Annotated in this window: 64 protein-coding genes (2 of these 64 only partly in view); 40 read left to right on the forward strand and 24 right to left on the reverse strand. The window is 70.8% G+C overall.

Features of this window, described 5'->3' with window-relative positions:
• Together A37W_RS0106385 and A37W_RS0106390 are read left to right on the forward strand one after the other, a co-directional pair.
• A protein-coding gene (locus A37W_RS0106385) for a prepilin peptidase (protein WP_018302194.1) crosses the window boundary here: on the forward strand, positions 1–469 show its 3' portion. Its footprint begins 23 nt before the window's first position; 469 of the gene's 492 nt are visible here — the last part of the coding sequence; its start codon lies beyond the left edge, outside the window; its stop codon occupies positions 467–469.
• Positions 470–581: 112 nt separating this feature from the next.
• On the forward strand, positions 582–1,892 hold the full coding sequence (locus tag A37W_RS0106390; RefSeq protein WP_018302195.1) for a DUF8689 domain-containing protein: 1,311 nt from the start codon (positions 582–584) through the stop codon (positions 1,890–1,892).
• A 268-nt stretch (positions 1,893–2,160) separates the two neighbouring features.
• Here the strand turns inward: A37W_RS0106390 and A37W_RS0106395 are convergent, their stop codons facing one another.
• Positions 2,161–2,856 (reverse strand): DUF599 domain-containing protein, encoded by a 696-nt coding sequence (locus A37W_RS0106395; RefSeq protein WP_018302196.1) that lies wholly within the window; start codon positions 2,854–2,856, stop codon positions 2,161–2,163.
• Positions 2,857–2,951: 95 nt separating this feature from the next.
• Here A37W_RS0106395 and A37W_RS0106400 point away from each other — a divergent pair, with 95 nt between their 5' ends.
• The 5 genes from A37W_RS0106400 (at position 2,952) to A37W_RS0106420 (ending at position 8,381) form a co-directional block, all read left to right on the forward strand.
• Entirely contained in the window at positions 2,952–4,385 is a 1,434-nt protein-coding gene (locus tag A37W_RS0106400; protein ID WP_018302197.1) for an FAD-linked oxidase C-terminal domain-containing protein, read from the forward strand.
• Positions 4,386–5,486, forward strand: a complete 1,101-nt coding sequence (locus A37W_RS0106405) for an FAD-binding protein (protein WP_018302198.1) — start codon at positions 4,386–4,388, stop codon at positions 5,484–5,486.
• Positions 5,487–5,489: 3 nt separating this feature from the next.
• On the forward strand, positions 5,490–6,875 hold the full coding sequence (gene glcF / locus A37W_RS0106410; RefSeq protein WP_018302199.1) for a glycolate oxidase subunit GlcF: 1,386 nt from the start codon (positions 5,490–5,492) through the stop codon (positions 6,873–6,875).
• 71 nt (positions 6,876–6,946) lie between these two features.
• A complete protein-coding gene (locus A37W_RS0106415) occupies positions 6,947–7,759 on the forward strand; it encodes a trypsin-like serine peptidase (protein ID WP_018302200.1) in 813 nt (270 codons plus the stop codon).
• 151 nt (positions 7,760–7,910) lie between these two features.
• On the forward strand, positions 7,911–8,381 hold the full coding sequence (locus A37W_RS0106420) for an Hsp20 family protein (protein ID WP_018302201.1): 471 nt from the start codon (positions 7,911–7,913) through the stop codon (positions 8,379–8,381).
• Positions 8,382–8,473: 92 nt separating this feature from the next.
• Here the strand turns inward: A37W_RS0106420 and A37W_RS0106425 are convergent, their stop codons facing one another.
• The 6 genes from A37W_RS0106425 to A37W_RS0106450 all read right to left on the reverse strand — a co-directional run bounded on the left by A37W_RS0106425 (position 8,474) and on the right by A37W_RS0106450 (position 11,591).
• Positions 8,474–8,851 carry a VOC family protein gene (locus A37W_RS0106425; RefSeq protein WP_018302202.1) on the reverse strand — a complete coding sequence of 126 codons (378 nt, stop codon included), beginning with the start codon at positions 8,849–8,851 and terminating at the stop codon, positions 8,474–8,476.
• An 89-nt stretch (positions 8,852–8,940) separates the two neighbouring features.
• The gene (locus A37W_RS0106430) at positions 8,941–9,501 is read right to left on the reverse strand and encodes a F0F1 ATP synthase subunit B (protein WP_018302203.1); all 561 of its coding nucleotides are present in this window, start codon (positions 9,499–9,501) and stop codon (positions 8,941–8,943) included.
• An 8-nt stretch (positions 9,502–9,509) separates the two neighbouring features.
• Positions 9,510–10,130 (reverse strand): F0F1 ATP synthase subunit B', encoded by a 621-nt coding sequence (locus A37W_RS0106435; RefSeq protein WP_018302204.1) that lies wholly within the window; start codon positions 10,128–10,130, stop codon positions 9,510–9,512.
• An 80-nt stretch (positions 10,131–10,210) separates the two neighbouring features.
• Positions 10,211–10,447, reverse strand: a complete 237-nt coding sequence (locus tag A37W_RS0106440; protein WP_018302205.1) for a F0F1 ATP synthase subunit C — start codon at positions 10,445–10,447, stop codon at positions 10,211–10,213.
• Between the two features lie 46 nt (positions 10,448–10,493).
• Positions 10,494–11,255: a F0F1 ATP synthase subunit A gene (locus A37W_RS0106445; protein ID WP_018302206.1), complete on the reverse strand. Its 762-nt coding sequence runs from the start codon at positions 11,253–11,255 to the stop codon at positions 10,494–10,496.
• 3 nt (positions 11,256–11,258) lie between these two features.
• Positions 11,259–11,591: an AtpZ/AtpI family protein gene (locus tag A37W_RS0106450; protein WP_018302207.1), complete on the reverse strand. Its 333-nt coding sequence runs from the start codon at positions 11,589–11,591 to the stop codon at positions 11,259–11,261.
• 233 nt (positions 11,592–11,824) lie between these two features.
• Here A37W_RS0106450 and A37W_RS0106455 point away from each other — a divergent pair, with 233 nt between their 5' ends.
• The gene (locus A37W_RS0106455; RefSeq protein ID WP_018302208.1) at positions 11,825–12,157 is read left to right on the forward strand and encodes an ArsR/SmtB family transcription factor; all 333 of its coding nucleotides are present in this window, start codon (positions 11,825–11,827) and stop codon (positions 12,155–12,157) included.
• Here the strand turns inward: A37W_RS0106455 and A37W_RS0106460 are convergent.
• Together A37W_RS0106460 and A37W_RS0106465 are read right to left on the reverse strand one after the other, a co-directional pair.
• Positions 12,142–13,041 (reverse strand): DMT family transporter, encoded by a 900-nt coding sequence (locus A37W_RS0106460; protein ID WP_018302209.1) that lies wholly within the window; start codon positions 13,039–13,041, stop codon positions 12,142–12,144. The genes A37W_RS0106455 and A37W_RS0106460 overlap by 16 nt on opposite strands.
• Positions 13,042–13,064: 23 nt before the next feature.
• Positions 13,065–13,946 carry a LysR family transcriptional regulator gene (locus A37W_RS0106465; RefSeq protein ID WP_018302210.1) on the reverse strand — a complete coding sequence of 294 codons (882 nt, stop codon included), beginning with the start codon at positions 13,944–13,946 and terminating at the stop codon, positions 13,065–13,067.
• 168 nt (positions 13,947–14,114) lie between these two features.
• On the opposite strand from A37W_RS0106465, the gene A37W_RS24515 reads away from it, so the two are divergent.
• The 14 genes from A37W_RS24515 (at position 14,115) to A37W_RS0106535 (ending at position 22,096) form a co-directional block, all read left to right on the forward strand.
• On the forward strand, positions 14,115–14,243 hold the full coding sequence (locus A37W_RS24515) for a hypothetical protein (protein ID WP_018302211.1): 129 nt from the start codon (positions 14,115–14,117) through the stop codon (positions 14,241–14,243).
• 44 nt (positions 14,244–14,287) lie between these two features.
• Complete coding sequence (locus tag A37W_RS0106475; RefSeq protein WP_018302212.1) at positions 14,288–14,773, forward strand: hypothetical protein; 486 nt, start codon at positions 14,288–14,290, stop codon at positions 14,771–14,773.
• Positions 14,774–14,895: 122 nt separating this feature from the next.
• Positions 14,896–15,132, forward strand: coding sequence for a hypothetical protein (locus A37W_RS0106480; RefSeq protein WP_157236468.1), 237 nt, complete (start codon positions 14,896–14,898; stop codon positions 15,130–15,132).
• A 173-nt stretch (positions 15,133–15,305) separates the two neighbouring features.
• Positions 15,306–16,808 carry a signal recognition particle protein gene (gene ffh / locus A37W_RS0106485; protein ID WP_018302214.1) on the forward strand — a complete coding sequence of 501 codons (1,503 nt, stop codon included), beginning with the start codon at positions 15,306–15,308 and terminating at the stop codon, positions 16,806–16,808.
• A gap of 31 nt (positions 16,809–16,839) precedes the next feature.
• Positions 16,840–17,412, forward strand: a complete 573-nt coding sequence (locus A37W_RS21090; protein WP_018302215.1) for a GNAT family N-acetyltransferase — start codon at positions 16,840–16,842, stop codon at positions 17,410–17,412.
• Positions 17,409–17,915, forward strand: coding sequence for a GNAT family N-acetyltransferase (locus A37W_RS0106495; RefSeq protein ID WP_018302216.1), 507 nt, complete (start codon positions 17,409–17,411; stop codon positions 17,913–17,915). The genes A37W_RS21090 and A37W_RS0106495 overlap by 4 nt, the downstream gene beginning before the upstream one ends.
• Positions 17,912–18,433, forward strand: a complete 522-nt coding sequence (locus tag A37W_RS0106500) for a GNAT family N-acetyltransferase (RefSeq protein WP_018302217.1) — start codon at positions 17,912–17,914, stop codon at positions 18,431–18,433. Before A37W_RS0106495 ends, A37W_RS0106500 begins: the two co-directional genes overlap by 4 nt.
• Complete coding sequence (locus A37W_RS0106505) at positions 18,430–18,936, forward strand: GNAT family N-acetyltransferase (protein ID WP_018302218.1); 507 nt, start codon at positions 18,430–18,432, stop codon at positions 18,934–18,936. The genes A37W_RS0106500 and A37W_RS0106505 overlap by 4 nt, the downstream gene beginning before the upstream one ends.
• On the forward strand, positions 18,933–19,511 hold the full coding sequence (locus tag A37W_RS0106510) for a GNAT family N-acetyltransferase (RefSeq protein ID WP_018302219.1): 579 nt from the start codon (positions 18,933–18,935) through the stop codon (positions 19,509–19,511). Before A37W_RS0106505 ends, A37W_RS0106510 begins: the two co-directional genes overlap by 4 nt.
• A gap of 9 nt (positions 19,512–19,520) precedes the next feature.
• Positions 19,521–19,817: a chorismate mutase gene (locus A37W_RS0106515; protein ID WP_018302220.1), complete on the forward strand. Its 297-nt coding sequence runs from the start codon at positions 19,521–19,523 to the stop codon at positions 19,815–19,817.
• Positions 19,818–19,855: 38 nt separating this feature from the next.
• Complete coding sequence (gene rpsP, locus A37W_RS0106520; protein ID WP_018302221.1) at positions 19,856–20,245, forward strand: 30S ribosomal protein S16; 390 nt, start codon at positions 19,856–19,858, stop codon at positions 20,243–20,245.
• 55 nt (positions 20,246–20,300) lie between these two features.
• Positions 20,301–20,813, forward strand: a complete 513-nt coding sequence (gene rimM / locus A37W_RS0106525; RefSeq protein ID WP_018302222.1) for a ribosome maturation factor RimM — start codon at positions 20,301–20,303, stop codon at positions 20,811–20,813.
• Positions 20,814–20,864: 51 nt separating this feature from the next.
• A complete protein-coding gene (gene era / locus A37W_RS0106530; protein WP_018302223.1) occupies positions 20,865–21,770 on the forward strand; it encodes a GTPase Era in 906 nt (301 codons plus the stop codon).
• Entirely contained in the window at positions 21,767–22,096 is a 330-nt protein-coding gene (locus A37W_RS0106535; protein ID WP_018302224.1) for a DUF1491 family protein, read from the forward strand. Before era ends, A37W_RS0106535 begins: the two co-directional genes overlap by 4 nt.
• On the opposite strand, the gene A37W_RS0106540 is transcribed toward A37W_RS0106535, so the two are convergent.
• On the reverse strand, positions 22,093–22,647 hold the full coding sequence (locus tag A37W_RS0106540; protein ID WP_018302225.1) for a COG4315 family predicted lipoprotein: 555 nt from the start codon (positions 22,645–22,647) through the stop codon (positions 22,093–22,095). The genes A37W_RS0106535 and A37W_RS0106540 overlap by 4 nt on opposite strands.
• A 127-nt stretch (positions 22,648–22,774) precedes the next feature.
• Here A37W_RS0106540 and recO point away from each other — a divergent pair, with 127 nt between their 5' ends.
• Both recO and A37W_RS0106550 read left to right on the forward strand, forming a co-directional pair.
• Positions 22,775–23,497, forward strand: coding sequence for a DNA repair protein RecO (recO, locus tag A37W_RS0106545; RefSeq protein WP_018302226.1), 723 nt, complete (start codon positions 22,775–22,777; stop codon positions 23,495–23,497).
• A 92-nt stretch (positions 23,498–23,589) separates the two neighbouring features.
• Positions 23,590–24,213 (forward strand): hypothetical protein, encoded by a 624-nt coding sequence (locus A37W_RS0106550; RefSeq protein ID WP_018302227.1) that lies wholly within the window; start codon positions 23,590–23,592, stop codon positions 24,211–24,213.
• Positions 24,214–24,303: 90 nt separating this feature from the next.
• Here A37W_RS0106550 and A37W_RS0106555 read toward each other — a convergent pair whose 3' ends face one another.
• Entirely contained in the window at positions 24,304–25,950 is a 1,647-nt protein-coding gene (locus A37W_RS0106555; RefSeq protein ID WP_018302228.1) for an acyl-CoA dehydrogenase family protein, read from the reverse strand.
• Between the two features lie 90 nt (positions 25,951–26,040).
• Between A37W_RS0106555 and A37W_RS0106560 the strand changes: the two genes are divergently transcribed.
• Positions 26,041–26,847 (forward strand): sulfite exporter TauE/SafE family protein, encoded by an 807-nt coding sequence (locus A37W_RS0106560; protein ID WP_018302229.1) that lies wholly within the window; start codon positions 26,041–26,043, stop codon positions 26,845–26,847.
• Positions 26,848–27,264: 417 nt separating this feature from the next.
• Here the strand turns inward: A37W_RS0106560 and groL are convergent, their stop codons facing one another.
• Both groL and A37W_RS0106575 read right to left on the reverse strand, forming a co-directional pair.
• On the reverse strand, positions 27,265–28,905 hold the full coding sequence (groL, locus tag A37W_RS0106570) for a chaperonin GroEL (protein ID WP_018302230.1): 1,641 nt from the start codon (positions 28,903–28,905) through the stop codon (positions 27,265–27,267).
• Between the two features lie 57 nt (positions 28,906–28,962).
• On the reverse strand, positions 28,963–29,274 hold the full coding sequence (locus A37W_RS0106575) for a co-chaperone GroES (RefSeq protein ID WP_018302231.1): 312 nt from the start codon (positions 29,272–29,274) through the stop codon (positions 28,963–28,965).
• Between the two features lie 565 nt (positions 29,275–29,839).
• Between A37W_RS0106575 and A37W_RS23560 the strand changes: the two genes are divergently transcribed.
• Together A37W_RS23560 and A37W_RS0106585 are read left to right on the forward strand one after the other, a co-directional pair.
• A complete protein-coding gene (locus tag A37W_RS23560; RefSeq protein WP_018302232.1) occupies positions 29,840–30,079 on the forward strand; it encodes a hypothetical protein in 240 nt (79 codons plus the stop codon).
• A gap of 316 nt (positions 30,080–30,395) precedes the next feature.
• Positions 30,396–31,382, forward strand: coding sequence for a TraB/GumN family protein (locus A37W_RS0106585; RefSeq protein WP_018302233.1), 987 nt, complete (start codon positions 30,396–30,398; stop codon positions 31,380–31,382).
• Positions 31,383–31,419: 37 nt separating this feature from the next.
• On the opposite strand, the gene A37W_RS0106590 is transcribed toward A37W_RS0106585, so the two are convergent.
• Complete coding sequence (locus A37W_RS0106590; RefSeq protein WP_018302234.1) at positions 31,420–31,602, reverse strand: hypothetical protein; 183 nt, start codon at positions 31,600–31,602, stop codon at positions 31,420–31,422.
• Positions 31,603–31,934: 332 nt separating this feature from the next.
• On the opposite strand from A37W_RS0106590, the gene A37W_RS0106595 reads away from it, so the two are divergent.
• The 6 genes from A37W_RS0106595 to A37W_RS0106625 all read left to right on the forward strand — a co-directional run bounded on the left by A37W_RS0106595 (position 31,935) and on the right by A37W_RS0106625 (position 37,090).
• Positions 31,935–32,852, forward strand: coding sequence for a manganese-dependent inorganic pyrophosphatase (locus A37W_RS0106595; protein ID WP_018302235.1), 918 nt, complete (start codon positions 31,935–31,937; stop codon positions 32,850–32,852).
• A 12-nt stretch (positions 32,853–32,864) separates the two neighbouring features.
• Positions 32,865–33,746, forward strand: coding sequence for a TIGR01459 family HAD-type hydrolase (locus A37W_RS0106600; protein WP_018302236.1), 882 nt, complete (start codon positions 32,865–32,867; stop codon positions 33,744–33,746).
• Positions 33,747–33,914: 168 nt separating this feature from the next.
• Positions 33,915–34,304, forward strand: coding sequence for a MaoC family dehydratase (locus A37W_RS0106605; protein ID WP_047772381.1), 390 nt, complete (start codon positions 33,915–33,917; stop codon positions 34,302–34,304).
• Between the two features lie 38 nt (positions 34,305–34,342).
• Positions 34,343–35,281, forward strand: a complete 939-nt coding sequence (locus A37W_RS0106610) for a bifunctional riboflavin kinase/FAD synthetase (RefSeq protein WP_018302238.1) — start codon at positions 34,343–34,345, stop codon at positions 35,279–35,281.
• Positions 35,274–35,732 (forward strand): YcgN family cysteine cluster protein, encoded by a 459-nt coding sequence (locus A37W_RS0106615; RefSeq protein ID WP_018302239.1) that lies wholly within the window; start codon positions 35,274–35,276, stop codon positions 35,730–35,732. The genes A37W_RS0106610 and A37W_RS0106615 overlap by 8 nt, the downstream gene beginning before the upstream one ends.
• Positions 35,733–36,043: 311 nt before the next feature.
• Entirely contained in the window at positions 36,044–37,090 is a 1,047-nt protein-coding gene (locus A37W_RS0106625; RefSeq protein ID WP_018302240.1) for a threonine aldolase family protein, read from the forward strand.
• A 46-nt stretch (positions 37,091–37,136) separates the two neighbouring features.
• Here A37W_RS0106625 and A37W_RS0106630 read toward each other — a convergent pair whose 3' ends face one another.
• Both A37W_RS0106630 and A37W_RS0106635 read right to left on the reverse strand, forming a co-directional pair.
• Positions 37,137–37,883: an alpha/beta fold hydrolase gene (locus A37W_RS0106630; RefSeq protein ID WP_018302241.1), complete on the reverse strand. Its 747-nt coding sequence runs from the start codon at positions 37,881–37,883 to the stop codon at positions 37,137–37,139.
• A complete protein-coding gene (locus A37W_RS0106635) occupies positions 37,880–38,479 on the reverse strand; it encodes a 2-hydroxychromene-2-carboxylate isomerase (protein ID WP_018302242.1) in 600 nt (199 codons plus the stop codon). Before A37W_RS0106635 ends, A37W_RS0106630 begins: the two co-directional genes overlap by 4 nt.
• A 119-nt stretch (positions 38,480–38,598) precedes the next feature.
• Here A37W_RS0106635 and A37W_RS0106640 point away from each other — a divergent pair, with 119 nt between their 5' ends.
• The 4 genes from A37W_RS0106640 to A37W_RS21105 all read left to right on the forward strand — a co-directional run bounded on the left by A37W_RS0106640 (position 38,599) and on the right by A37W_RS21105 (position 41,990).
• Entirely contained in the window at positions 38,599–39,618 is a 1,020-nt protein-coding gene (locus A37W_RS0106640; protein ID WP_018302243.1) for a ribose-phosphate pyrophosphokinase, read from the forward strand.
• Positions 39,619–39,776: 158 nt separating this feature from the next.
• On the forward strand, positions 39,777–40,331 hold the full coding sequence (locus A37W_RS21100; protein WP_018302244.1) for a hypothetical protein: 555 nt from the start codon (positions 39,777–39,779) through the stop codon (positions 40,329–40,331).
• Positions 40,331–40,759 carry a phage holin family protein gene (locus tag A37W_RS0106650; RefSeq protein ID WP_018302245.1) on the forward strand — a complete coding sequence of 143 codons (429 nt, stop codon included), beginning with the start codon at positions 40,331–40,333 and terminating at the stop codon, positions 40,757–40,759. Before A37W_RS21100 ends, A37W_RS0106650 begins: the two co-directional genes overlap by 1 nt.
• Complete coding sequence (locus A37W_RS21105; protein WP_018302246.1) at positions 40,752–41,990, forward strand: DUF3618 domain-containing protein; 1,239 nt, start codon at positions 40,752–40,754, stop codon at positions 41,988–41,990. The genes A37W_RS0106650 and A37W_RS21105 overlap by 8 nt, the downstream gene beginning before the upstream one ends.
• 61 nt (positions 41,991–42,051) lie before the next feature.
• On the opposite strand, the gene A37W_RS0106660 is transcribed toward A37W_RS21105, so the two are convergent.
• The 7 genes from A37W_RS0106660 to A37W_RS0106690 form a co-directional block, all read right to left on the reverse strand.
• Positions 42,052–42,402 (reverse strand): H-type lectin domain-containing protein, encoded by a 351-nt coding sequence (locus tag A37W_RS0106660; protein WP_018302247.1) that lies wholly within the window; start codon positions 42,400–42,402, stop codon positions 42,052–42,054.
• 122 nt (positions 42,403–42,524) lie between these two features.
• Complete coding sequence (locus A37W_RS0106665; RefSeq protein WP_018302248.1) at positions 42,525–42,962, reverse strand: F0F1 ATP synthase subunit epsilon; 438 nt, start codon at positions 42,960–42,962, stop codon at positions 42,525–42,527.
• 10 nt (positions 42,963–42,972) lie between these two features.
• The gene (gene atpD, locus A37W_RS0106670) at positions 42,973–44,394 is read right to left on the reverse strand and encodes a F0F1 ATP synthase subunit beta (protein ID WP_018302249.1); all 1,422 of its coding nucleotides are present in this window, start codon (positions 44,392–44,394) and stop codon (positions 42,973–42,975) included.
• Positions 44,395–44,413: 19 nt separating this feature from the next.
• Positions 44,414–45,289: a F0F1 ATP synthase subunit gamma gene (locus tag A37W_RS0106675; RefSeq protein WP_018302250.1), complete on the reverse strand. Its 876-nt coding sequence runs from the start codon at positions 45,287–45,289 to the stop codon at positions 44,414–44,416.
• A 26-nt stretch (positions 45,290–45,315) separates the two neighbouring features.
• Positions 45,316–46,854 carry a F0F1 ATP synthase subunit alpha gene (atpA, locus tag A37W_RS0106680; RefSeq protein WP_018302251.1) on the reverse strand — a complete coding sequence of 513 codons (1,539 nt, stop codon included), beginning with the start codon at positions 46,852–46,854 and terminating at the stop codon, positions 45,316–45,318.
• Between the two features lies 1 nt (position 46,855).
• Entirely contained in the window at positions 46,856–47,422 is a 567-nt protein-coding gene (locus tag A37W_RS0106685) for a F0F1 ATP synthase subunit delta (RefSeq protein WP_018302252.1), read from the reverse strand.
• A gap of 335 nt (positions 47,423–47,757) precedes the next feature.
• Positions 47,758–48,519, reverse strand: coding sequence for a methyltransferase domain-containing protein (locus tag A37W_RS0106690; protein WP_018302253.1), 762 nt, complete (start codon positions 48,517–48,519; stop codon positions 47,758–47,760).
• A gap of 68 nt (positions 48,520–48,587) precedes the next feature.
• On the opposite strand from A37W_RS0106690, the gene gloB reads away from it, so the two are divergent.
• The 3 genes from gloB to A37W_RS0106705 all read left to right on the forward strand — a co-directional run bounded on the left by gloB (position 48,588) and on the right by A37W_RS0106705 (position 52,924).
• Positions 48,588–49,355 carry a hydroxyacylglutathione hydrolase gene (gene gloB, locus A37W_RS0106695; protein ID WP_018302254.1) on the forward strand — a complete coding sequence of 256 codons (768 nt, stop codon included), beginning with the start codon at positions 48,588–48,590 and terminating at the stop codon, positions 49,353–49,355.
• Positions 49,356–49,514: 159 nt separating this feature from the next.
• Positions 49,515–51,851 carry an ATP-dependent Clp protease ATP-binding subunit ClpA gene (gene clpA / locus A37W_RS0106700; protein WP_018302255.1) on the forward strand — a complete coding sequence of 779 codons (2,337 nt, stop codon included), beginning with the start codon at positions 49,515–49,517 and terminating at the stop codon, positions 51,849–51,851.
• Positions 51,852–51,973: 122 nt separating this feature from the next.
• Positions 51,974–52,924 (forward strand): M23 family metallopeptidase, encoded by a 951-nt coding sequence (locus tag A37W_RS0106705; protein WP_018302256.1) that lies wholly within the window; start codon positions 51,974–51,976, stop codon positions 52,922–52,924.
• On the opposite strand, the gene A37W_RS0106710 is transcribed toward A37W_RS0106705, so the two are convergent.
• A protein-coding gene (locus tag A37W_RS0106710; RefSeq protein ID WP_018302257.1) for a peptidoglycan -binding protein crosses the window boundary here: on the reverse strand, positions 52,921–53,683 show its 3' end. 1,529 nt of this gene lie beyond the right edge of the window; only the last 763 of its 2,292 coding nucleotides appear in the window; its start codon lies off the right edge, out of view; the stop codon is at positions 52,921–52,923. The genes A37W_RS0106705 and A37W_RS0106710 overlap by 4 nt on opposite strands.

A 53,683-nucleotide genomic window follows, 5' to 3' on the forward strand; every position in this document is an offset into this window, starting at 1 on the left:
CGCCTGTTTCCTGGTGCCGGCGCTGCCGATCGGCCTGTGGGTGGCCTGGTCCGACCTGTCGCGGATGAAGATACCCAACAAGGCGGTCCTGGCCCTGGCCCTCGGCTTCGCGGTGGTCGGCCCGTTCGTCCTGCCGCTGGCCGACTACGGCTGGCGCTGGGTCCACCTCGCCGTGATGCTGGTCGTCGGGATCGTCGCCAATGCGGTGCGGCTGATGGGCGCGGGGGACGCCAAGTTCATCGCCGCTGCGGCGCCCTACGTGGCGCTCGGCGATCTCGGCACCGTGGCGCTGATCCTCGCCGCTGCGTCCGTCCTCGCCTTCGCCGGGCACCGGCTGGCGCGGGTCAGCCCGCTGCGCGCCCGGGCGCCGGACTGGCACAGCTGGGAGGCCGGGAACCGCTTCCCCTTCGGCCTGCCGCTGGCGATGGCGCTGATCGCCTATCTCGCGCTCGCCGCCCTCGCGGCCTGACAGGCGCCGCCGCCCTTTCCCACTTTCGCCACGTTTGCCCGGCACCTTTTCCGCGATTGCGCGCCGGGGCGATCTCCGTCCCGCGCCGGCCGAACAGACGGGGCATCCGAGAATGAACATGCAGGTCACCGGCGTCGTCGCGCCGCCCGCGCCGAAATCGCTCGAGGGGATGCAGCTGCCCCCGGTGATGATGCGCGACATCCTCATCAAGACGATGTTCCGCCAGAACGTGAGCGAGGCGTCGGAGATCGCAAATGCGATCTGCCTGCCGCTCGTCGTCACGCAGGAGCTGATCGACATCGCCCGGCGCCAGCGCCTGCTGGAGGCGACGGGCACCATGTCGGCGAACGCCGGCAACGAAATGGGCTACCAGCTGACCGAGGCGGGCAAGGCCCGCGCGCTGGATGCGCTGGCCCAGTCCGAGTACTACGGCGCGATGCCCGTCCCGCTGCCGGTCTACGCCGAGCAGGTCAAGCGGCAGTCGATCCGGAACGTCGCGATCACCCGCGACCAGCTGACCGCGGCGATGGGGCACCTGATCCTGCCGCCGACGCTTCTCGACCAGCTCGGCCCCGCCGTGGGCGCCGGACGCTCGATCCTGATGTACGGCCCGCCGGGCAACGGCAAGTCGTCGATCTCGAACGGGATCCGCGACGCCCTCGGCGACAAGATCTACGTGCCCCGCGCCATCGAGTATGCCGGCCAGGTCATCACCGTCTACGACCCGATCGTGCACTCCGCCGCCGAGGCCGAGGTGCAGGACGAGACCTCGCTGCGCCGCACGACGGGCCGCTACGACACCCGCTACGTCCGCTGCGACCGGCCCACGGTCATCACCGGGGGCGAGCTGTCGCTCGACATGCTGGACCTCGTCTACAACCCGGTCGCGCGGACCTACCAGGCGCCGCTGCAGCTGAAATCCACCGGGGGCGTCTTCATCATCGACGACCTCGGCCGCCAGGAAGAGCCGCCGCAGAAGATCGTCAACCGCTGGATCGTGCCGCTGGAAGAGAACAAGGACATCCTCGCCCTGCAGTCGGGCGAGAAGTTCGAGGTGCCGTTCGACACGCTGGTGATCTTCTCGACCAACTTCCACCCCAACGAGATCTTCGACAAGGCCGCGCTCCGCCGGATCTTCTACAAGATCAAGATCGACGGGCCCGACCAAGAGAACTTCCTCAAGATCTTCGCGCTGGTGGCCCGCAAGAAGCGGATGCCGCTGGACGAGAAGGCGCTGATCCACCTGCTAAAGGTGAAGTACCCGACGATCGACAACGAGTTCGCGAACTACCAGCCGGTGTTCCTGATCGACCAGATGATCTCGATCTGCGAGTTCGAGGGGATCCCCTACCAGATGACGCCCGAGCTGGTCGACCGGGCCTGGACGAACATGTTCGTCCGGGAGGAGACGATCGTTCACTAGTCCGGCGCATCCCGTACGGCAAGAGCGCCGCGGCGCCGCCACGGACCACGCGCCCCGGCCCCGAGCCGGGACCTCGCGCAGCGGAGTGCACCCCGGAGGAATCAGCGGCGCAAGCCGCCCGGGCAGCGTCTGGCCGCCCCCCGGCCAGACGCTTCCTCGCCACCTGCGAGACGATGAAGGTCAGGCGGGGGTGGCAAGATAAATCGCCCCCACCGCCGCGTCGGAGCGCCTGTCCGCGGCCAGCCGCTGCCCTCCGTCCCGCAGAAACCTACCCCTCCCGCCCTTCCATCAGGAACCGGTGCGGCTCTGACCGGAACTCCCGGCTCCACAGCACCCAGACCACCGTCACGACCGCCACCGCCAGCGCTGCCGCCCCGAACAGCCACGCCATCGCCCCCAGAGCGAAGTACATCGACCGCAGCCCGCGATTGAAGTTCCACGCCGCGCGGACGTTGATCTCGCCCGCGATCCGCGCCAGCCGCGGCCCGGTGGGATCGGCCCGGTCCTCCGGCACCGCCGCCATCAGGACGGCACAGTAGCCGAACAGCCGGTGCGCCCAGACGAAGCGCAGGAAGGCGTGCGCCAGCAGCAGGGCGACCGGCAGCAGCCGCACCTGCCACAGCAGCTCCGGCGCGTGCCCCAGCAGGCCCTCGGCCCCGGTCAGCGGCGACGGGTTGCCGATCAGCGCCAGCACGCCGCCCACCGACAGCAGCGTGGTCGAGGCGAAGAACGATGTCCCCTGCCGCAGAGTGCCGAGGATCTGGCTGTCGAAGATCCGCACGTCCCGCGTCAGGAACACCTTCATCCACGCCCGCCGGTGATCCGCCATCATCACCGTGACCGAGGGGCGCCGGCCGCCCGGATGCTCGATCCGCCAGCCGGTCGCGAGGTGCGCGACCAGCAGCAGCGCCAGCGCGGCGAGATCGTAGGGCCCGAGGACCGACAGGACGAGGTCGAGCGTCATGGCGCGACCCTAGGGCGCGGCCGGCCGGCTGTCACCGCCTTGCCGCGCTGCCCCGCCGGCCCTAGACCGGGAGGGCCGGATGGAGGACGCCGCCGATGGAGATGCCAGCCCCCGACGCGCGGGTGATGGCCCGCAAGGCCCGCATCGTGCAGCGCCTGCAGGAGGCGGTGCCCTCGGGCGGCGTCATCCACGATCCCGCCGAAACCCGCGCCTACGAATGCGACGCGCTGACCGCCTACCGCTGCCCGCCGCTCGCCGTCGTCCTGCCCTCGTCCACCGCGGAGGTCGCGGCGGCACTGAAGGTCTGTCACGAGGAGGGCGTGCCGGTCGTGCCACGCGGCGCCGGGACCTCGCTCGCCGGGGGCGCGCTGCCGACGGCGGATTCGGTGATCCTCGGCGTCGCCCGGATGGCGCAGGTGCTGGAGATCGACACCGCGAGCCGGATCATCCGGGTGCAGACCGGTCGCACCAACCTGTCCGTCACCGGCGCGGTCGAGGATCTGGGCTTCTTCTACGCGCCCGACCCGTCCTCGCAGCTCGCCTGCGCCATCGCGGGGAACATCGCGATGAACTCGGGCGGCGCGCACTGCCTGAAATACGGGGTGACGACGAACAACCTCCTGGGGCTCACGCTGGTGCAGATGGACGGGACCGTGGTGGAGCTGGGCGGCGCGCATCTCGACGCCGCGGGGCTGGACCTGCTGGCGCTGGTCTGCGGCTCGGAAGGGCAGCTCGGCGTCGTGACCGAGGCGACGCTGCGCATCCTGCCCAAGCCCGAGGGGGCGCGGCCGGTGCTTATTGGCTTCGGCAGCTCCGAGGTCGCCGGCGCCTGCGTCGCCGACATCATCCGCGCCGGCCTCCTGCCCGTCGCGATCGAGTTCATGGACCGCCCCTGCATCGAGGCGACCGAGGCCTTCGCCGGCGCCGGCTATCCGATGTGCGAGGCGCTGCTGATCGTCGAGGTCGAGGGCAGCGACGCCGAGATCGACGAACAACTCGGCCTCATCACCCAGATCGCCCGCGGCCACGATCCGGTGGAGGTGCGCGAGGCCGCCAGCGCGGACGAGGCGGCGCGGATCTGGCTCGGCCGCAAGTCGGCGTTCGGCGCGATGGGGCAGCTGGGCGACTACATGTGCCTCGACGGGACGATCCCGGTGAGTGCGCTGCCGACCGTGCTGGGCCGGATCGGCGAGATGTCGGCCGAGTACGGCCTGCGCGTCGCCAACGTCTTCCACGCCGGCGACGGCAACATGCACCCGCTGATCCTGTTCGACGCCAACAGGCCCGGGGACCTCGAGACCTGCGAGGCCTTCGGGGCGGAGATCCTGAAGCTGTGCGTCGAGGTCGGCGGCTGCCTGACCGGCGAGCACGGGGTCGGGATCGAGAAGCGGGATCTCATGTCGGTGCAGTACGCCCCTGCCGACCTCGAGGCGCAGATGCGGGTGAAGGACGTGTTCGACCCCAGGTGGCTGCTGAACCCGGCCAAGGTCTTTCCCTTGGGCGCCTCCGCCGCGCGGCGGGCCGGCTGAGTGCGCGCGCCGGCGGACGAGGCGGAGCTGGCCGAGGCGGTCGCGGGCGCAGAAGGCCCGCTCGCCATCGTGGGCGGCGGCACCTGCGGCGTTGCGGTGGCGGGCGAGCCGCTCTCGGTCGCGGGGCTCTCCGGTATCACGCTCTACGAGCCGGGCGCGCTGACGATGGTCGCCCGCGCCGGCACGCCGCTGGCCGAGATCGAGGCGGCGCTGGAGGCGGAGGGGCAGCGGCTGGCCTTCGAGCCGCCGGACTTCCGTTCGCTCCTGGGCACCGACGGGGAGCCGACCATCGGCGGCGTCTTCGCCACCAACGCCAGCGGGCCGCGGCGGATCGCGGTGGGGGCGGCTCGGGATTTTCTGCTGGGTGTCCGGTTCGTGGACGGGACCGGGACGGTGGTCCGCAACGGCGGGCGGGTGATGAAGAACGTCACCGGCTACGACCTGACGAAGCTGATGGCCGGGTCCTGGGGCACGCTCGGCGTGCTGACCGAGGTCGCCTTCAAGGTGCTGCCGAAGCCGGCGGCCTCCGGTCTAGTCACCATCCAGGCTCTGTCGCCGGAGCGGGCAGTGGCGGCGATGGCGGCCGCCCTCGGCTCGCCCTTCGAGGTGACGGGCGCGGCGCACCTGACCGAGACGCCGGGCGACGTGCCCGGGACGATGCTGCGGATCGAAGGGAGCGAGGCGTCGGTCGCCTACCGGCTGGAGCGGCTGGCGGCGCTGATGGCGCCGTTCGGGAATGTCGCGAAGTCGAATGGCGCGGACTGGGCGCGGGTCCGCGACCTGACCTTCTTGGAGGGCGGCGATGCGGACGTCTGGCGCCTGTCGGTCCGGCCGACGACGGCGGCGGAAGTGGTGGCGCGTCTGCCGGAAGGCGCGCGGGTGCTGCTGGACTGGGGCGGCGGGCTGATCTGGGCGGCGGTGCCGCCGGGGACGGATGTGCGCGGGGCGGTCGGGCCGTTGTCGGGGCACGCGCGGCGGGTGCGGGGCGGCGGCGGCGGGCCGCGCTTTCCGCCCGAGGCGGCGCCGGTCGCGGCGCTGAGCGCGGGGCTCAGGGCGCAGTTCGATCCGCGCGGCATCCTGAACCCCGGACTGATGGGATAACGCATGCAGACGCACTTCACCGAGGAGCAGCTTCAGGACCCGGGGCTGGCGCGGGCGAACCAGATCCTGCGGGCCTGCGTGCATTGCGGCTTCTGCACCGCGACCTGCCCGACCTACCAGGTCCTGGGCGACGAGCTCGATTCGCCGCGCGGGCGCATCTACCTGATGAAGGAGATGCTGGAGACCGGGCGCGACCCGGATCCCCGGACGGTCCTCCACATCGACCGCTGCCTGTCCTGCCTCGCCTGCATGACGACGTGCCCCTCGGGAGTGCACTACATGCACCTCGTCGACCACGCCCGGGCCTACATCGAACGCCGCTATCGCCGTCCGCCGATGGACCGGGCGCTGCGCTGGCTGCTGGCGCGGCTGCTCCCCCACCCCGGCCGCTTCCGGCTCGCGCTGCTGGCGGCGCGCGTGGGCAGGCCGTTCCGGGCGCTGGTGCCCGAGCCGCGGCTGCGGGCGATGCTGGAGATGGCGCCGCGCCGCCTGCCGCCGCCATCGCGGAACGACGCGCCGCAGACCTTCCCGGCGCAGGGCGAACGGCGGATGCGGGTCGCGCTGATGAACGGCTGCGCGCAGAAGGCGCTGAACACCGACATCAACGACGCGACGATCCGGCTGCTGACGCGCCTCGGCGCGGAGGTGGTGGTGGCGAAGGGCGCCGGCTGTTGCGGGGCCCTCACGCACCACATGGGCCGCGAGGACGAGGCGCACGCCTCGGCCACGCGCAACATCCGGGCGTGGATGCGCGAGATGGACGGGGGCGGGCTGGACGCCATCGTGGTGAACACCTCGGGCTGCGGCACGACGGTAAAGGATTACGGGCACATGTTCCGCACCGCGCCGCTGGCGGAAGAGGCGGCGCGGGTCGCGAGGATCGCAAAGGACGTCTCGGAGGTGCTGGCGGAGCTGATGCCCACCGGGCACGGGACCGCCCCGCAGCCGGCGAAGGACGACATCGCCGGGACGGACGCAATTCGACCGCACGAGGACGACCGTCCCGGCCCACTGCGCGTGGCCTACCACGCCGCCTGCTCGCTGCAGCACGGGCAGAAGATCAAGTCGCTGCCGAAGGACCTGCTGCGCGCCGCCGGCTTCGAGGTGGTGGAGCCGGCGGACCCGCACCTGTGCTGCGGCTCGGCCGGGACCTACAATTTGATGCAGCCCGGGATCTCGGGCCAGCTGAAGCGGCGCAAGGTCGCCACGCTGCAGGCGGTGCGGCCGGATGTCATCGCCGCCGGAAACATCGGCTGCATGATGCAGATCGGCGGTGGCACCCGTGTCCCGGTGGTGCATACGGTGGAGCTGCTGGACTGGGCGACGGGCGGACCGCGACCGCGGGCCCTCGGCGCCGTCCGGCCCGGTGAGGTGCCGGCCCGGGCGTGAAAGCGGCCAAGCGCCGCCGCAATCTCGCCCCCGGGGCTGACTACCCGAAGCCGGACCACAGGAGAATCCCGATGCGGCGTGCCCTTGCCCTTCTCGCCCTGATCGCCGGCCTCGCCGGCCCGGCCGCCGCCGACAGCGACCTCGTGCAGTTCCGCACGATCGACGACGCCCGCGGCTGGGAGGCGGTCGGCCGGCTCGAGATCGGCACCCGCGGCTTCTGCACGGCGACCCTGATCGCGCCCGACGTGGTTCTGACCGCGGCTCATTGCATGTTCGACGCGGACACGCGCGAGCGGATCCCCGACGTCGAATTCACCTTCCGCGCCGGCCTGCGCGACGGCCGGGCGCTGGCGGAGCGGACGGTGCGCCGCAGCGCGATCCCGCAGGGCTACGATTACGGCGGCCGGGACTGGACCGACGGCTCGGCCCGCGACCTTGCAGTACTGGAGCTGGACCAGCCGATCCGGACGCCCGCCGTGCAACCGATCCCCCCGCTTGGCGGTCTTCTGGACAGCCTCGAGGTCGGCATCGTCAGCTACGCCCACGACCGCGCCGAGGCGCCCTCGCTGCAGGAGAGGTGCGGCGTGATGGGCAGCGGTAGCGGGGTCTACGTCCTCACCTGCTCGGTGGATTTCGGCTCGTCCGGATCGCCCGTCTTCCAGATGGATGCGACGGGCGCGGTGCATGTCGCGGCGGTCGTCTCGGCCAAGGCGACCCTCGACGGACAGCGCGTCGCGATCGGCGCGCCGCTGGGGGTGGAACTGGAGGATCTCCTCTCCGCCCTGCGCTCCGGCGGCGGCTTCCAGGGGACCGCGCCGGGAGGCATCCGCGTCCTCGCGCCGGGCGAGCGGACGGACCTCGGCGCACGTTTCGTCCGGCCCTGACCGGCGCGCAGGCGCCTCTTGAAAGGCGCCTTTCTCCTTCCCAGATATCGCTCGCGCAGGGTGCCCGACCGGGGCCTTGCGCGGACAAGACCAAAGGCCCGTCCCGAAGGGAGGGCCGTCACATATGGTATCGCTCACTGGAGGATGACCCATGCGTCACTATGATTTCGCGCCCCTGTACCGTGCCACCGTCGGCTTCGACCGCGTCGCCGACCTGATGGACCGGCTCACCGCCGCCGAGAGCGGCAGCGCCACCAACTACCCGCCCTACAACATCGAGAAGACCGCCGATGACGGCTGGCGCATCTCGATCGCCGTCGCCGGCTTCTCGGATGGCGACCTCGGCGTCGAGGTCCGCGAGAACGCCCTCATCGTGACGGCGAAGAAGGCCGAGGACGACGAAGGCCGCACCTTCCTGCATCGCGGCATCGCGACCCGCGCCTTCGAGCGCCGGTTCACCCTGGCCGACCATGTCCGCGTCACCGGCGCGAGCCACGTCGACGGGATGCTGCACATCGACCTGGTGAAGGAGATCCCCGAGGCGCTGAAGCCCCGCCGGATCGAGATCGCCCGCCAGCCGGCCAGCACCACGACCCTGGTGGAAGGCGAAACCGTCAACTGACGCCGGCGCGGCGGCCCGAGACGCCGCCATCGAGACGAGGTTGACGATGGGCCCGGTCCCGCGCATGGGGACCGGGCCTTTTCACGTGCGGCTCAGCGCGGCCCCATCAGGCAGAAGCCGTTGCCGAACGGATCGGCGCAGAACGCCGTCGCGGGACGGCCGGGAGTGTTCCATTCCTGCTCGACGGTCCCGCCGGCGGCGCGCAGCCGGTCGATCGTCGCGTCGAAGTCCTCGACATGGATGTCCACGTGGACCGGCGTCCAGTGCCGGGCATAGTCGCGGCCCGTCGCGGCGCCGGGGAACGGCTTCGACCCTGCCTCCTTCTGCATCAGGCCGAGGGTGATGCCGTCCTTCTCCAGAACCACGTAGACGGGTATCGGGCGGGCACGCTCGGTGAAGCCGAAGACGTCGCCGGAGAAGGCGAGCCCGGCGGAGAGGTCGGGGACGTCGATGGTGACGGACATCTTCATGACGCTGACGCTATGTAAGAGTGCTCTGTCCCCGCAAACGAAAAGCCCCGGGGGATGCCCGGGGCCTGTCCGTCTTGCCGGTGGCGACGTCAGTGCAGCTTGGCGCCGACCGTGTCGATCGAGCTGTCGATCATCCGGTTCGCCTGCTCCTCCGACAGCTGGCGCGAGATGACCTCGCGCGCGGCCTCGACCGCCACCACGACGGCCCGGTTGCGGACGTCGCGGATCGCGGCGGCCTGGGCGCTGGCGATCTGCTCCTCTGCGGCGGCCATGCGGCGGTCCACCGACGTCGCGATGTCGGCCTTGGCCTGCTCGGCGGCGCGGTTCGCCTCGTCACGGGCGTTCGCGACGATGCGGTCCGCCTGCTCCTGCACGTCCTTCTGCTTGCGCTCGTAGGAGGCCAGCAGGCCCTGCGCCTCGTCCCGCAGCGCGCGGGCCTCGTCCAGCTCGGAGCGGATGTCGGCGGCGCGCTTGTCGAGCATTCCCGAGAGCTGCTTCGGCACGCCGAAGTACAACAGGATCCCGAGGAAGATCAGGAACGCGATCAGGACGACGAAGTCGGTGTTCGCCAGGCTGACGAAGGTGTCGCCGGCGGCCAGCGCGGGGCTGGCGGTCAGCGCGAGGGGAAGGACCAGAAGTCGTTTCATCATGCCTCTCCTCACACCCTGTCGTTGACGGCGGCGTCGACCGCGGACGGGTCGGCCTCGACGCCCATGACGGCGACGATCTCGCGCGCGGCGTCGCGGGCGACCTCCCGCACGGCATCGGCGGCCTGGTCGCGGATCTCGGCGATCGCCCGCTCGGATTCGGCGGTGCGCTCGGCGATGCGGGCGTCGGCCTTCTCCATCTCGGCGTCGAGATCGGCCTGGACGCGGGCGCGGGTCTCGTCGGCGATGCGGTTCGCCTCGGCCCGCGCATCGGCGAGGGCCTTCTCGTAGGCGGCTTCGGCATCCTTGGCCTTGGCCTTCAGATCCTCGGCGGCGGCGAGGTCGTTGGTGACCGTGCCCGCCCGCTCGGCGAGGATCGCGCCGATCCGCGGCAGGGCGATCCGGCTGAGCAGGAAGTAGATCGCGAGCAGCGCGATCACCAGCCAGAAGATCAGGTTCGGAAAGACCGCGGTGTCGAGCTGCGGCATGCCGGGCGCGTCATGCTCGGCCGCGTGCAGCGTCTCGTCGACGCCCACCTCGTGGGTCAGCGGACCGTCGGCGACGGCCTCGCCCTCGACGCCGAGATCGGCGCCGATGCCCTGCTCTTCGGCTTCCAGTACTTCGTTTGCCATCGCGTTCCCCGGACGGTGAGCCTCGAATGCGGTCGCCGGAGGCGCGGACGCCCCCGGCTCACAGGATCAGGATTGTCCGATCAGACCGCGAACATCAGCAGCAGCGCGACGAGGAAGGCGAAGATGCCCAGCGCCTCGGCGAACGCGATGCCGATGAAGAGGGTCGCGGTCTGGCCCGCGGCGGCCGACGGGTTGCGCAGGGCGCCGGCGAGGAAGTTGCCGGCGACGTGGCCCACACCGATGGCGGCCGCGCCCGAACCGATGGCGGCGAGGCCGGCACCGATGAATTGACCCATGTTCGCGATATCGCCTTCCATGACTTTCTCTCCTGTGACTGGAATTGGCTGATGAGGGACCTGACCGTCAGTGCGACGGGTGCAGCGCGTCCTTGAGGTACACGCAGGTCAGGATGGTGAAGACGTAGGCCTGGATCACGGCGACCAGGACCTCGAGGCCGTAGATCGCGGTGATGGCCAGGATCGACAGCGGCGAGATCGCGGCAATCGCGGCGAAGCCGGCGAAGACCTTGATGACGGCGTGGCCGGCCATGATGTTGCCGCCGAGACGGATGGAGTGGCTGACCGGCCGGACGAAGTAGCTGATCAGCTCGATGATCGCGAGGATCGGCCGCAGCGCCAGCGGCGCCGAGGCGACCCAGAACAGGCCCAGGAACTTGGAGCCGTTCAGCACGAAGCCCAGGATCGTCACCGTCAGGAACACCGCCAGCGCCAGCACCGCGGTCACCGCGATGTGCGAGGTCGGCGCGAACGACATCGGGATGAGGCCCAGCACGTTCGCCATCAGGATGAACAGGAACAGCGTCATGATGTAGGGGAAATACTTGACCCCGTCGTGGCCCGACACGTCCTCGACCATCTTGTAGACAAAGCCGTAGACCAGCTCGGCCATGGACTGGCCGCGGGTCGGCACGACCTTGCGGTGGCGGGTGGCGAAGACGAGCAGGAGGTACGTGGCGAGGACGGCGAGCGCCATCCACAGCGTGGCGTTGGTGATGGTGAACCACGAGACCGGACCGTCACCCCACAGCGGCTCGACGATGAACTGGTCCATCGGGTGGAACACCAGGCCGCCGGCCTCTTCAGCGCCGTGAACTTCCTCTGCCACGTCTCAACCCTCGTCCTTCGGGGGCTGCTGCCCCGCCCGCATTCCGACCTCCCGCGCCGTCCGCAGCATGACGTTCACGCCCGCCGCGAGACCGAGGAGGATGAACAGCACCAGGAAGATCGGCATGGTCCCCAGAAGGGTGTCCAGGCCGTACCCGATGCCGAAACCGATCGACAGACCGGCCACCAGCTCGATCACCATCCGCCAGGCAATGTTGGCCTGGGAATAGTGCTCTTCGGAGTGGGGCTTCGGCTCCGGCCGCCCTTTCGCCCGCGCGATCCGCTCCTCCAGCGCCCGCAGGCGGTCGGCGTCGGAGGCGGGATCGGGGTCGGCCAAGGCGTTTCGCTCGCTCCACTCCAGTCGAGGGGGTGCTATGCGGCGGGGGGCTCCGAGTCAAGCGCGCGAACTGCGGCGGAGGCGCGGGCGGAAGCCGTTGAAAATATGAGTATTTGTGAGCATGCAAAGAACAGCTCGGGCGCACCGGGGTCCGGCCGGGGCGCCGCCGGGCGGGCGGGGCATATTCAACCATCCGGTTGACCTTTTTCCGGTGCGGGCCCAAGGGGATCGCCATGGCGGCCCCGCTCGACACCGTGTTCCTGGCCCTCGCCGACCCGACGCGGCGGGCGATCCTGACGATGCTGCTCGAGGACGACATGGCCGTCACCGACGTGGCCGAGCCGTTCGAGATGTCGCTCGCCGCCATCTCCAAGCATCTCGGCGTCCTCGCCGCCGCCGGCCTCGTCAGCCAGGAGAAGCGGGGCCGCGTGAGATGGTGCAAGCTGGAGCCGGACGCCCTGCGCGAGGCGTCGACGTGGATGGCCGGCTTCGGCCAGATGGACGGGATCGACCTCGACGCGTTCGAGCGGTTCCTGGAACGCGAGCTGGATCAGCCCGGCGCGTGAGCGCGCGCCTCCTCGTCCCGCAGCAGCAGGATGAGCGCCAGCGCCGTCAGCAGCACGCCCAGCGCCACCAGCGGCGGCGGCAGGGCCCCGCCCAGCGCCATCTCCCACACGATGACCCAGGACGGTGTGAGGTAGGTGTAGGCCATCACCTTCGACGACGGCAGGATCAGCGCGGCGTACTGCAGCAGCAGCACCGTGGACGCGCTGGCGAAGAAGGTGATGTAGACCAGCGTCACCCAGACGATCCCCGGCAGCTCGGCCCACGGAGTCGCGAGGATGTCGCGCCAGCCGGCGAGCGTGAGGACGATCGCGGTCGCCACGGTCACGCCGAAGGTGAAGACGATCGGCCGCTCGCCGCGATTCAGCATCCGCACCAGCGGCGTGTAGAGGGCATGCGCCACGCAGCCCCAGAAGAAGATCGCCTCGCCGCGGCCAATCTCGAACCGCAGCAAGGCGTCGAGGTCGGCGCGGAAGATCACCCACAGCGCCCCCGCCCCGCCGAGCGCGAGCGCCAGCGCGATCCGCGGCGTCATCCGCTGCCGCAGGAGGAACCAGCCGAAGGCGGCGGACAGGATCGGCGTCAGGGTGAAGACGGCGGAGATCGAGACGGAGGGCGCGGTCTTCAGCCCCTCGAACATCAGCACGAAGTAGGTCGCGAACAGGATGCCGAGGACGAGGTAGCGCCAGGGCGCCCGCGCCGCCTCGCGCCCCGGCCGCGACGTCGCCATCATCGCCGCGCCGACCACGACGGAGGCGAGCCAGAACCGCACGGCGTTCAGCGCCAGCGGCGCGATCTCGTTCGCCGCCCGGGCGCCCAGGGCGAACGAGCCCGCGACGAGGACCGAGAAGGCGAGCATCGCCAGGTGCCCGCGCAGCGGCGGCACGCGAGGGGCCGCTCCCGCGGCGGTCAACAGGTCCAGCCCTTCGCGCGCTCCTTCAGGAAGGACAGGAAGGCCTGGACCTTTGGCGTCCGGTGCAGGTCGACATGGGTGACGAGCCACAGCTTCGCCTCCCATTCGGGACGCGCGGGGATGATCTCGACCAGCGTGTCGCGCCGCGCCTCGTACTCCCACCGCGAGACGAAGCCGATGCCGGCGCCGGCGAAGGCGGCCTCGGCCATCGCGGCGGCGTCGGTGGCGCGGAAGACGACCCGGTCGCGGGGCACGTGGTCGCGCATCCAGGCGTAGAACGGGGCGCGGCTCTCCCCGTCGTCGGGGCCGATGAACCAGTGCTCGGGGAAGTCCTCGATCCCCGACGGCTCGCCATGGCGGGCGATGTACTCGGTCGACGCGACGAGCCGCGTCTCCAGCGTCACGAACGGCTGCACGACGTTGTCCGGCTGCTCGGGCGCCGCGCCGGCGCGGATCGCGACGTGCGCCTCGCCGTATTCCAGGCGGAACAGCCGCTCGCCGGTGAGGAAGCGGACCGTCAGGCCCGGATGCTCGCGCTGGAAGTCCACCATGACCGGCGTCAGCAGAGGCGCCAGCGTGCCCAGCGAGGTCACCACGAGTTCGCCCGTGATCCCCTCGCCCTGGCCCTTGATCCGGCCGGCGAGCTGGGTGAACTGGTCGTCCGTCGCGGCGGCGACGCGCAGCAGGTCCTGCCCCGCCTCGGTGGCCGTATAGCCGCGGGCGTGGCGCTGGAACAGCTTCACGCCGAGACGAGCCTCGATCGCGTCGATGTGGCGGATGACCGTCGCGTGGTGCACGCCCAGCACCTCGGCCGCGCCCGACACCGTTCCCATCCGGGCCACCTGATAGGCCGTCCGCACCTCGTCCCAGTGATCCACCGCACCTCTCCGCGTCTGCGGGCGCGAGCCTACGCCGGCCGCCGGCGGGCGCAAGCGCATCGGTGGACCCACGACACGCGCGCGTGAGGGAACACCGAACCGCTGCCCGCCGTTCTGCCTGGTGAAGGGCCGCCGCTGTCGTCGGCCCGCCGACGCGGAGGTGGCCCGATGTCCCCCAGACTGATGTTCCTGCAACTCCTCTCCCTTCCCCGGCAGTTGGCCGACGCGTGGAAAGCCGCGTGCGTTCAGCCGCGCGCCCTGATGATTCCGGTGGAGCGCGACCGCCGCCGCCGTTGAGCGGCGATTGACCAGCGGCGCGGGAAGGCCCTAGCGTCACCTTCATGAAGGTGACGGGGGACACGCCGGAACGGCTGACGCTGGAGCGGCGTCCGTGGATTCTCGGGCTCGCGATCATCGCCTTCACCCTGCTCTTCGTCGGCATCGGAGCGGCGGGCGCCGCCGCAGGAGAAATCGCCCCGGCGCTGGCGTTCGGTCTCGGTGGCCTCTTCATCGGCGGCGTCGCCTTCGCCGCCTTCGTGCGCCGGACGCAGGTGATCTTCGACCGCGCGGAAGGCTCCGTCACCATCCGCACCCGCAGCGTCATGGGCTACAGGGAAAGTGTGCACGCCCTGGACGACGTGGCCGAGGCGGTTCTCCAGATCAGTCGCAGCAGCAAGGGAAGCGACACCCGCCGCCCGGCCCTGCGGGTGGCGGACGGAACGGTGCCGCTGGTGCCGGTCTACGTCTCCGGCCGGGGCCCGCGGCGGGTCGTGACCGCGATCAACGACTGGCTCGGACGCGCAGTCGAAAATCGCAGGAGCGGTTAGGCGAACCGCCGCGCTCCTGTCTATGGTGCCGCACCGCAGCGTGTCTGCCGCGCGCGCCGGCACCCCAACGGTCCCCAGCGGAGACACATCATGAGCTACATGCCCTGTCGCTCCGGGCGATGATGCTGCCGTGGAAGATGACGCTCGCCTTCAACCTGTCCTTCACCGGGGCCTGGGCCGACATGATGACCGGCGCCACCGAGGACGGCGCGAGCGCGGAGGCCGCGACCGACGCCGCCGAGAGCAGGTTCGCCCGGCTCGACCACGCCGCGGGCGGCATCGCCCGGGCGGCCCACGACACCGCGATCCGACGCCCCGACCCGGCCGGTCCCCGCCGGCCGGGCTCCTTGCGGCCTTGACTTCGCGGCCCCTCTGCGTCACTAGCCCACCCCAAACCCGGAGGCCTCTCACGCTTCCGGTCCCCCGGACCACGGGGGATCGCCCCCCGTCAGCGCAGGTGCGCCCACGGGGGCGTTTGCCGTTTGGTCCGACGGTCCCCATCTTGGGGCCGACCCGATGCTGGAGGCGACTGATGTTCGAATCCCTCTCCGACCGCCTTGGCGGCGTCTTCGACCGGCTGACGAAGGCCGGCGCGCTGTCCGCCGAGGACGTGAAGACCGCCCTGCGCGAGGTGCGCACCGCCCTGCTCGAGGCGGACGTGTCGCTGCCGGTCGCGCGGTCGTTCGTGAAGTCGGTCGAGAGCAAGGCGACGGGCGCGTCGGTCACCAAGTCGGTGACGCCGGGCCAGCAGGTGGTGAAGATCGTCCATGACGAACTCGTCGCCGTCCTCACCGGCGAGACCGATCCCGGCAAGCTCAAGATCGACAACCCGCCCGCGCCGATCCTGATGGTCGGCCTGCAGGGCGGCGGCAAGACCACGACGACGGCGAAGCTGGCCAAGCGCCTGAAGGAGCGCGAGGGCAAGCGGGTCCTCATGGCCTCGCTCGACACCAACCGCCCCGCGGCGATGGAGCAGCTGGAGATCCTCGGCCGCCAGATCGGCGTCGACACGCTGCCGATCGTCAAGGGCGAGGACCCGGTCGCGATCGCGAAGAGGGCGAAGACGCAGGCGAGCCTCGGCGGCTACGACGTCTACATGCTGGACACCGCCGGCCGGCTGCACATCGACCAGGAGCTGATCGCCCAGGCCGCCGCCGTCCGCGACGCGGTGAACCCGCGCGAGACGCTGCTGGTGGTCGACGGCCTGACCGGTCAGGTCGCGGTCGAGGTCGCGCAGGAGTTCGACGAGAAGATCGGCGTCTCCGGCGTCGTGCTGACCCGGATGGACGGCGACGGCCGCGGCGGCGCCGCGCTGTCGATGCGCGCCGTCACCGGCAAGCCGATCCGCTTCGTCGGCCTCGGCGAGAAGATGGACGCGCTCGAGACGTTCGATCCCGAGCGGATCGCCGGCCGCATCCTCGGCATGGGCGACATCGTCGCGCTGGTGGAGCGGGCCCAGCAGACGCTGGAGGCCGAGCAGGCCGAGCGGATGATGAAGCGCTTCCAGAAGGGTCAGTTCAACATGAACGACCTCAAGATGCAGCTGGAGCAGATGCTCAAGATGGGCGGCATGGAGGGCCTCATGTCGATGATGCCCGGCATGGCCAAGATGCAGAAGCAGGCCGCCGAGGCGGGCATGGACGACAGCATGATCCGCCGCCAGATCGCCCTCGTGAACTCCATGACCAAGACCGAGCGGGCCAACCCCCAGCTCCTGCAGGCCAGCCGCAAGAAGCGGATCGCCGCCGGCGCGGGGCTGGAGGTGAGCGAGCTGAACAAGCTGCTCAAGCAGCACCGCCAAATGGCCGACGTGATGAAGAAGATGGGCAAGATGGGCGGCAAGGGCGCCCTGCGCCAGGCGATGAAGTCGATGTTCGGCAAGGGCGGCATGCCCGACATGAACGACCCCGCCGCGATGGAGCAGGCGGCCCGCGCCGTTGGCGGCTCGCTGCCTAAGGGCCTCGCCGGCGGCTTCGGCGGGCCGGGGGGCATGCAACTGCCGCAGGGCCTGTCGGGGCTGGGCCGCAAGAAGTGACCGCCGTGCGCCGCATATCCGGGGGCTGCGCATGCTGAGCGTGGAGATCCCCACGCTGCGGACCGAGCGGCTGATCCTGCGCGCGCCGACGCTGGAGGACAGTGCGCCGTTCATGGCGTTCATCCGCAGCGACCGCGCCCGCTTCGTCGGCGGCCACCGCGACCTGCCCGAGCGCTACGCCGTCCGCGCCTTCGGCCATATCGCCGGCCTGTGGGTGCTGCGCGGCTATTCGTCGTTCGTGGTCGAGGACGCCGACAGCGGCCGCGCCCTCGGCCTCGTCGGGCCGTGGTTCCCGCAGGCCTGGCCCGAGCCCGAGTTCAGCTGGTCGCTCTGGCATGCCGATGCCGAGGGGCGCGGATTCGTCGCCGAGGCGATGGCGACGATCATGCCGTGGTTCTGGGACCGCACCGGCCTGACCACCGCGATCTCGGTCATCGACGAGGACAATTACGGCTCCATCCGCGTGGCGGAGCGGCTGGGCGCGGTGCTGGACGAGGCGACGACCGAGACGGTGAACCTGCCCGGCTCGGTCTTCCACGAGCCCGAGGGCGCGCGGGCGCTGGTCTACCGCCACCACGCCGCCCAGGGGCGGGAGGCCGCATGATCCCGACGATTCGCACCCCGCGCCTGACCCTCGGCCCGTTCGAAATGGACCATTTCGAGGCCTTCGCCACCTTCGTGAAGGGCGAACGCTCGCGCTTCCTCGGCGGGCCGGCGGACGATCCGCGCGACGCCTGGGACAGCTGCATGATGCATAACGGCCAGTGGCTCGCCCGCCCCGCCGGCGCCTTCTGGGTGCGCGAGGGCACGGACGGCGTCCCGGTCGGGCGGACCGGCCTGTGGTGGCCGATCGACCGCGAGGAGCCGGAGCTGTCGTGGGTCGTCTATGACGGGTTCGAGGGGCGGGGCTACGCCCACGAGGCCGTCTCGGCCGCCCGCGACTGGATGATGCGCCGGGGCGGGCTGACCCGCCTCGTCAGCTACATCGCGCCCGAGAACGTGCGCTCGCGCCGGCTGGCCGAGCGCCTGGGTGCGGTGATCGAGCGGCGGATCGAGTATCCGAACCGCCCGCCGGTCGACCTGTGGCGTCACCCGGAGGCCGCATGATCGAGCTTCTGGAAACCCCCCGCCTGATCCTACGTCGGCCCGAGGCGAAGGACTGGGACGCGGCGCGCGCCTTCTTCACCTCGGACCGCGCGGCCGGCATCGGCGGCCCGCTGAGCGAAGGCGCCGCCTGGCGCGCCTTCGCCGCCGAGATCGGGCACTGGGCGATCCGCGGCTACGGCATGTGGGCGGTGACGCTGCGCGGCGAGGATCGGGCGGTCGGCCTGGTCGGACCGTGGTATCCCGTCGACTGGCCCGAGACCGAGGTCGGCTGGATGATCTGGGATCCCGCCATCGAGGGCACCGGCATCGCGACCGAGGCGGCCCATGCCGCGATCCGTCACGCCTATGACGGGCTCGGCTGGGACACGGTCGTCAGCTACATCGACCTGGACAACGCCCGCTCCATCCGCCTGGCGGAGAAGCTGGGCGCGGTGCACGACCCGGCGGCGCGGGTGCCGAACCCGGACAAGCCCTGCCGCGTCTACCGCCACCCCCGCCCCGCGGAGGACGCGGCATGATGGCGCCGACGCTGCACACCGATCGCCTGACCCTGCGCCCGCTGGTTCCGGCCGATTTCGAGGACTACGCGATCCTGATGGCGTCCGAGCGGTCGCGCTGGATGGGCGGACCGGCGGGCACGGACAAGGCCTGGGGCATGTTCTGCACCGAGGCTGCGGGATGGGCCCTCTTCGGCGCCGGCGGCCTCGCGATCACCGTGACCGGCGACGACCGCTCCGTCGGGACGGTGCAGATCAACATCGGCCCTCTCTTCCCCGAGACCGAACTGGGCTGGCAGCTGTGGGACGGCGCAGAGGGCCGCGGCTACGCCACCGAGGCCGGGGCGGCGCTGCGCGACTGGGCCTTCGGCCCCGGCGGCATGACGACGCTGGTCAGCTACATGGACCCCGCCAACCGCGCCTCGGCCCGCGTGGCCGAGCGGCTGGGCGGCCGGCTCGACCCCGACGCGAAGGTGCAGGACGAGGGCGACATCGCCTACCGCTTTGAGAGGACCGCCGCATGAGCGACGACATCCATCCCTGGCAGCAGCCCGCCGCCGGGCAGGCCGCCGTGGCCGTCGACCGGATCGCCGGCGCCCTGCCGCGGATCGCCCGCGGCCGGGTGATCCTGCGCGCGCCCTACATGGCGGACTGGCCGCTCTACCGCGACATCGCCACCTCCGAGCGCGCCGTCCATTTCGGCGGCCCGATGTCCGAGGACGAGGCCTGGGCCGACTTCCTGCAGATGGTCGCCTCGTGGCTGCTGCGGGGCTGCGGCCTGTGGGCCGTCGAGGTGCAGGAGACGGCCGAGACGGTCGGCTTCGTCGTCCTCAACCACGAGGCGGGCGACCCCGAGGCGGAGCTCGGCTTCATCTTCACCGAGGACGGCGAGGGCCACGGCTGGGCCTTCGAGGCCTCCGTCGCGGCCCGCAACAACGCCTTCTTCGCGCTGAACTGGGAGACGCTGGTCAGCTACATCGCGCCGGAGAACGAACGCGCCGCCGCGCTGGCCGCGAAGCTGGGCGCGACGCGCGATCCGGACGGCGACGTCGACGGCGTCCATTGCTGGCGCTACCCGCGCCCCGAATTCGACTATTGAGGCCGCCGCATGACCGACGCCGTCCACAAGGCCGCCCAGCTGCTGAAGGAGCACCGCGAGTCGATCGACCGGCTCGATGCGATCCTCGTCTACACGCTGGCCGAGCGGTTCAAGCACACCCAGGGAGTCGGCCGGCTCAAGGCCGAGCACGACCTGCCGCCGTCCGATCCCGTGCGCGAGGAAGCGCAGATCGCGCGGCTCACCGAATTGGCGATCGAGGCCGACCTCGACCCCGAATTCGCCAAGAAGTTCCTGGCCTTCGTGATCCAGGAAGTCATCAAGCACCACGAACGACACCAATCCTGACGGCCCGTCCGTCGCCACGCCATTAAGGAGATACGACAATGGCCATGAAGATCCGTCTCGCCCGCGGGGGCTCCAAGAAGCGCCCCTACTACTCGATCGTCGCCGCCGACAGCCGCATGCCCCGGGACGGTCGCTTCATCGAGAAGCTGGGCACCTATGCGCCGCTGCTGCCCAAGGACAGCGAGGACCGCGTGAAGATGGACACCGACCGTGTCCAGTACTGGCTGAACCAGGGCGCGCAGCCGACGGACCGCGTCGCGCGCATGCTCGAGGCCGCGGGCCTGAAGGAGAAGGCCGAGCGCTCGAACCCCAAGAAGGGCGAGCCGGGCAAGGCCGCCAAGGAGCGCGCCGAGAAGAAGGCCGCCCGCAGCGCCGCCCCGGCCGAAGAGGCCCCGGCGGACGAGGCGGCCGAAGAGACCGCCGAGTAAGGCGACCGGCCCCGGAGCCCGCTCCGGGGCCACGCCCGCCCGGCCGTCCGGTCCCATGTCACAGTCTCACGGCAAGGTCGTCGTCGGCGCGCTCGCCGGAGCCTTCGGGGTCCGCGGCGAGGTGCGGCTGAAGTCCTTCTGCGCCCAGCCCGAGGCGATCGCGGCGTACGCGCCGCTGACCGACGCGGCGGGGCGCACCTATCCGAAGATCCGCATCACCGGGCAGGCCAAGGGCGCCCTGACCGCCCGCGTCGACGGCATCGCGACCCGCGAGGAGGCGGAGGCGCTGAAGGGCACCCAGCTCTACGCCGAGCGGGACCGGATGCCCGACCTGCCCGAGGACGAGTTCTACCATGCCGACCTGATCGGCCTGCCCGTCCACGACACCGGCGGCGCGCTGCTCGGCACCGTCCGGGCAGTGCACGACCACGGCGCCGGCGACCTGCTGGAGATCCTCGCCCCCGGCAGCACCTCCACCGTTCTCCTCCCCTTCACCCGCGCCGCGGTGCCGACGGTCGACCTTGCCGCCGGGCGGATCGTCGCGGACCCGCCCGAGGGGCTGTTCTAGGCCCGCCGCTTCCGGTAAAGGCGGCCGATCCACGCCCGAGGAGCCCCCAAGATGACCCGCGCCGGTTTCGTCGCCCTGATCGGAGAGCCGAACGCCGGCAAGTCGACCCTGCTGAACCGCATGGTCGGCGCCAAGGTCTCGATCGTCACCCACAAGGTGCAGACCACCCGCGCCCGCATCCGCGGCGTGGCGATGCACGGGGACGCGCAGGTCGTCTTCGTCGACACGCCCGGCCTGTTCCGCCCGCGCCGCCGGCTGGACCGCGCGATGGTCGCCGCCGCCTGGGGCGGCGCGGCGGACGCGGACGTGGTGCTGCTGCTGGTCGAGGCGCATCGCGGGCTGACGGACGGGGTGAAGGAGATCCTGTCCGCGCTGGACGAGCGGGTCGCGGGTCGGCCCGTCGCGCTCGCCATCAACAAGATCGACAAGGTGAAGGCCGAGAGCCTGCTGGCGCTGACGTCCGAACTGAACGAGGCCCACGCGTTCGAGAAGACCTTCATGATCTCGGCCGAGCGGGGCTACGGGACCGAGGACCTGATGGAGTGGCTGGCGGCCAAGATGCCCGAGGGGCCGTTCCTCTACCCCGAAGACCAGCTCGCCGACCTGCCGCTGCGGATGATCGCGGCGGAGATGACGCGCGAGAAACTGACGCTCCGCCTGCACCAGGAACTGCCCTACGAGCTGACGGTGGAGACGGAAAGCTGGGAGGAGCGCAAGGACGGCTCGGCCCGCGTCGACCAGATCGTCTACGTCGCCCGCGACGGCCACAAGGGCATCGTCCTCGGCGGCGGCGGCGAGACGATCAAGGCGGTGAGCAAGGCCGCGCGCGAGGAACTGCAGGAGTTCCTCGGCCGCAAGGTGCACCTGTTCCTGACGGTGAAGGTGCGGCCGAACTGGCTGGACGAGGCCGAGCGCTATTCCGAAATGGGCCTCGACTTCAAGGACGGAGGCGCGTGAGCCGTCTCGCGGCCGGGGTCTGGGTCTCGGCCTACCTGACCCGGCTGCGGCTGGCGGACATCCCCGCCTTCGTCGTCGCCCGCGGCGACGACACGGCGGGGGCGGTGCTGGTCAAGCAGTCCACGCTCGACGGCAACGCGACCCTCTGGCAGCGCTCGTTCGACCTGATGAGCGGCGAGCGGCGGTGGGTCGACCTCGCCGCCGGCTCCGACGCCGAGGTCGATGAGGCGGTCAGACGTCAGCGCCGCACGGACCCCGACCTCTGGGTGATCGAGGTCGAGGACCGCGCGGGGCGACATCTGCTGGGCGAGCCGGGGCTCGACTAGTTGCTCGACGGCGGGGCGTCGGGCGCGTCGGCCGGCGGAAGCTGTTCGTCCGTCTCCGGCGACAGCTCGGCCTGACCAGACTGGGGCTGGATGTCGTCCGGATCGCCGGGATCGGGCGCGATCCCCGTCACGATGGGGAAGCCGAGCGGGTCGAGCAGGTACCACCAGCCGCCATAGCTGTGGTTTTCCTGTCCCTGCGGGCTTTCGCCCGGCTCGTCGCCGGCGAAGTAGAACAGCGGCTGGCTGGAATATTGCAGCACTTCCATCCCGTCCCAGGTGATCGAGGAGACGAGCGTCTCGTCCAGCCCCTCGCCGACGGTCAGGTCCGCCGGCGCCTCGACCCGCGGCCAGTCCTCGAGGCACTTGGGATCGCCGCAGGATTCCAGCGCAGGCAGGCCGTCGCCGGCGCGGACCTCGGTGTGGAAGGCATAGACGTAGCGGCCGCTCTCGTCGGCGACGACGGGGCCGTACTCGTCGGTCTCGACAAGGGTCAGGGTCTGGGCGGCGGCGGGGCCGGCGATCAGGGCGATGAGTGCTGCGGTGCGGAACATCGGGAGCCTCCTGGGGCTGGTGTGGCTGTGGCGGTCGGGTCTGTGCCGGACGGTCATGGAGCGAACGTCCCGCCGCGGGCGGCGTTCCCGCCCTTCACACTCCGGCGATCCGCCCCAATATCGGCGCATGATCGAATGGCGCGACGAGGGGACGGTGCTGGCGGTGCGGCCGCACGGCGAGAGCTCGGCCATCGCCGAGATCTTCACCGCCGCCCACGGCCGTCACCTCGGGCTGGTCCGCGGCGGCACCTCGCGGAAGGCGCAGGCCGCGCTGCAGCCCGGCACGCGGGTCGATGCGCACTGGTCCGCCCGCCTCGCCGATCACCTCGGCGCGTGGCGGTTGGAGCCGGTGCGCAGCCGCTCGGCCGTGCTGATGTCCGACCGGCTGGCGCTCGCCGGCCTCGCGGCCGTGACCGCGCTCCTGTCCCGCAGCCTGCCGGAGCGGGACGCGCACGCCCCCCTCTATGCGCGGACCGAGGCGCTGCTGGACCTGCTGGGTCAGGGCGACGTCTGGCCGCTGGCCTACCTGCAATGGGAGCTCGCGCTGCTCGAGGAGATGGGCTTCGGGCTGGTGCTGGACCGGTGCGCGGTGACCGGCGGGACCGACGACCTCGCCTACGTCTCGCCCCGCTCGGGCCGCGCGGTCAGCCGCGACGGCGCGGGCGACTGGGTGGCCCGGCTGCTGCCGCTGCCGCCGGTCCTGCGCGGCGCGGGCGAGGCGGGCGCGGCGGACATCGTCGCCGCGCTCGGCACCACCGGCTGGTTCGTGCGCCACCGCCTGATCGGCGCCGAGGTGGAACTGCCCCCCGCCCGCGCCCGCCTCATCGACGAGATCCGCCGCGCCGGCTGACGCAATCCGGGGGCGGGAAATCCGCCATTTGCCAGACACGCCCCCTGTTGGCAGACTGACCTGAGGGAAACGGAACGACGGGGGAGGACCTCATGCTGACACTCATCGCCGGCCTCGTGCTCGGGGCGGCCGCGCCGGCGCTGCCGGATCTGCCGGGGCATCTGGAGATCGACTTCCAGCTGCCGGCCGAGCGCGTGATCCTGTACCCGCCCTCGGGCGAGCTGCGGATGCTGTCGGGCCTGCGCCTGTCGCCGGAGGCGCAGCAGGCCTTCGACACCGAGTTCCGGCCCACGACCTACTTCTCGGCCTTCGCCACGTCCAAGTCCGGCGGCTGGGGCTACGCCACCACCACGAACTCGGCCGAGGCGGCGCGCGCGATCGCGATGGGCGAATGCCGCAGCAGCAACGACGACTGCATCCTGGTGGCCGAGATCGTGCCGCGCGGCTACCGCGAGCCGGGGCCCGGCGACATCACGATGACGCCCGAGGTGGCGGAGCTGTACCGCAACCCCGCCGCCGCCGGCGCGCCGGACGGCGCGGCGCGGGCGATGGCGATCAGCGCCGACGGCGCCTACGCCCTCGTCTGGGGCCTGCCGGACCAGGCCGCGGCGGACGGGGCCGCAATCTCGGATTGCGGCCAGCACCTGAACCACGACCTGCCAGGGGTGGAGCCGATGCCCTGCTTCGTCGTGCCGGGGCTGCCGGGGACGAACTGAGCCGCCGGGGTGGGAGGGGGGCTGTCTGCCCCCCGCGGCTGACGCCGCCCCCCCGAGGATATTTCTGGCTCGGTGAGAGGGTGAGCGGGTCTACCCCAGCAGCCGGCGTGCGATGACCTGCGCCTGGATCTCGGCCGCGCCCTCGAAGATGTTGAGGATCCGCGCGTCGCACAGCAGCCGGCTGATCCGGTATTCGAGGGCGAAGCCGTTGCCGCCGTGGATCTGCAGGCCGTTGTCCGCCGCCGCCCAGGCGACGCGGGCGGCCAGCAGCTTGGCCATCCCCGCCTCGAGGTCGCAGCGGTGGCCGGCATCCTTCTCGCGCGCGGAGTGGTAGGTGAGCTGCCGCGCCACCATGATCTCGGCCGCCATCATGGCGAGCTTGCCCGCCACGCGGGGGAAGGCGATCAGCGGCCGGCCGAACTGCCGCCGCTCCTGTGCGTAGGACAGCGCGACGTCGAGCGCCGCCTGTGCCACCCCGACCGCGCGGGCGGCGGTCTGGATGCGGGCGCTCTCGAACGTCTGCATCAGCTGCTTGAAACCCGTCCCGGGGGCGCCTCCGAGCAGGCCGTCGCCGGACACGCGGAAGCCGTCGAACGCCAGCTCGTACTCCTTCATGCCCCGGTAGCCGAGGACGCCGATCTCGCCGCCGGTGAGGCCGGCGTCGGGGAACGGCTCGGCGTCGGTGCCAGGGGTCTTCTCGGCCAGGAACATCGACAGGCCGCGGTAGTCGTCCGTCTCGGGGTCGGTGCGGGCGAGCAGCGTCATCAGCCCGGCGCGGGCGGCGTGGGTGATCCAGGTCTTGTTGCCGGTGATCCGCCAGCCCTCGCCGTCAGGCACCGCGCGGGTGCGGAGCGCGCCGAGGTCGGATCCGGTGTTCGGCTCGGTGAACACCGCCGTCGGAAGGACCGCGCCGCTGGCGATCTTCGGCAGCCAGTGCGCCTTCTGCGCCTCGGTGCCGCCGCCGAGGATCAGCTCGGCCGCGATCTCGGACCGGGTGCCGAGGGAGCCGACGCCGATATAGCCGCGGGACAGCTCCTCCGAGACGACGGCCATCGCGGTCTTGGGCAGGCCGAGGCCGCCGTACTCCTCGGGGATGGTCAGGCCGAAGACGCCCATCTCGGACAGCTCTTCGATCAGCGCCATCGGGATCAGCTCGTCCTTGAGGTGCCAGTCGTGGGCGAACGGCTCCACCTTCTCCGCGGCGAAGCGGCGGAACTGGTCGCGGATCATCTCCATCTCGTCGTCCAGGCCCGAGGCGGCGCAGTCGCCGCCCCGCTCGGCGAGAAGCGCGGCGAGGCGCAGGCGGGCGGCGTCGCTGTTGCCTTCGGCGATCAGGCGGCGCACCGGGTCGGCGTCGAGAGGGCTCGGATCGGCGCCGAGGGCTTCGAGGCGGACGATCTCTCCCTGGCTCATGGGGATGCCGCCCTGGATCTGGGCGAGGTATTCGCCGAAGGCGATCTGCAGGACCAGCTGCTCGGCCTCTCCGAGCCTGCCCTGCTCCTCCAGCCGGTCGGCCCAGCCCTGCATCTGCTGCAGCGCGCGGCCGTAGGTGGCGAGCCACGAGAGGCCGTGGGCCGCGTCCTGCTGCGCGTCGAGCGGCCCGTTGCCGATGCGGCGTTTGACAGCGGCGGTCGCCTCCTCCAGCACGTCCGCCACGGGGGCCAGCGCGGCCCGTGTGAGGTCGGTCAGTCCCCCCAGCACCGCGTCCGTCGAAGCGTCCTGCCCGTCATGTGCCATCGTCGCCTCCGCTGGTGACAGCCGACACCTAGCGCTCTCGCAGGTGCAGCGCAACTTTGTAACCTCAAAGCCCGCATCACGCGCAACGGAATGTCGCGCCTGATTTTCCGTGCCGCTCCGGGCCGGTCGGGCTATGCCGGCGGCATGGACCTGTCCCCGCCCCTCTTCGCCGCTGCCCTCGGGATCGCCCTTCTGGCGGGGCTGATCAAGGGCCTGACCGGCTTTGCGATGCCGATGGTCCTGATCTCGGGCCTGTCGCTGTTCCTGCCGCCGCAGGTGGCGCTGGCGGGGCTGATCCTGCCGACCCTGGTGACCAACGGGATGCAGGCGTTGCGCGGCGGCTGGCCGGCGGCGCGGCGGGCGATCGTGGAGTTCCGACTGTATCTCGGCGTCCTGCTGGTCTGCCTCGTCCTGTCGGCGCAACTGGTGAACGTGCTGTCCGTGCGGGCGCTGTTCCTGCTGATCGGCGTGCCGATCACGCTGTTCGCTCTGATGCAACTGGTGGGATGGCGGCCGCGACTCGCGGGCCGGTCGGCCGGGGTCGAGATGGCGGTGGGCGGGTTCTCCGGTCTCGTCGGCGGAGTGTCCGGCGTCTGGGGCCCTCCGACGGTGGCGTACCTGACGGCGATCGACGTGCCCAAGGCCGACCACGTCCGCACGCAGGGCGTGATCTACGGTCTGGGCGCACTGCTATTGCTGATCGCGCATGTCCGCTCGGGCGTGGTGACGGCGCAGACGGTGCCGTTCTCCGCCGCGCTCCTGGTGCCGGCGATCGCGGGGATGCTGATTGGCCAGCGGCTGAACGACCGGATCGACGAGCGCCAGTTCCGGCGCGCGGTGCTTGTGGTGCTGTTCGTGGCGGGGGCAAACCTGGTGCGTCGAGGGATCGGGGGGTGATGCCGCCTCGGGCGGAGGCAACGGATGGCCGCGGTGAAATGCTCTGACGTGACGAGGATGCTGGTCGCTTCGCCATCCCTGCATGACCACGAGCGTCTCGCCGGCGGGGAGCACGCGTAGGATCGGGGGGAGGCCAGCGGCGGCCTGAGCTGCTGCCGTGGGCGATCTCCTTGTTCAACGTCGATGAAGGTGACGCCGAAAAGCCGGAGGTCGATGCCGGCGCCGGTACCACGCTGGCCGCGTCGAAGAGCCGCCGGCCAATGTCGTCCCGCTCTCCCGTGGTCATGTCGGCTCCACCGCCGGCCCCGTGTCGCGAGGAGCTTCGGCGACTATCCGGCGCGAACAACCGCCGAGACGGCCGCAAAGAAAAGGGGCCGCCCCGAAGGACGGCCCCGATCTGCCTGAAGCGGGCAGGACTTACATCATGTCCATGCCGCCCATGCCGCCCATGCCACCGGCACCGGCGGGCTCTTCCTTCTTCGGACGGTCGGCGACCATGGCCTCGGTGGTGATCAGCAGGCCGGCGACCGACGCCGCATCCTCGAGCGCGGTGCGCACGACCTTGGCCGGGTCGATCACGCCGAACTTGAACATGTCGCCGTACTCTTCGGTCTGGGCGTTGAAGCCGAACTTGAGGTCGGTCGATTCGCGGACCTTGCCCGCCACGACCGAGCCGTCGACGCCGGCGTTCTGGGCGATCTGCCGCAGCGGCGCTTCCAGCGCCTTGCGGACGATCGCGATGCCCGCGTTCTGGTCCGAGTTCTCGCCGGTCAGGCCGTCGAGCGCCTTGGCGCCCTGCAGCAGGCTGACGCCGCCGCCGACCACGATGCCTTCCTGGACCGCGGCGCGGGTCGCGTTGAGCGCGTCGTCGACGCGGTCCTTGCGCTCCTTCACCTCGACCTCGGTCATGCCGCCGACGCGGATGACGGCGACGCCGCCGGCCAGCTTGGCGACACGCTCCTGCAGCTTCTCACGGTCGTAGTCCGAGGTGGTCTCTTCGATCTGCTGACGGATCTGAGAGACGCGGGCCTCGATCTCGGCCTTCTCGCCGTGGCCGTCGACGATCGTGGTCTCGTCCTTGGTGATCGAGACGCGCTTGGCGGTGCCGAGCATGTCGACGGTCACGTTCTCGAGCTTCATGCCGAGATCTTCCGAGATCACCTGGCCGCCGGTCAGGATCGCGATGTCCTGCAGCATGGCCTTGCGGCGGTCGCCGAAGCCCGGGGCCTTCACGGCGGCGATCTTCAGGCCGCCGCGCAGCTTGTTGACGACGAGCGTGGCCAGCGCCTCGCCCTCGACGTCCTCGGCGATGATGAGGAGCGGCTTGCCCGACTGGATCACCTGCTCGAGGAGCGGGACCATCGGCTGCAGCGACGAGAGCTTCTTCTCGTGCAGCAGGATCATCGCGTCTTCGAGCTCGGCCGTCATCTTGTCAGCGTTGGTCACGAAGTACGGCGACAGGTAGCCGCGGTCGAACTGCATGCCCTCGACGACCTCGGTCTCGGTCTCGAGGCCCTTGTTCTCCTCGACGGTGATGACGCCGTCGTTGCCGACCTTCTGCATCGCGTCGGCGATCTGGCGGCCGATCTCGGCCTCGCCGTTGGCGGAGATGGTGCCGACCTGGGCGACCTCGGCCGAATCGTTGACCGGGCGGGCGGCGGCCTTGATCGCGTCGACGACCTTGGCGGTGGCCATGTCGATGCCGCGCTTGAGGTCCATCGGGTTCATGCCGGCCGCGACCGACTTCATGCCCTCGATGACGATCGCCTGGGCGAGAACGGTGGCGGTGGTGGTGCCGTCGCCGGCCTCGTCATTGGTGCGAGAGGCGACCTCTTTCACCATCTGCGCGCCCATGTTCTCGAACTTGTCCTCGAGCTCGATCTCCTTGGCGACGGTGACGCCGTCCTTGGTGATGCGGGGGGCGCCGAACGATTTCTCGATGACGACGTTGCGGCCCTTGGGGCCGAGGGTGACCTTCACCGCGTTCGCGAGCGTGTTGACGCCCTTGAGCATGCGGTTGCGGGCGTCGGTGTCGAACCGGACGTCTTTAGCAGCCATGTCTCAGTGCTCCTGAAATATGTGTCTGTTTGGGATTGATCGTCGCCGGTCGGCCGCTCAGGCGGCCTTGGCGGCGGCGTCGTTCTCGATGATGCCGAGGATGTCGCTCTCTTTCATGATGAGCAGCTCCTGGCCGTCGAGGGTGACCTCGGTGCCCGACCACTTGCCGAACAGGATCCGCTGGCCCGGCTTGACCGACATCTCGATCAGCTCGCCCGAATCCTTGCGCGCGCCCGGGCCGCAGGCGACGACTTCGCCTTCCGCCGGCTTCTCTTTCGCGCTGTCCGGGATGATCAGGCCGCCCTTGGTCTTTTCGTCGCCTTCAACACGGCGCACCAGCACCCGGTCATGAAGCGGTTGAAACGCCATATCCGTAAGCTCCTTGGCTTGTCTGTCCTCCGCCCGGGCCCGCTCTGGGGCCGGGGTTGGCACTCACCGTTCGCGAGTGCTAACGGCGCCGAGTTAGGCACCGGCGCGGGAGCTGTCAAGCGGGTCGGGTGGGGAATTCCCCACCATCTGCACGTCGCGTCATTTTGGGGCTAGGCAGGTGCGACAGAATGTCCTAAGAGGCGCCCATCCACCGTCCCTACGGGACTTTCGAGGAGGCTGCAAATGATCGGAACGAGAACCCCCATCACCTGCTGACGCAGGTCGCAGCCGATGCTGGCGACCTGACCGTCGCCCGCCCCCACGACAAGTCCGACCACGGAGTGGATCCCATGGCAATGACCGTCTTCATCCGCGCGCCCCGCGCGCTCTGACCCTCGTCGCCGCGGCCGCGTTCGCGTCCGCCCCCTGAAACCTCCTGCCTCTACCCCCGCCGCGCCTGTTCGCGTGTCCGGGGCCGCCCCCGGCGTGCCCATCGGCCCGCCGGATCCCGTCCGCGTGGCCGGTCCGGTCCGCGGTCCAACCCGAAGACCAAGGAAAGACAGCAATGTTCACGTTTCACGCGATCGACCACCGGGCCAGCCACGAGGCGTTCCTGCCCTGGGAAGAGAAGCGCACGACCCGCCGGACGCAGCCGCAAACCCTGCGGTTCACACCCCCCGCCCCCGGCGGTGTCGTGGTGATCCCGCACGTCCCTCCGCCCGAGCCCATAATTCGGGCGGGCGGCCGGTCGGGCTGGCTGGTCCGCCTGTTCCGCCGCCCGGCGCGCGCCCTGGCCGCGTCCTGATCCCGACCGCCCGGTCGCTGCCCTCCCGAGGGCGGCGGCCGGGCCCTCACCGGCCCGCGCCGGCCCCGCCCGCCCATCCCCCGCGGGCGGACCCACCGGCGCCCCGCCGCTGGTCTCTTCGGCCCTGTCCCGGCCGGGCGACCGGACCCCGCCCGGCCGCCGCCCGCCTGTCCCGCGGGTGGCGGTCGGGCGCCTTCTCCTGCGGACCGGCCATTCCGCTCCGGCCGGTCCTCGCCGACGTACCCGCCCCGCCGTTGTGGGCCGGGCCGCCCGTCCCTACCTCTGACCCGTCAGCCCCCCGCAGGAAGTCCAGCCGATGCTCCGACCGCTCCTCGCCGCCGCGCTCACCACGCTCCTGCCGCTCACGGCCGCCGCACAGTGCGACGCGCCCAGCTACATGGACCGGCTGAGCGCCGCGGACCGCGCCGCGCTGGAAGCGGACGCGGCCGCGATGCCCTACGGCCGCGGCCTCGCCTGGGAGGCGACGCGCGGCGACGACCGCCTCGCCATCGTGGGCACGCTGCACATCGCCGATCCGCGCCACGATCCGCTGGCGGAGCAGTTCACCGCCGAGATCGCGGAGGCCGACCTGCTGATGGTCGAGATCACCGCGGAGGACGAGGACCTGATGACCCGCGCGATGGCCGAGCGGCCGTCGATGCTGTACTACACCGACGGCCCCGCCCTGCCCGGCCGGCTGGAGCCCGAGCTGTGGGACCGCGTGCAGGACGCGGTGGACGAGCGCGGCATCCCCGCCTTCATGGCGGCGAAGTTCCGGCCCTGGTCGCTGATGGTCACGCTGTCGATCCCGCCCTGCGCGATGGAGGCAGCCGCCGACCGCGACGGCGGCCTCGACTACCGCCTGCGCGACGCGGCCGCGGCGGCAGGCGTGCCGCAGGTGTCGCTGGAGCCGTACGACACGCTGGTGCAAATCATGGACGAGGCGGGGGAGGAGACGGAGATCGCGCTCCTCGAGGCGTCGCTGATGAGCGCCGACATCCAGGCCGAGCTCTTCACCGCGACGGTCGACAACTACTTCGCCGGCCGCATCGCCGAGACGTGGCTGCTGTCGCAGTACGTGCCCCTGCCCGAGCAGGACGAAGCGGAAACGCAGCGGCTGAACGACCTGATGACCGAGATGCTGCTGACCCGCCGCAACCAGGCGTGGGTGCCGGTGATCGAGGCCGCGGCAAGGGAGAACGACCGCATCGTCGTCGCCGCCGGCGCCGCGCACATGGCGGGCGAGGACGGCCTCCTGCGGCTGCTGGAACAGAGCGGCTGGACCATCCGCCCGCTGGAGTGACGCCCCGCCGGCGGACCGGCGGGGCGCTCGCGGTGCCCTAGCGGCCGCGCGACTTGCCCGGCAGAGGCAGACGCTTCACCGTCCTGGACTGCTGGGCGCCGCTGTCGACGCCCGGCGGCAGCCGGGACTGGCCGGCGGTCGGGTGACTCGCCGCCTTGCTGTCGGGCTTGCCCGCGGCGGTGGCGGCGGACTTCTTGCGGGGTTTCTTGCTGGTCGGCATGGATCGGCCTTTCGAACTCGATTGAGAGCGGGCCGCGCCGCCGCTCGGCGGTCACGGCCGGAGAACCCGGGGGACGGCCCCGGGGCGTCAGGCGCGCTGGTCCATTCTGTCGTGACTCCTCTGGAGGCGGTGGTCGGCGCGCGGTCAGCGCGCGGCGCGGAGGCGGTTGAGCGGCGTGAAGTCCATCGCCAGGGCCCTCCTTCAGGTCCAGAGTGTGCCGTCCGAAATAGCATGGCTGCCCTGGGCCGACAAGCGACGGGCGCGGGGTGACAGCGCCGAAGCGCCCTCCTATAAGCGCGGCGATTTCACACGCCTGCCCGGAAAGTTTCCCAATGACCACGCTCGTCTTCGGCCACAAGTCCCCCGACACCGACTCCACCGGCTCGCCCCTCGTCTGGGCCTGGTACCTCAGCCACGTCGGCACCCCGGCCGAGGCGCGCCTGCTGGGAGAGCCGAACACCGAGGCGAAGTTCGTGGCCCAGCGCTGGGGCTTCGACCTGCCGCCGGTGCTCACGGAGGTCGAGGCCGGCCAGCCGGTCGTGATCGTCGACACCAACAACCCGGCCGAGCTGCCGGCCGGCATCAACGACGCCGACATCCGCGCCATCATCGACCACCACAAGCTGACCGGCGGGATCGAGACCAAGGCGCCGATCGACATCACGATCCGCCCGCTGGCCTGCACCGCCACCATCATGTTCGACCTGATGGGCGCCGACGCCGCGCAGATGCCGGACGGGATCAAGGGCCTGATCCTGTCCTGCATCCTCAGCGACACGCTGGAATTCCGCTCGCCCACGACGACGCCGGTCGACCGCGGCCTGGCCGAGCAGCTGGCGGGGGAGCTGGGCGTCGACATCCCCTCCTTCGCGGCCGAGATGTTCGCGGCGAAGTCCGATGTGTCGTCCTTCTCGGACGCCGAGCTGCTGCGGATGGATTCCAAGGAATACACCGTCGGCGGCAAGGACTTCCGCGTCTCCGTCCTCGAAACGACCTCGCCGGGCACCGTGCTGGACCGCAAGGACTCGCTGATGAAATCGATGGAGGACGTGGCCCGCGAGGACGGCGCCGACCAGGTGCTGCTGTTCGTCGTCGACATCCTGAACGAGGAGGCGACGCTGCTCGTCCCGAACGAGCTGGTGAAGTCGGTCGCCGAGAAGAGCTTCGGCGCGACGGTCACCGGCGACACGGTGGTCCTGCCCGGCATCATGAGCCGCAAGAAGCAGATCATCCCGAACCTCAAGGTCTGAAGGGGCGCGCCTGTGGTCCGCATCATCGAGAGCATCGCCGAGATCGCCGCGGACTACGACGCCGCCTTCGTCGACCTGTGGGGCTGCATGCACAACGGCGTGCGGGCCTATGACGAGGCGGTCGCCGCGATGCGCGGCTTCCGCCGGGGCGGCGGCAAGGTGGTGCTGGTCACCAACGCGCCCCGCCCGCGCGGCGCGGTGGCGCGGCAGCTGGACCAGATCGGCGTGCCGGAGGATTGCTGGGACGTCATCGCGACCTCGGGCGACAGCGCGCGGGCGGCGATGTTCCGGGGCGTCGTCGGCCGCAAGGTCTGGTTCATGGGCGACCCCGACACCGACCTGTCCTTCTTCGACCCGCTGAAGATCGCCCGCGACCCGGTGGAGATCGAGCGGGTGGAACTGGATGAGGCCGAGGGCATCGTCTGCTGCGGGCCGTTCGATTCGCAGGAGCATCCGTCGGCCCTGCGGCCGCAGCTTCTGGCGGCGAAGACGCGGGGGCTGAAGCTGCTCTGCGCGAACCCCGACATCGTGGTCGACCGCGGCGACAGCCGGGAGTGGTGCGCCGGCGCCATCGCGGCGCTCTATACCGAGATGGGCGGCGAGAGCCTGTATTTCGGCAAGCCGCATCCGCCGATCTACGACCTCGCCCGCCAGCGCCTCGCCGGCGAGGGGGCGACCGTGTCGGACGGCCGCATCCTGTGCATCGGCGACGGCATCCGCACCGACATCCTCGGCGCGCAGGGCGAGGACCTGGATTCGCTGTTCATCACCGGCGGCCTCGCCGCCGAGGAGACCGACACGGCGCCCGGCGGGCAGCCAGACCCCGCCCGGCTGGACGCGTACCTCGCGTCCGAACAGGTGACGCCAACCTTCGCCATCGGCTTCCTGCGCTGAGTCCGGCGGCGGCGGCTCGCCGCCGCCCTTGACTTTCCGCAACAGCAAAGAAATTTTATTGCTCCATAGGCGCCTTGCGCGCCCGATCCTTACCGAGGCGCCGCCACGCTCGACCGGACCGCTAACGACCCCCGCGACACGATCGTGATCGAGGAGATCGAGATCGGCATGGTGCGCAGCCTCACCAAGGTCGTGACCGACCGCGACATCGAGCTGTTCGCCGAGGTCTCGACCGACCGCAACCCGGTCCACCTCGACGACGGCTATGCGCGGGACACGATCTTCCAGGGCCGCATCGCGCACGGGATGCTGACCGCCGGCCTGATCTCGGCGGTGATCGGCGAGCAGCTTCCGGGGCACGGCACCGTCTATCTCGGCCAGTCGCTGAGATTCCTCGCCCCCGTCCGCCCCGGCGATGCGGTGACGGCGGAGGTGGAGGTGACGGCCATCGACAATGCCCGCAGGCGGGTCACGCTGAACACGCGGGCGCTGGTCGCCGGCAGACAGGTGCTTGCCGGCGAGGCCGTCGTCCTCGCCCTGTCGCGCCGCTTCGACTGACGGTTGCGCCCGGTCGCGGCGGGGACTACCTCGCCGCCATGCGCATCGTCCGCGACAGCCAGTACGTCCTGCCCGCCGACCGCGGCGCCGCCGCGGCCATCGGCAATTTCGACGGCGTGCATCTCGGCCACCAGGCGGTGCTGGACGTCGCGCGCGAGGCGGCCAGGACGGCCGGCGCCCGCCTCGGCGTCCTGACGTTCGAGCCGCACCCCCGCCAGCACTTCGCCCCCGGCGGCCCTCCGTTCCGGCTGATGAACGCCGCCGCCCGCGCCCACCGGCTGGAGAAGCTGGGGGTCGACGTCCTCTACGAGCTGCCGTTCAACGCCGCCCTCGCCGCGCTGACGCCCCGCGCCTTCGCCGAGGAGATCCTCGCCCGGCGGCTCGGCCTCGCCCACGTGGTCGTCGGACCGGACTTCTGCTTCGGCAAGGACCGGGCCGGCACGGCGGGGCACCTGAGGGAGTTCGGCACCGACCTCGGCTTCGGCGTCACCATCGCGCCGGTCTTCGCCAATGGCGGGACGCGCGTCAGTTCCACCGCCATCCGCACCGCGCTCAGCGAGGGCCGGCCGCGAGACGCGGCGGCGATGCTGGGGCACTGGCACCGGCTGGAAGGGACCGTCGTCCGCGGCCACCAGCGCGGGCGCGAACTGGGCTATCCAACCGCCAACATGGCGATCGACGGGCTGCACCAGCCGCGCTTCGGCGTCTACGCGGTGCTCGCCGACGTCCTGCAGGGCCCGCACAAGGGCCGCTACCACGGCGCCGCCTCGATCGGCATCCGGCCGATGTTCGACGGCGACGTGCCGAACTGCGAGACCTTCCTCTTCGACTTCTCGGGCGACCTCTACGGCGCCGAGATGTCGGTCGCCCTCGTCGAATGGCTCCGCCCCGAGGCGGTCTTCGACGGCCTGCCCGCGCTGATCGCGCAGATGGACGCCGACTGCGCCCGCGCCCGCGAGGTGCTGGCGGGTGTCTGAGCTGCGCCCCCGGTTCTGGGAGACGGTGCCGCTCCGCCAGATGACCCGCGCCGAGTGGGAGGGTGTGTGCGACGGCTGCGGCAAGTGCTGCCTCAACAAGCTCGAGGACGACGACACCGGCGAGGTCGCCCTGACCAACGTCGCCTGCCGGCTGCTGGACGGCGCCACCTGCCGCTGCTCGCGCTACGAGACGCGGCACGCCTACGTGCCCGAGTGCATCGTCCTGACGCCCAAGACGCTGAGGAAGAACCTCTACTGGCTGCCCGCCACCTGCGCCTACCGCCTGCTGTGGGAGGGCCGGCCGCTGGAGCCGTGGCACCCGCTGCTGTCCGGCGACCCGGACAGCGTGCACCAGGCGGGGGTCTCGGTGAAGGATCGGACGGTCAACGAGGTCGAGGTGGCGGACGAGGACTGGGAAGAGCACATCATCGAGGAGCCGCTGCCGGAGTAGGTGGCGGCGGGGCGACGGTCGCGCGTATGGAACGGGGTCCCGGGTCAGGCCCGGGACGCGATGAGAAGAGCGCCACCGATCTCGAGAATACCCGCCCCGGGCCCTGAGCCGGGGCCTCGCGCGGCTTGGCGCTCCGCCCATCGGGGTCCCGGGTCAGGCCCGGGACGCGATGAGAAGAGCGCCACCGATCTCGAGAATACCCGCCCCGGCCCTGAGCCGGGGCCTCGCGCCGCCAGGACCGCCCCCGCCCGCTTGCCTTCCCCGCCCGCCGGTGCCACCCCTGCCCGGCCACGAGCCAAGAGGTCACGCCGATGTTCTTCGCCTCCGACAATGCCGGTCCCGCCCACCCCAGGGTGCTGGAGGCGGTGACCCGCGCCAACGACGGCTACCGCATGGGCTATGGCGCGGACGCCGAGATGGCGGAGGTGCGGCAGGCGATCCGCGACCTGTTCGAGGCGCCCGAGGCGGCGGTGTATCTCGTCGCCACCGGCACGGCGGCGAATGCGCTGATCCTCGGCACGCTGGCGCAGCCGTGGGAGACGATCTTCTGCACCAAGATGGCCCACATCAACGAGGACGAGTGCAACGCGCCCGAGTTCTACACCGGCGGCGCCAAGCTGACCGTGGTGCCGGACGAGCGGGCCAAGATGACCCCCGACGCCTTGCGCGCCGCCATCGAGGGCGAGGAGACGCGCGGCGTCCACGGGCCGCAGCGCGGGCCGGTGGCGATCACGCAGGTCACCGAGAAGGGGACGGTCCACAGCGTGGACGAAATCGCGGCCCTGTCGGCGGTGGCCAAGGAGTACGGCCTGAAGGTCCATCTCGATGGCGCGCGGTTCGGCAATGCCGTCGCCGCGCTCGGCTGCACACCGGCCGAGATGTCGTGGAAGGCCGGCGTCGACGCGGTCAGCTTCGGCGGCACCAAGAACGGCTGCATGGGCGTCGAGGCGTGCATCTTCTTCGACCCCGCCCATGCCTGGGAGTTCGAGCTGCGGCGCAAGCGCGGGGCGCATCTGTTCTCCAAGCACCGCTACCTCTCGGCGCAGATGCAGGGCTACCTCGCGGACGGCCTGTGGCTGGAGCTGGCGGGGCGGGCGAACGCGGCCTGCGCGCGGCTGGCGGCGGGGCTGTCGGGCCGCAACGACGTGCGGCTGCCGTGGGGCGCCGAGGCGAACATGATCTTCTTCGAAGCGCCCCGGGCGGTGCACCGGCGGCTGCTGGACGGCGGCGCGACGTACTACGTGATGTCGGGCGATCCGGAGACCGGGCCGGACGACGCGTGGCTGACCGGTCGGCTGGTCTGCGACTGGTCGATGGACGAGGACGGGGTGGACCGGTTCCTGGGATTGCTCCCGTAAGGTGGGTGAAACCCACCGCGACGGGCGCAGGTGGGTTTCACCCACCCTACATCATCGCCGCCACCTCGCCGGGATGCGTGAGCGTCACCATGTGACCGCCGCCGGGGATGACCGTCTCGCGGGCGTCCGGCAGGCGCGCCATCAGCCCGGCATGGATGTCGGCCACCACCGGATGCGTCTCGCTCCCGCGGATCAGGTGGACCGGCACCGCGAGGTCCCGAAGCCGCGGCACCACCGCGCCGGAATCGCCCATGATGCCGGCCTCGGCGGCCTCGATCAGCGGCATCCGCCGCGCCGCGTCCCTGCGGGCGGCGCGGTCCATCCGCGCCCAGACCCCCGGCCCCCAGAGGGCGAGGAACGCCTCGGCGGCGGCGGCGGGATTGCCCGCGGCGATCTGCGCCCGCACCTCCGCGTAGCCCGCTTCATGATCCCGCGCCGCCGGCGTGTCGCCCGCCGCGGCGAACATCACCGGCTCGATCAGCGTGAGGCGGGAGACCATGCCCGGCCGCTCGATCGCCAGCCGCAGCGCCACGGTGCCGCCGAAGGAATGGCCGATCAGGTGCATCCCCGCCTCCGCCAGCGGCGCCACCGCCTCCACGCAGGCGGCATGGTAGTCGCCCTGCCCGTCCCAGTCGGGCGAGCGGCCGTGTCCCGGCAGGTCCGGCACCACCATCGTCATCCGGTCCGCCAGCGCCCCGGCCAGCGGCATCAGCCGCTCGGACCGCGACAACCCGCCATGCAGCAGAAGCGCGGCCTCCGCCCCGCGCCCCACCCGCGCGACGTGCAGCGTCACAGCGTCCCGGACAGGTACGCGTCGAGGTCGGGGATGCGGTCCTGGCCCCAGAACCGCTCGTCCGTGTCGGTGATGTAGAACGGCGTGCCGAAGACGCCGCGGTTCACCGCCTCCTCAAGGTTCGAGGCATACGTCTCGGCCCCCATCATCAGGCCCTTGTCGGCGAGCGAGGGATCGAAGCCCGCCGCCTCCAGCCGGGCCCGGATCACCCGGTCGTCGGCGATGTCGAGGTCCTCGGCCCAGCAGGCCGAGCCGAACGAGTGCAGCAGCCGGCCGAGATCGCCGCCGCCGGCGTCCTGCGCCGCGATCAGCGCGTAGGCCGCCGGCGCGCCGTTGGTCGGCCAATGCGCCGGGTGCAGCTTCAGCGGCAGCCCCGTCTTCGCCGACTGCCGCCGCAGTTCCTGCGCGCGGTAGTCCGTCCGGGCGACGTGCCGGTCCTTCGGGGCGGTGCCGCCGGTCCGGGTGAACAGCGCCATGATGTCGAGCGGCTTGTAGGTGATCGTGGCCCCGTGCTTCGCCGCCACCTCCTCCATCCGGGTGCCTGCGAGATAGACGTACGGCGAGAGGGTGGAGCAGAAGTAGTCGATATGCGGCATCTGTGCTGGGGTCCGGACGGGGGAGGGTCTTGCCTCACGGTAGGCATGTGCTAGGCGGTGTCAACGTCACGAATCCTTTGCATGGCGAGGGATTCGGCCCACGGCCCGAGGACCGCCAGATGCCCGTCGTGACCGAGCCCAAGCTCATCTCCGGAAACGCCAACAAGCCTCTCGCCCGGGCCATCGCCCGGCGGATGTCGATGCACCGGGGAATGAGCGTCGGGCTCGTCGAGGCGCGGGTGGAGCGGTTCAACGACCAGGAGGTCTTCGTCGAGGTGTATGAGAACGTCCGCGGCGAGGACATGTTCATCGTCCAGTCGACGTCGAACCCGGCGAACGACAACCTGATGGAACTGCTGATCATGGCGGACGCGCTGCGCCGGTCGTCGGCGGCGCGGATCACGGCGGTCATCCCCTATTTCGGCTACGCCCGGCAGGACCGGCGGGCCAAGGCGCGGACCCCGATCTCGGCCAAGCTGGTGGCGAACATGATCGCCGCCGCGGGGATCGAGAGGGTGCTGACGATGGACCTGCACGCGGCGCAGATCCAGGGCTTCTTCGACATCCCGGTCGACAACCTCTACGCCTCGCCGATCTTCAGCCTCGACATCCTGCACAACTTCCGCGGCCGGATGGACGACCTGATGGTGGTCTCTCCCGACGTCGGCGGCGTGGCCCGCGCGCGCGAACTGGCCAAGCGGATCGGCGCGCCGCTGTCGATCGTCGACAAGCGGCGCGAGAAGGCGGGCGAGATCGCCGAGATGACCATCATCGGCGAGGTCGCCGGAAAGACCTGCCTCATCGTCGACGACATCTGCGACACCGCCGGCACCCTGTGCAAGGCGGCGCAGCTGCTGACGGAGCACGGGGCGACCGAGGTGCACTCCTACATCACCCACGGCGTCCTGTCGGGTCCGGCGGTCGAGCGGATCGAGAGTTCGGTCATGAAATCCCTCGTCATCACCGACTCGATCGAGCCTCCGCCCGCCGTCCTGGGCTGCCGCAACATCCGGATCGTGCCCACGGCGCCCGTCTTCGCGCAGGCGATCCTGAACATCTGGAACGGAACCTCGGTCTCGTCGCTGTTCGAGCACGAGACGCTGGGGCCGATCTACGAAGGCATGTACACGGCCGCCTGACCGGCACCTCCCCTCCTCGAAGTCCTGCGGGCGCGAACGGAACTTCGCGCCTCACGCGGCGTTGATCGCCCGATTGGACGAGATTGTCATCTCCGCGACGCGGCATGGCCACCCGGGCACATGCCGCCGCTCTCGGAAATCTTTCGAGGAGGCACACGATGGCTACGAAAGACGAAATCGGCAACGCCGCCCGCGACGAAGCGGACAAGGTCAGCGCCGCCGCGCGCGACACCGCGCACGAGATCGCGGATGCCGCCAAGCGGACCGGCCGCGATGCGCAGGCCGCCGTGACCGACGAGGTCCGCCGGCGCGGCGAGTCCGCCAAGTCCGCGACCGCTGACGAGATCCACACCGTGTCCGAGGCGCTGCGCAAGGCGGCGCGCGACCTGCAGGACGGCTCTCCGCAGGAGCGGACGTTCGGCTACCTCGCCGACAACCTCGCGACCATGAGCGACACGGTCCGCGACAAGGACATCGGCGAGATGGTCGACGACCTGAGCGCCTTTGCCCGCCGCAACCCCCTGATGTTCCTCGGCGCCTCGGCGCTGGTCGGCTTCGCCGTCGCCCGTTTCGGTCGCGCCTCGCGCCCCGAACCCGAGCTGGCGTCGCCCGCGACCCGGACCCAGCCGGGCATGACCAGCGCGCCCTACACCCCCGGCGCCGGTCCGGCCAAGCCGTCCGGCACTCCGGGCGTAACCCACGGAGCGGCGTGATGCGCGACGAGACACACCCCACAGACAAGAACACGGCGGACAACAGGGGCATCGGTTCGCTCCTGAGCGACGCGATGCAGCATGTGAGCGCACTGGTCCGCGGCGAGATCGACCTCGCCAAGGCCGAGGCGCGGCAGGCGATGAAGAACGCCGTGGCCGGCATCGCGATGATCGTCGCGGCGGTCGTGGTCGCGATCTGTGCGCTGAACGTCCTGACCGTGGCGCTCGTCGCCGCGATCGCCGACGGATTCGAGATCGGCACCGGCTGGGCCTCGCTCATCGTCGGCCTGATCTACCTGGTCGTCGTCTGGATCCTCATCGCGGTCGCCCGAAACCGCCTCAAGCCCGAGAACCTGACCCCGAGCCGGACGGCCCGAAACGTGGCCGACGACGCGCGGGCCATCAAGGAGAGCACCCAACATGGCTGACTATCGCACCCCCGAAGAGATCGAGCGCGACGTCGAGCGCGAGCGCGCCGGCCTCAGCGCGACCCTCGCCGACATCGGCAACCGCCTGTCATTCGACGGCCTGGCCCACCAGGTGTCCGACCAGGCCCGCTACTACGCCAGCGACTTCAGCGCGACCGCACAGCGCGTCGTCCGCGAGAACCCCGTGGGCGTGGCGCTGACCGGCATCGGCATCGCCTGGCTGCTGTTCGGCGACAAGGCGCGGTCGAAGGTGAGCGAGATGCGCCACCACGACGACCCCGTCGACGCGGGCTCCCGCTACGGCCGGAGCACCTATGGCGGCAGCAGCGCCTACGTCTCCGAGCGGTCCAATCCGCGCTCGCCCTACAGCGCGACGCACATGAACCGGTACGGCACGCGCGTGACCGATCCGGCCTACCAGCCCTACGCCAGCACCGCCGGCGAACCAGCCGGCTGGGCGGACGAGCGCCACTGGGACGATACCGACTTCGAACTCGGGCCCGAGGACAACGACGCGAGCCCGACCTTCACCGACCGCATCTGGTCGGCGGTGGACCGGGCGAAGGAGAGCGCCTCCGACCTCGCGCACAGCCTTCGCGCCGGCGTTCATGATGCGTCGGACGCCGTCTCGGACACCAACCGCCGCGCCCAGACCGGCGTGCGCTACCGGGCCCAGATGACCCGCGACGCCTCGCGCCGCATGCGCGACCGCCTCTCGGCCGGGACCGAGCACCTGTCGGAAGAGGCGCGGAACCGCGTCATCGCCGCCCGTGAACGCGCCGTCGCGGCGCGTCGCGAAGCTGCCGTGATCGCCCGCGCCCGCGGCCGGGACGTGGCCGACGGCTTCGACGCCTACCCGCTCGCCGCCGGCGCCATCGCGTTGGCCGTCGGAGCGGCGATCGGCGCGATGCTGCCCCGTACCCGGTTCGAGGACGAGTACTTCGGCGAGCGCAGCGACGCGCTGTACCACCGCGCCGAGGAGATCCTCCGGGAGGAGCGGGCGCGTGCCGAGCACATCGCCAGCGAGGCGCTGGACGAGGCCGGCAAGGTCATCCGCGAGAAGACGTCCGAGGCCGAGCACGCCGCGAGCGATGCCGGCTCGACGATCCGGGACGAGGCCAAGGACGGCGTCCAGCGGGTCGCCGACCGTGCCAAGGCCGCGGCAAAGGACGAGGAGAAGGGCGCCCCCACGAACGGCGCGCCCGGTTCGCCGACGACGCACCACCAGTAAGCCGCTCTCGACGAGACGGATCGGGCCGCCCCTCGGGGCGGCCCTTTCCGTTGCCGGCCCGTCAGTCGATGTCCCAGTGGTCGTCGTCGCGCACCGCGCCGATGGCGAGCCAGCCGACACGGACCCGCGCGATGCGGCTGTCGCCCCAGGTCCGGAACTCGATGGTGAAGCCCTCGCCGGTCACCTCTGTCGTCCGCACGTCCAGACGGGCGTTCGCGGCGTTCGAGATGTCCCACATCGTCAGCCAGGCCTGCACGACGGGCGGATCGAGGAACGTCTCGTCGAAGCGGACGGCGCGGCGGACCGTCCGCTCTCCCTCGCCCGCCCACATCTCGCCATCGTCGGCGAAATCCGAGAACAGCAGGGTGTCGCCCTGTGCGACGCCAAGGGCGCCGCGATGCAGTTTCTTCATTTCGTGAGGTATGTCCTGCCCATCCGGTGCAGCCTACGGACGGGTGTGGTGAAGGAAAGGCGGAAACGCGCGCGGCCCCGGACCTGTGCAGGTCCGGGGCCGCGCGGTCGACGGAAGCCGCCTCAGAGGCTCGGCTGGCGCGTGTCGAGGCCGATATGCGTGCCCATCGCGACCATGTCGGACAGCAGCTTGGCGGCGTCGTCGACCGGGCCCGGCTCGTTCTTGAAGGTCTCGCGGGCCTTCACGTGGGCCTCGTGCGCCTCGTTGATCCAGCCCTGGATCACCTCGGTCGTCGCCTCGCCGCGCGGGACCGCCCGCTCGGCCAGGACCGAAACGCCGTTCTCGCCGATCTCGGCGAAGCCGCCGGAGACGGCATACTCGTCGGTCTGGCCGTCGTGCATGACGCGCAGGACGCCCGGCCGCAGGGTGGTGATCGTCGGCGCATGGGCGGCCATCGCCGTCATGTCGCCGTCGGTCCCGGGGATCTGGACCTCGGTCGCCTGGAACGACGCGAGGCGCCGTTCCGGGCTGACGAGATCGAACTGGAAGCTGTCGGCCATCTGTCCTCCCTCAGGCCGCGGCGGCGAGCCGCTCGGCCTTGGCGATCACGTCCTTGATGCCGCCGACCATGTAGAAGGCAGCCTCGGGCAGGTGGTCATACTCGCCGGCGACGACCGCCTTGAACGAGGCGATCGTGTCCTCCAGCGGGACCTGCACGCCGTCCGACCCGGTGAACACCTTCGCCACGTCGAACGGCTGGCTGAGGAAGCGCTGGATCTTCCGGGCGCGGGCCACGGTCAGCTTGTCCTCTTCCGACAGCTCGTCCATCCCGAGGATGGCGATGATGTCCTGCAGCGACTTGTAGCGCTGCAGGATGCCCTGCACGTCGCGCGCCACCTTGTAATGCTCCTCGCCAACCACGGCGGGGTCCATCAGGCGCGAGGACGAGTCGAGCGGGTCCACCGCGGGGTAGATGCCCAGCTCGGAGATCGCGCGCGACAGCGTCGTGGTCGCGTCGAGGTGGGCGAAGGTCGTGGCCGGCGCCGGGTCGGTCAGGTCGTCCGCGGGCACGTACACGGCCTGGATCGAGGTGATCGAGCCGGCGCGGGTCGAGGTGATCCGCTCCTGCATCGCGCCCATGTCGGTCGCCAGCGTCGGCTGGTAGCCCACGGCCGAGGGGATGCGGCCGAGAAGCGCCGACACCTCGGAGCCCGCCTGGGTGAAGCGGAAGATGTTGTCGACGAAGAACAGCACGTCGGTGCCGGACTGGTCGCGGAACTGCTCGGCCAGCGTCAGGCCGGTCAGCGCGACGCGGGCGCGGGCGCCCGGCGGCTCGTTCATCTGGCCGTAGACCAGCGCCACCTGGCTCTCGGACAGGTTGTCCGGCTTGATGACGTCGGATTCGATCATCTCGTGGTAGAGGTCGTTCCCCTCGCGGGTCCGCTCGCCCACGCCGGCGAACACGGAATAGCCCGAGTGCACCTTGGCGATGTTGTTGATCAGCTCCATGATCAGAACGGTCTTGCCCACGCCGGCGCCGCCGAACAGGCCGATCTTGCCGCCCTTGGAGTAGGGGGCGAGCAGGTCCACGACCTTGATGCCGGTCACGAGGATCTCGGACTCGGTCGACTGCTCCTGGAACTCGGGCGCGGGCTGGTGGATCGCGCGGGTCTCGGTCGCGTCGATCGGGCCCTTCTCGTCCACCGGCTCGCCGATGACGTTGAGGATGCGGCCGAGCGTGGCGTTGCCGACCGGGATCGTGATCGGCGCGCCGGTGTCCAGCACTTCCTGGCCGCGGACGAGGCCCTCGGTCGCGTCCATCGCGATGGTGCGGACCGAGTTCTCGCCGAGGTGCTGCGCGACCTCGAGAACCAGCTTCTTGCCGTTGTTCTCGGTGGTCAGCGCGTTCAGGATCGCCGGCAGGTGGTCGCCGAACTGGACGTCCACGACGGCGCCGATGACCTGGGTTACTTTTCCGACTGCGTCAGCCATCTGTTGGGTCTCCGGTTCCTCAGAGCGCCTCGGCGCCCGAAATGATTTCGATCAGCTCGTTGGTGATGACGGCCTGGCGCGAGCGGTTGTACTCGATCGTCAGCCGCTCGATCATGTCGCCGGCGTTGCGCGTCGCGTTGTCCATCGCGCTCATCCGGGCGCCCTGTTCGGACGCGCCGTTCTCGAGAAGCGCGGCGAAGATCTGCGTCGCGACGCCTTTGGGCAGGAGGTCGGCGAGGATCTCCTCCTCGGACGGCTCGTAATCGTAGAGCGTGGCGGGGGCGGCGTCGCCTTCGGTCTCGAACTTCGCGGGGATGATCTGCTGCGCCGTCGGCACCTGGGAGATCACGCTCTCGAAGCGGTTGAAGAAGATCGTCGCGACGTCGAACTCGCCCGCGTCGAAGCGGTCGAGCACCTGCTTGGCGATGCCCTGCGCGTCGCCGTAGCCGACGCGGTTCACGCCCGACAGGTCCACGTGGTCGATCAGAAGGTCGCCGTAGTCGCGGCGCAGCTGCTCACGCCCCTTCTTGCCGACGGTGATGACCTTCACGGTCTTGCCTTCGGCGCGCAGCTTCTCGATCCGCTGCTTGGCGAGGCGGACGATCGACGAGTTGAAGCCGCCGCACAGCCCCCGCTCGGCCGTCATCACGACGAGCAGGTGCGTGTCGTCCTTGCCGGTTCCGGCGAGGAGCCGGGGCGCGCTGTCCGAGCCGGCCACGCTGGAGGCGAGGCCGGCCATGACGGCGTTGAAGCGCTCGGTATAGGGGCGCGCCTGGTGGGCGGCGTCCTCGGCGCGACGCAGCTTCGCCGCCGCGACCATCTGCATGGCGCGCGTGATCTTCTGCGTCGACTTGACCGTCGCGATCCGGTTCTTGAGGTCCTTCAGACTGGGCATCGGCCAAGTCCTCCCTGGTCAATGCGTCAGCCGAAGTCCTTGGCGAACTCGTCGATGGCCGACTTGACCTTCTCTTCCGCGTCCTTGGCGATCTTCGGGTCCTCGTTCGAGATGAAGTCGAGGACGTCGCGCCGCTTGTTGCGGAGGTGGTTCAGAAGGCCCGCCTCGAACTCGCCCACCTTGTTCACCGGGATCTTGTCCAGGTAGCCGTGGGTGCCGGCGTAGATCACGCAGACGATCTCGGCGTTGGTGAGCGGCGAGTATTGCGGCTGCTTCATCAGCTCGGTCAGGCGCGCGCCGCGGTTCAGCAGGCGCTGGGTCGCGGCGTCGAGGTCAGACCCGAACTGCGCGAAGGCCGCCATCTCGCGGTACTGCGCCAGCTCCAGCTTCACCGGGCCGGCGACCGACTTCATCGCGCTGGTCTGCGCGGACGAGCCGACGCGGCTGACCGACAGGCCGGTGTTCACCGCGGGGCGGATGCCCTGGAAGAACAGCTCGGTCTCGAGGAAGATCTGGCCGTCGGTGATCGAGATCACGTTGGTCGGGATGAACGCCGACACGTCGCCGCCCTGGGTCTCGATGATCGGCAGCGCGGTGAGCGAGCCGGAGCCATGCTCCTCGTTCAGCTTGGCCGACCGCTCCAGCAGGCGGGAGTGCAGGTAGAACACGTCGCCCGGGTAGGCCTCGCGCCCCGGCGGGCGGCGCAGCAGCAGCGACATCTGGCGGTACGCCACGGCCTGCTTGGACAGGTCGTCGTAGATGATGAGCGCGTGCATGCCGTTGTCGCGGAAGTACTCGGCCATCGCGGTGGCGGCGTAGGGCGCCAGGAACTGCATCGGCGCCGGGTCGGACGCGGTGGCGGCCACGACGACGGAATATTCCATCGCGCCGTTCGCCTCGAGACGCTTCACCAGCTGCGCGACGGTGGAGCGCTTCTGCCCGATCGCGACGTAGACGCAGTAGAGCTTCTTGCTCTCGTCGCCGCCGGCGGCCTCGTTGTAGGACTTCTGGTTCAGGATCGTGTCGAGCGCGATCGCCGACTTGCCGGTCTGGCGGTCGCCGATGATCAGCTCGCGCTGGCCGCGGCCGATCGGGATCATGGCGTCGACGGCCTTGAGGCCGGTCGCCATCGGCTCGTGCACCGACTTGCGCGGGATGATGCCCGGCGCCTTGACGTCCGCCACGCGGCGCTCGGACGTGTCGATCGGGCCCTTGCCGTCGAGCGGGTTGCCGAGGCCGTCGACCACGCGGCCGAGCAGGGCCTTGCCGGCGGGCACGTCCACGATCGACTTGGTCCGCTTGACCGTGTCGCCTTCCTTGATGTCCCGGTCCGAGCCGAAGATCACGACGCCGACGTTGTCGCTTTCCAGGTTCAGCGCCATGCCGCGGATGCCGCCGGGGAATTCGACCATCTCGCCGGCCTGGATGCTGTCGAGGCCGTAGACCCGGGCGATGCCGTCGCCGACCGACAGGACGCGCCCGACCTCGGCGACCTCGGCATCCTGGCCGAAGTTCTTGATCTGGTCCTTGAGGATCGCGGAAATTTCCGCCGCTTGGATCGCCATGTTACCGGGCCTCTTTCATGGTGTTCTGGAGCTGGGCGAGCTTCGACGCGATCGAGGTGTCGATCATGCGCGAGCCCACCTTGACGACGAGACCGCCGATCAGGCTCTCGTCGACGGTAGCGTTGATCTTGACGTCGCTGCCCACCTTCTCGGAGAGGGTGCGGGCGAGACGGGATTTCTGGTCGTCGCTGAGGGCGCGGGCCGAGACGACATCGGCGGTGACCTCGCCCTTGTGCGTCGCGATGCGCTCGCGCAGGGCGGTCAGCATCTGGGGCAGCACGAACAGGCGCCGCTTCTGCGCCATCAGCGCCAGGACGTTGGTGACGGTCTGGCTGAGGTCCATCTTCCGCGCGATCGCGGTGATCGCGGCCTGCTGCTCGTCCCGGCCGTAGACCGGATTCGCGATCAGGTCGCGCAGGTCGTCGCTCTCGGCCAGGGCCGCCGACAGCGCGTCCACGTCGGACTCGAGCCGGTCGAGGCCGTTCTCGTCGCGGGCGATGTCGAAGACGGCGGTCGCGTAGCGCTGGGCAATGCCGGTTGCGATCGAAGCTGGTTCGGACACGTCCACCCTTTCGGTTTGCCTGTCCCGCGCCGGTCCCATCGTCCCCCGGGTCCGTCACGGGCCTTCTTGCAAGACTTCACCCCGCCACCCCGGCCATTCGGACCGCGGTCACGGGGTTGTCAAAATCAGCGGCGATGTAGCAGAGCCTTAAACCTGTCGCAACCGGCTATGGCGCCCGCGCGCACCCGGATCGCGCGCCCGCGCACGGGGTGCGACGCTTTGCCCCCGGTCGCCGCCGGCGGACCCGCGGCGCCCGCCTTGCCCCTCTCACCGAGCCGTAAATATACCACGGGGGTCCGGGGGTGTGAAACCCCCGGGGCCGCGGCCAACGCAGGGCCGCGTCAGCCGCGCCGAGAGGGCTCCGGCACCGGGGCGCCGATCCCCTCCAGCACCCGCAGCGGGCGCCGCACCGCCGCCGGCAGGCCCGTTCGGGTGGGCGCGTTCACCTGCTTGGTCGCCTCGGCGATCAGCACGCCGCCCGCGGCGAAGACCGGCAGGTGGCGGCCCGTGCTCTCCATCACCGCGGCGAGGCGGCGCCAGGTGCGCGCTTCGGACGGCGGCTGGAACAGGGCCGACCGTGTACGCTCCGGCACGAAGCGGTGACGGCGCAGCTGCGCCTCGAGCTGGCCGGGCGTGTAGGGCCGGCCGTAGCCGAACGGCGTGCGGTCCGACCGCGACCACAGGCCCGCCCGGTTCGGCACCACGACCACCGCCCGCCCGCCGGGGCCGAGGACACGCCACGCCTCGTCGAGGACGGCCGAGGGCCTCTCCGACGTCTCGAGCCCGTGCATCAGGACCAGCTTGTCCACCATGCCCGTCGGCAGCGGCCAGAGCGTCTCCTCGCAGAGGATCGACACGTTCGGCATGCCGGCCGGCCAGGGCATCACCCCCTGCGGCCCCGGCATCAGCCCGATCACCCGCCGGGCCCCCGGCAGGAACGGCCGCAGCAGCGGCACGGCAAAGCCGTAGCCGGCCACCGTCTGACCCTTGGTCGCTTCGATCCCCCAGATTGACACCAGCGCGTCGCGGATCACCTTCTGCGCGGCCCGTCCCAGCTGCGAGCGGTAGTAGAAGCTCCTCAGGTCGAGGACGTCGAGGTGCATTGCGGGCGGTCCATGGCCGGTCCAGTCTGGACTGGCGAAACCTTAAGCCGAGCCGGGAGGGAATGGCCATGCCCCTGAGACTGATCACCGTGCCCTGCCGGAGCGACAACTACGCGTTCCTCATCCATGACAGCGTGTCGAACGAGACCGCGCTGGTGGACGCGCCGGAGGCCGAGCCGATCATGGAAGAGCTGGAGGGGCGGGGCTGGCACCTCAACGACATCCTCATCACCCACCACCACGGCGACCACGTCGAGGGGGTGGAGCAGCTGAAGAAGCGCTACGGCTCGCGCGTGATCGGTGCCCGCGCAGACCAGCACCGCCTGCCGCCGCTGGACCTGGCCGTCGATATTTCGGACGTCGAGGACGTCTGCGGCGAGGAGGTGCACGTGATCGATGTCCCCGGCCACACGGTCGGGCACATCGCCTTCTGGATGCCCGGCGCGCAGCTGCTGTTCACCGGCGACAGCCTGATGGCCATGGGATGCGGGCGCCTGTTCGAGGGCACGCCGGCGCAGATGTGGGAGAGCCTGACGCGCCTGCGCGCCCTGCCCGGCGAGGCGACCGTCTGCTCGGGCCACGAATATACCGAGACGAACGCCCGCTTCGCCCTGACCATTGAACCGGACAACGCAGCCCTTAAATCCCGTGCCGAGGCGGTCAGGTCCGCCCGCGCCGAAGGGCGCTTCACCGTTCCCTCGACCCTTTCCGAAGAGATCGAGACCAACCCGTTCCTGCGCGCCGACCGGCCCGAGGTGAAGGCCGCCCTCGGGATGCAGGACGCACCCGACGTCGACGTCTTCGCCGAAATCCGCGCCCGCAAGGACCGGTTCTGACGCGAACCGAGGCACAGGGCGGACACACGGGACTTGTGATCGGCTTTTTCCGAAATTCCGCTTGAAGACTGGCGGAATAACCCGATCTTTAAGTTCAGAGGCCACGGTCAGGACGGGTCCTCGACCTCTCCAGACCCCCGACCAGAGGAGCACTGCAACGTGCCGTCTTTCTCGACCACTCTCGAGCAGTCCATCCATGCCGCGCTCGCGCTCGCGAACACGCGCCGGCACGAACTGGCGACGCTCGAACATCTGCTGCTCGCCCTGATCGACGAACCCGATGCTGCTCGGGTGATGCGGGCGTGCGCGGTCGATCTGGACGAACTCCGCAAGAGCCTCGAGGATTTCATCGAGGACGACCTCTCCACCCTCGTCACCGACGTCGAGGGGTCCGAGGCCGTCCCGACCGCCGCGTTCCAGCGGGTGATCCAGCGGGCTGCGATCCACGTCCAGTCGTCCGGCCGGTCCGAGGTCACGGGGGCCAACGTCCTCGTCGCGATCTTCGCCGAGCGGGAATCGAACGCCGCCTACTTCCTGCAGGAGCAGGACATGACGCGCTACGACGCGGTGAACTTCATCGCCCACGGCGTCGCCAAGGATCCGGCCTACGGCGAGAGCCGGCCGATCACCGGCACCGCCGCGTCGTCGGAAGAGGAAACCCAATCGGGCGGCGCCTCGTCCGCGCCCGCCGAGGACAAGGAGAGCGCGCTGGCCAAGTATTGCGTCGACCTGAACGCGAAGGCCCGCAAGGGCGACGTCGACCCCCTCATCGGGCGCGATAATGAAGTCGAGCGGTGCATCCAGGTCCTGTGCCGCCGCCGCAAGAACAACCCGCTGCTCGTGGGCGACCCGGGCGTCGGCAAGACCGCAATCGCGGAAGGCCTCGCCTACAAGATCGTCGAGGGCGCGGTGCCCGAGGTGCTGTCCGAGGCGACCATCTTCTCGCTCGACATGGGCGCGCTGCTGGCCGGCACCCGCTACCGCGGCGACTTCGAGGAGCGGCTGAAGGCGGTGGTGAGCGAGCTAGAGGATCATCCCGACGCGGTCCTCTTCATCGACGAGATCCACACCGTGATCGGCGCCGGGGCCACCTCCGGCGGCGCGATGGACGCGTCGAACCTGCTGAAACCCGCGCTGCAGGGCGGCAAGCTGCGCTGCATGGGCTCCACCACCTACAAGGAGTTCCGCCAGCATTTCGAGAAGGACCGCGCGCTGTCGCGGCGCTTCCAGAAGATCGACGTGAACGAGCCGACGGTGGAGGACACCGTGAAGATCCTCCAGGGCCTCAAGCCCTACTTCGAGGAGCATCACGCCATCCGCTACACCGCCGACGCGATCAAGACCGCGGTGGAGCTGTCGGCCCGCTACATCAACGACCGCAAGCTGCCCGACAAGGCGATCGACGTGATCGACGAGGCCGGCGCGGCGCAGCACCTCGTGGCCGAGAGCAAGCGGCGCAAGACCATCGGGACCAAGGAGATCGAGGCCGTCATCGCCAAGATCGCCCGCATCCCGCCCAAGAACGTCAGCAAGGACGACGCCGAGGTGCTGAAGGACCTCGAGGGCACGCTCAAGCGCGTGGTCTTCGGCCAGGACGACGCCATCGTCGCCCTGTCCTCGGCGATCAAGCTGGCCCGGGCCGGCCTGCGCGAGCCGGAGAAGCCGATCGGCAACTACCTGTTCGCCGGCCCCACCGGCGTCGGCAAGACCGAGGTGGCCAAGCAGCTGGCGGATTCGCTGGGGGTGGAGCTGATCCGCTTCGACATGTCCGAGTACATGGAGAAGCACGCGGTCTCGCGCCTGATCGGCGCGCCTCCGGGCTATGTCGGCTTCGATCAGGGCGGCCTGCTGACCGACGGCGTGGACCAGCACCCGCACTGCGTGCTGCTCCTCGACGAGATCGAGAAGGCGCACCCGGACGTGTTCAACATCCTGCTTCAGGTGATGGACCACGGCACGCTGACCGACCATAACGGCCGGTCCGTGGACTTCCGGAACGTGATCCTGATCATGACGTCGAACGCGGGCGCCGCCGAGCAGGCCAAGGCCGCCATCGGCTTCGGCCGGGACCGGCGCGAGGGCGAGGACACCGCCGCGATCGAGCGGATGTTCACGCCGGAGTTCCGCAACCGCCTCGACGCCGTCATCTCCTTCGCCCCGCTGGGCCAGGAGGTGATCATGCAGGTGGTGGAGAAGTTCGTGCTCCAGCTCGAGGCGCAGCTGATGGACCGCAACGTCCAGATCGAGCTGACTCCCGAGGCCGCCAAGTGGCTGGGCGAGAAGGGCTACGACGACCGGATGGGCGCCCGCCCGCTCGGCCGCGTGATCCAGGAGCACATCAAGAAGCCGCTCGCGGAAGAGTTGCTGTTCGGCAAGCTCGCCAAGGGCGGGGTGGTCCGGGTCGGGGTCAAGGACGACCAGATCGACTTGCGCTACAGCGCCCCGGGCAACCCGCGGCTGACGTCGAAGAAGCCGCCGCTGCTGACGGCGGACTGATCCGCATCGGACACCACATCGGGGCCGCCCTTCGGGGCGGCCCTTTTCGTGCCGGCTCGGATCTCACGTGGCTGCGCCGGCCCGCCGGCGCTAGGCTGGACCAGTCAAACCCGGAGTCCATCATGCGCCGACTCGCCGCCCTCTGCCTCCTTCCCCTCCCCGCCGCCGCGCAGGACCTGTCCCTCGCCTGGCCCGTCGACTGCGTGCTGGGCGAGACCTGCTACATCCAGCAGTACGTCGACCGCGATCCGGGCCCGGAGGCGCGGGACTTCACCTGCGGCAGCCTGTCCTACGACGCCCACCGCGGCACCGACATCGCCCTGCCCTCGCTCGCGGCCCGCGAGGCGGGGGTGACCGTCGTCGCCGCCGCGACCGGTGAGGTCGTCGGCATCCGTGACGAGGTGCCGGACGTGATGCGCGGCGCCCCCGGCGCACCCGACGTGGCGGGGCGAGAGTGCGGCAACGGCGTGCTGATCCGTCATCCCGGCGGGTGGGAGACGCAGTACTGCCACATGGAGCTCGGCTCCATCGCCGTGGCGCCCGGCCAGACGGTCGAGGCGGGCACGCCGCTCGGCCGCATCGGCCTGTCGGGCGACACGCAGTTCCCGCACCTGCACCTGTCGGTGCGGCGCGACGGCGAGGACGTGGACCCGTTCGAGCCATCGGCCGACGCCGCCTGCGGCGCCACCGGCGCCTCCCTCTGGGCCCTTGACGTGCCCTACGAGGCGGGCGGCCTGATCGCGGCCGGCTGGTCGGACAGCGTGCCGGAGTACGAGGCGGTGAAGGCCGGGACCGCCGACGTGCCCCTCGCGGCGGACGGGCCGATAGTCCTGTGGGGCTTCCTCTACGGCAGCCGCGCGGGCGACGCGATCCGGCTGACGATCGCACACGACGGCGCCGAGGTCTTCGCCCACGAGGAGGCGCTGGACCGGACGCAGGCGCAGGCCTTTCGCGCCGCCGGCAAGCAGGCGCCGGACGGCGGCTGGCCGGCGGGGACCTACGCCGGCACCGTCACCCTGCTGCGGGACGGGGACGAGATCGACCGGATCGAGACGACGGTGACGATCGACTAGCGCTCGGTCAGCTTCAGCTCGATCCGGCGGTTCTGCGCCCGCGCCTCGGCGTCGTCGCCGGGGTTGATCGGCTGGTATTCCCCGAAGCCGTTCGCGGCGAGGCGGCCGGGCGGGATGCCCTCGTTGTCGATCAGGTACAGGACCACGGCCAGCGCCCGCTCCTGGCTGAGCTGCCAGTTGAAGAGCGCGTCGCCCGAGCTGTCGGTGTGGCCGTCCACGCGGATCACCCAGTCGATGCCCTCGGGAATGTCGGCCGCGATCTCGCGCAGGATGCCGGCGACGGAGGACAGTTGCGCCTCGCCTTCGGGGGACAGGTCGGCCGATCCCAGCTCGAACAGCACCTCCGAGGAAAAGACGAAGCGGTCGCCCTCGATCCGGATGTCCTCGCGCTCGCCGATGATGCGGCGCAGCTCGCCGAAGAACTCGGACTTGTAGGCCTCCAGATCCTGCGCAGCGGCGGCGAGGCGCTCGCGCTCCTCCTCCAGCCGCAGGCGCTCTTCCTCTTCCAGCTGCAGGCGGCGACGCTGCTCGGCGGCGAGGCGCAGGGCGGCGGTGTTGAGCTGCTGGGTCAGGCTCTCGATCTGGACCTCGTTCGCGCGGTCGGTCTCGTCCTGCAGGTTCAGCAGTTCCTGCAGCGAGCCGACCTCGCGCCGCAGGTCGGCGACCTGCTGGTTGAGAGCGGCCACCTGACGCTGCGCCTCGGTCGAGATGTCCTCCTCCTCGGCCAGCTGCGCCTGCGCGGCGGCGAGGAGGGCGGCG

Origin of the sequence: Wenxinia marina DSM 24838, assembly GCF_000379485.1 — a bacterium.
GTDB lineage: Bacteria > Pseudomonadota > Alphaproteobacteria > Rhodobacterales > Rhodobacteraceae > Wenxinia > Wenxinia marina.

Bases quoted from the DNA above. Each gene is read 5' to 3' on its own strand.
- A37W_RS0106425 (WP_018302202.1), bottom strand. From the start codon at position 8,851: ATGAAGATGTCCGTCACCATCGACGTCCCCGACCTCTCCGCCGGGCTC.
- A37W_RS0106625 (WP_018302240.1), top strand. From the start codon at position 36,044: ATGTTCTTCGCCTCCGACAATGCCGGTCCCGCCCACCCCAGGGTGCTG.
- A37W_RS0106560 (WP_018302229.1), top strand. From the start codon at position 26,041: ATGTCGCGCCTGATTTTCCGTGCCGCTCCGGGCCGGTCGGGCTATGCC.
- A37W_RS0106395 (WP_018302196.1), bottom strand. From the start codon at position 2,856: ATGACGCTCGACCTCGTCCTGTCGGTCCTCGGGCCCTACGATCTCGCC.
- A37W_RS21105 (WP_018302246.1), top strand. From the start codon at position 40,752: ATGGCTGACTATCGCACCCCCGAAGAGATCGAGCGCGACGTCGAGCGC.
- recO (WP_018302226.1), top strand. From the start codon at position 22,775: ATGATCGAATGGCGCGACGAGGGGACGGTGCTGGCGGTGCGGCCGCAC.
- A37W_RS0106420 (WP_018302201.1), top strand. From the start codon at position 7,911: ATGCGTCACTATGATTTCGCGCCCCTGTACCGTGCCACCGTCGGCTTC.
- A37W_RS0106430 (WP_018302203.1), bottom strand. From the start codon at position 9,501: ATGATGAAACGACTTCTGGTCCTTCCCCTCGCGCTGACCGCCAGCCCC.
- A37W_RS23560 (WP_018302232.1), top strand. From the start codon at position 29,840: ATGTTCACGTTTCACGCGATCGACCACCGGGCCAGCCACGAGGCGTTC.
- A37W_RS24515 (WP_018302211.1), top strand. From the start codon at position 14,115: ATGTCCCCCAGACTGATGTTCCTGCAACTCCTCTCCCTTCCCCGGCAG.
- A37W_RS0106610 (WP_018302238.1), top strand. From the start codon at position 34,343: ATGCGCATCGTCCGCGACAGCCAGTACGTCCTGCCCGCCGACCGCGGC.
- A37W_RS0106455 (WP_018302208.1), top strand. From the start codon at position 11,825: ATGGCGGCCCCGCTCGACACCGTGTTCCTGGCCCTCGCCGACCCGACG.
- A37W_RS21090 (WP_018302215.1), top strand. From the start codon at position 16,840: ATGCTGAGCGTGGAGATCCCCACGCTGCGGACCGAGCGGCTGATCCTG.
- A37W_RS0106515 (WP_018302220.1), top strand. From the start codon at position 19,521: ATGACCGACGCCGTCCACAAGGCCGCCCAGCTGCTGAAGGAGCACCGC.
- gloB (WP_018302254.1), top strand. From the start codon at position 48,588: ATGCCCCTGAGACTGATCACCGTGCCCTGCCGGAGCGACAACTACGCG.
- rimM (WP_018302222.1), top strand. From the start codon at position 20,301: ATGTCACAGTCTCACGGCAAGGTCGTCGTCGGCGCGCTCGCCGGAGCC.
- A37W_RS0106555 (WP_018302228.1), bottom strand. From the start codon at position 25,950: ATGGCACATGACGGGCAGGACGCTTCGACGGACGCGGTGCTGGGGGGA.
- A37W_RS0106590 (WP_018302234.1), bottom strand. From the start codon at position 31,602: ATGCCGACCAGCAAGAAACCCCGCAAGAAGTCCGCCGCCACCGCCGCG.
- A37W_RS0106605 (WP_047772381.1), top strand. From the start codon at position 33,915: ATGGTGCGCAGCCTCACCAAGGTCGTGACCGACCGCGACATCGAGCTG.
- A37W_RS0106440 (WP_018302205.1), bottom strand. From the start codon at position 10,447: ATGGAAGGCGATATCGCGAACATGGGTCAATTCATCGGTGCCGGCCTC.
- atpD (WP_018302249.1), bottom strand. From the start codon at position 44,394: ATGGCTGACGCAGTCGGAAAAGTAACCCAGGTCATCGGCGCCGTCGTG.
- A37W_RS0106475 (WP_018302212.1), top strand. From the start codon at position 14,288: ATGAAGGTGACGGGGGACACGCCGGAACGGCTGACGCTGGAGCGGCGT.
- A37W_RS0106480 (WP_157236468.1), top strand. From the start codon at position 14,896: ATGCTGCCGTGGAAGATGACGCTCGCCTTCAACCTGTCCTTCACCGGG.
- A37W_RS0106705 (WP_018302256.1), top strand. From the start codon at position 51,974: ATGCGCCGACTCGCCGCCCTCTGCCTCCTTCCCCTCCCCGCCGCCGCG.
- groL (WP_018302230.1), bottom strand. From the start codon at position 28,905: ATGGCTGCTAAAGACGTCCGGTTCGACACCGACGCCCGCAACCGCATG.
- A37W_RS0106415 (WP_018302200.1), top strand. From the start codon at position 6,947: ATGCGGCGTGCCCTTGCCCTTCTCGCCCTGATCGCCGGCCTCGCCGGC.
- A37W_RS0106650 (WP_018302245.1), top strand. From the start codon at position 40,331: ATGCGCGACGAGACACACCCCACAGACAAGAACACGGCGGACAACAGG.
- A37W_RS0106400 (WP_018302197.1), top strand. From the start codon at position 2,952: ATGGAGATGCCAGCCCCCGACGCGCGGGTGATGGCCCGCAAGGCCCGC.
- A37W_RS0106660 (WP_018302247.1), bottom strand. From the start codon at position 42,402: ATGAAGAAACTGCATCGCGGCGCCCTTGGCGTCGCACAGGGCGACACC.
- A37W_RS0106595 (WP_018302235.1), top strand. From the start codon at position 31,935: ATGACCACGCTCGTCTTCGGCCACAAGTCCCCCGACACCGACTCCACC.
- atpA (WP_018302251.1), bottom strand. From the start codon at position 46,854: ATGGCGATCCAAGCGGCGGAAATTTCCGCGATCCTCAAGGACCAGATC.
- rpsP (WP_018302221.1), top strand. From the start codon at position 19,856: ATGGCCATGAAGATCCGTCTCGCCCGCGGGGGCTCCAAGAAGCGCCCC.
- era (WP_018302223.1), top strand. From the start codon at position 20,865: ATGACCCGCGCCGGTTTCGTCGCCCTGATCGGAGAGCCGAACGCCGGC.
- A37W_RS0106640 (WP_018302243.1), top strand. From the start codon at position 38,599: ATGCCCGTCGTGACCGAGCCCAAGCTCATCTCCGGAAACGCCAACAAG.
- A37W_RS0106675 (WP_018302250.1), bottom strand. From the start codon at position 45,289: ATGCCCAGTCTGAAGGACCTCAAGAACCGGATCGCGACGGTCAAGTCG.
- A37W_RS0106550 (WP_018302227.1), top strand. From the start codon at position 23,590: ATGCTGACACTCATCGCCGGCCTCGTGCTCGGGGCGGCCGCGCCGGCG.
- A37W_RS0106495 (WP_018302216.1), top strand. From the start codon at position 17,409: ATGATCCCGACGATTCGCACCCCGCGCCTGACCCTCGGCCCGTTCGAA.
- A37W_RS0106505 (WP_018302218.1), top strand. From the start codon at position 18,430: ATGATGGCGCCGACGCTGCACACCGATCGCCTGACCCTGCGCCCGCTG.
- A37W_RS0106390 (WP_018302195.1), top strand. From the start codon at position 582: ATGAACATGCAGGTCACCGGCGTCGTCGCGCCGCCCGCGCCGAAATCG.
- glcF (WP_018302199.1), top strand. From the start codon at position 5,490: ATGCAGACGCACTTCACCGAGGAGCAGCTTCAGGACCCGGGGCTGGCG.
- A37W_RS0106575 (WP_018302231.1), bottom strand. From the start codon at position 29,274: ATGGCGTTTCAACCGCTTCATGACCGGGTGCTGGTGCGCCGTGTTGAA.
- A37W_RS0106435 (WP_018302204.1), bottom strand. From the start codon at position 10,130: ATGGCAAACGAAGTACTGGAAGCCGAAGAGCAGGGCATCGGCGCCGAT.
- ffh (WP_018302214.1), top strand. From the start codon at position 15,306: ATGTTCGAATCCCTCTCCGACCGCCTTGGCGGCGTCTTCGACCGGCTG.
- A37W_RS21100 (WP_018302244.1), top strand. From the start codon at position 39,777: ATGGCTACGAAAGACGAAATCGGCAACGCCGCCCGCGACGAAGCGGAC.
- A37W_RS0106500 (WP_018302217.1), top strand. From the start codon at position 17,912: ATGATCGAGCTTCTGGAAACCCCCCGCCTGATCCTACGTCGGCCCGAG.
- A37W_RS0106510 (WP_018302219.1), top strand. From the start codon at position 18,933: ATGAGCGACGACATCCATCCCTGGCAGCAGCCCGCCGCCGGGCAGGCC.
- A37W_RS0106540 (WP_018302225.1), bottom strand. From the start codon at position 22,647: ATGTTCCGCACCGCAGCACTCATCGCCCTGATCGCCGGCCCCGCCGCC.
- A37W_RS0106665 (WP_018302248.1), bottom strand. From the start codon at position 42,962: ATGGCCGACAGCTTCCAGTTCGATCTCGTCAGCCCGGAACGGCGCCTC.
- A37W_RS0106635 (WP_018302242.1), bottom strand. From the start codon at position 38,479: ATGCCGCATATCGACTACTTCTGCTCCACCCTCTCGCCGTACGTCTAT.
- A37W_RS0106585 (WP_018302233.1), top strand. From the start codon at position 30,396: ATGCTCCGACCGCTCCTCGCCGCCGCGCTCACCACGCTCCTGCCGCTC.
- A37W_RS0106690 (WP_018302253.1), bottom strand. From the start codon at position 48,519: ATGCACCTCGACGTCCTCGACCTGAGGAGCTTCTACTACCGCTCGCAG.